The organism is Streptomyces chrestomyceticus JCM 4735, from assembly GCF_003865135.1.
Taxonomy (GTDB): Bacteria; Actinomycetota; Actinomycetes; order Streptomycetales; family Streptomycetaceae; genus Streptomyces; species Streptomyces chrestomyceticus.
The window spans coordinates 8,635,956-8,692,060 of the sequence record NZ_BHZC01000001.1 but is presented as its reverse complement, the minus strand read 5'-3'; the positions used below and the strand labels follow the sequence as shown (position 1 = coordinate 8,692,060).

The following is a 56,105-nucleotide window of genomic DNA, read 5'->3' as shown; positions in this document are numbered from 1 at the left end:
CTGCTTCGCCGCCTTGTCGGTGATGTCGACCGTGTCCTTCGCCGGGGGCGCGGTCACGTTCACGTCCGTACCGAAGTCGCTGAACTTGAGCGTGGTGCTGACGCTGGTCCGTGCGCCGCTGCTGCCCTGTTTGCCGCCCTGCGGCTTGACCTCGATCTTCTCCTGGCGGACCCGGCCCTGCGCGTCCAGCCAGATGTCGAGCGGCAGCCGGTCGCCGAGCTGCGCGCGGAGCTGCTTGGCCTGCTGGGTGTTGTCCTTGGCCAGCTCCGCCACGTCGACGGACACCTTGTAGTGGGTCGTGGCCGTACCGTCGACGGTCTCGGTGCCGACCTTGGTGACGTCCTTGTCGCTGATGCCCTTGGTGTAGTTGAAGGAGGACGTCGGGTCCGCGTACTGCGAGCTGCCGCCGGACTGCTGCGTCAGCTTCTTCAGATCGACCTTGAGCCACGACTTGCCCTGCGGTAGCTGCTGCCGCTGGGCGGCGGGCGGCTGCTGGTAGAGGACGCCGTCCACCGTCCGCTGATGGATCTGCTGGTTGCCGGTCAGCAGCACCATTTCACTGCTGCCGTTGCCGAGGTCCACGACCCCGGACCCGCGGACCTCCGCGTTGTTGCCGCCACTCTGGGCCCGCGTGAGGAGCGTCATCTTGGCGGTCTTGGCGGCGGTGGTCTTCTGGTGCGCGGCCCGTACCGCCTGCGGCCCGTCCGCCGCGCCGCCCTGCGAGGCCGATGCTCCGCCCTGCTTCCCGGGGTCCTTGTCCGATGCCTGGTCGTTCCCTCCGCCGCAGCCGGTGACAAAGGCCAGGGACAGCGTCCCGGTTGCCGCCACCGCTAAGAGACGCGGACGTTTGCTCACTGTTCTCATCGAGACCTCCTGGTCGCAAACCCGTACCGGGTGACGTGCCGTTGCGGGTGCCCCGTGGTGCGCCGATGAATCACGGGATCGCGGCGTCCCGCGGACCGCTGGATGCCGGTGGCGGGTGACCGGTTACGGGCTACCGGTGGCGGGTTGCCGGTGGCCGACCGTCCCCTCCTGCCGTGTACTGCCGCGTGCCGAATGAGTCGGCAGCGACGGAATAAACGTTATTTCCCGGCCCCGTACCGTTCGGAATCGAGCCAGCTCCGCATATGGCCTGAACACGGTCGAACAAGCCTTCCGTAATTGACGGCGCCACATGCCGCGGGCAGCCTTGCATTCACCGCCACAGCGACGAGATGGGGACGCGAGTGACCGCCGAAGGAAATGGCAAGAACGCCGACGAACCGTACGTCATCACCGGCCGGGGGCAGGACGCCGCCCCCAAGAACGCCTTCTCCCTGTTTGCCGACGTCAACTACAACGTGGGAGGACCCCGCACCAAAATCCTCGTCATCCCGGCCAACGGTACGGCGAACAACTTCAGCGATTACGGCTTCGACCAGAGCGACGACGGTGTGAGCAGCGTCGTCAACAACACCGACCGGGACAACATCCTCTTCACGCGGACCAACCAGGGCGGTTCGCAGTTACCCGTCCCGCCAACTCCTCGATCACCGACCTGACGCGCATTCCCCTCTCCGGGAGCCCCACCAGCACCTGGAACGACCAGGCCCAGTCCGCCCTCGCCTTCAACAAGCCGGTGCCGCTGCCGGTCTTCACCGCGCCGAAGCCCAGCGCGCAGACCCAGGAGCGCCGGCAGGCGGTCCAGGGCAACGCGGCCCCCGACGTCCAGCAGGTGCTGCTCTACGAAGGGACCACGCTGCTGGGCACCTGCCCGGTCAAGGACAGCACGTGGGAGTACACCCCGGACACCGACTGGCCGCTCGGCCAGCACGACCTCTCCGCCATCGCGGTGCGCGACGACGTCCTGTCCGGCAAGGCACCGCTGCGGTTCTACGTCATCCTCCCGACGCCCGTCGTGGACATCCGGTCGCCCAAGGAAGGCACCGAGGTGGACAGCGGCGCCACCGTCGACGGTGTCGCGTTCAACGCCGACTCGGTGACGCTCACCGAGGGCGCGAGCCCGCTCGGCACCGCCAAGGTGACCAGCAACCTGTGGAGTTTCGCCCGCGAAGGCGGCTGGTCGCCCGGGAAGCACAGCGTGACGGCGAAGGCCGTGCGCGGCGGCCAGGAATCCGCGCCGGAAACCGTGAATTTCACGGCGGCCAACAAGAATCTCACGGTGGAAAGCACCTTCAACTCCTCCTGGCAGGACTGGCAGACCCACAAGTACATCCACTCCTACGACGTCACTTTGTATGCCGGTGACACCGATGTGAAGCACTGGCACGTCGGCTTCGGCCAGCTCCCGGACGGCTCGGTACTGGCACCGGAATTCGAGGCGAGTTTCTGGGGAATGGTCATCAGTGACGGCTCCGACGGAAACGTCGTCCTCGGCTCGCCTCCGGAGGGCGTCCACATCGTCCCGGCCAAGGGCCATCTGACCCTTCGCGTCCTGGTGCTCATTCCGACGCAGGACGAGGCGTACAAGAAGCTGTACGGCCTGTTCGCCAAGTCACTGACCGAATAGCGGCACCGCCGTGTCGGCAGACGCGGCAGGCACACCAGGCACGGATATCGCGGGGCCCTGGACGTACATCCCGGGCCCCGCGGTCGCGTACTTGAAGCACCTCGCAGGACGCGCCCGCCCGGCGGGCTCATCCCCCCTCCCCCGCGCCACGCCCCTTGGAATCGGGGACGGCACTCGCGTACTGAGCGGCCTGAATCTCGTAGAGCGACCGGTAATGACCGCCGTCGAGAGCCATCAGTTGAGCATGAGTGCCCTGCTCGATGAGGCGGCCTTCGTCGAGGACGTAGATGAGGTCGGCGGTCGCGGTGGCGGCGAGCCGGTGGGTGATCAGCAGGACGGTGGTGCCGTCGTCCGTGAGGGCACGCAGGGCCTGGAACGCCTCGACCTCGGCCCGTGGGTCGAGCGCGGACGTCGGCTCGTCCACGACCAGCAGCGGGGCTTCGCGGTAGTGGGCACGGGCGGTGCCGATGCGCTGCCACTGCCCGCCGGAGAGCTGGGTGCCGCGCTCGAAGCCCTTGACGACCAGGCTGTCCCAGCCGTGCGGCAGGGAGGTGACGACATCGGTCGCGTCCGCGCTGTCGGCCGCCCGCTCGACGCGCCACTGTTCGAGCCGCTGGTCGCTGCGCCCGATGTGGATGTTGGCGCGGGCGGTCATCGGCCAGTGCGGGAAGTCCTGGGCCAGCAGGGCCACCTGGTCGAAGACGTCCGCACGGTCGGCGTCCCGGGTGTCGGTGCCGTTCCAGAGCAGGCGTCCGTCACTGGGCAGGTACAGGCCCGCCACCAGTTTGGCGAGGGTGGACTTGCCCGAACCGTTCGCCCCGACCAGCGCCACCACCGTGGCGCGGGCAATCGTCAGGTCCACCTTGTCCAGGGCGGGCGAGGTGGCGCCGGGATACGTGAACGACACGTTCTCCAGGCGGACTTCCTCCAGCGGCCCGGTCAACGGGGCGCCCCCGCCGGGAATGGCGTGCCGCTTGGCGGTGCTGCACGCGTCCTCCCAGTCCTTGAGGTACATGGCCTCCTCGTAGAGGCGGTTGAACTGCATGACCAGCGACATCAGGCCGGCGCTGGACGTCCGTACGGCGATCACGGCGGTACCGGCCACGGCCAGCGGCATACCGCCGCCAATCAGCAGCAGCCACAGCACGCCGTAGGCGCCCAGGGACGCCAGGCCCGAGGCCGCCGAGGCGACGGTCTGGGTGCGGGCCTCGGCGCGGGCCAGCCGCTGCTGCTCCCGCTCCACCGTCTTCGACATGTCCGCGTACGCGTCCACCAGCATCCGCCCCGCTCCGTGCACCCGGATCTCGGCGGCGCACGCCTGGTCGGTGAGCTTCTGGGTGATGACGGAGATGGCCCGGCGGTGCTCGATCCACGTGTGCCGGGACTCGTACTGCCTACGGGCCGAGAGCACCGCGCCCCACCCCTTGGGGGCGGCCACCAGGAACAGCATCAGCACGAGCAGCGGGTGCAGCATGAGCAGCACACCGGCCGCGGCGAGCAGACCGATCAGCGCGTTGAGGACCAGGATCGAGGATCCGAGCATCATCCGGATGGAGTCGGTGCCGAACCGGCCCGCGTCGAGCGTGCGGTGGACCTGCTGGTCCTCCAGGGCGGCGAGTTCGACGTGGATCACACCGTGGTAGAAGCGGGCCGTGCAGACGCGCTCGATCTTGGGCTCCAGTTGCCCGGACGCCGCAGTGGACACCGCCGCCAGGAGAGCCGAGAGCACCGCGACGACAGCCACGGCCACCAGGGCGGGCAGCGCCTGCCGCAGCCGCTCGGGCGTGGGCCCGGCCGCGAACAGCGCCACGAGCGCCTGATTGGTGGCCACCAGGGTGAAGGCCCGCAGGACGCCCTGGCCGGCCTCCGCGCCGAGCAGCACCGACAGCGCGGCGCGGTCCTCACGCCAGGCCGCCTTCGCGACGGCGCCCATCATGGCGGGGAACTGGCGGGCCATCGACCACAGTCCCATCCGCAGGATCGGCATCTCGTGCCGCGTGAACGACAGGTCGTAGCGCAGCGCACCGCCGAACAGCACCCGCTCGCTCTCGGAGACGGGCAGCCGGCTCCGGGGGCGGACGCCGCGGCGCCTCACCGCGTCTCCGGCCACGCGGCATACGCGGTACGGCTGCGGGGCACGCGGGCGATACGGGTGGGCGGGCAGGCCTGCCCGGGGCGGGCCTGGGCTCCGGCTGGTCCGGTCGGCACCGTCGCGGTGTCCCTCATGGCGTCTCCTCCGGCTTGTGTCGTCGTGCCTCCTGCTATGCCCCGTCCTGCCCACCCCGGCACGCCCGCCGCCCGATCCGGTCGAACCCCGCGGCCACCTCCGCCGCGCGGGCCACCACCGCCGTCACCCGCCCCCGCCGGGTCATACGATGTCCAGCCACGACCGCTCTTCATCGACGTCCAACGGGGGATCTCGTCACGTGTTCGGAATCGTCAGGCCCTGCACCCATCGCCTGTCCAACGGGCTCAAGGCCGAGTGGATGGCCCATCTGTGCGGGCTGTGCCTCGCCCTGCGCGGTGATCACGGGCAGTTCGCCCGGGTGGTCACCAATTACGATGGCTTGATCGTGTCCGTCCTGACGGACGCCCAGTCCGGCCGGGCGGCAGCACAGCGCCGTACCGCCGGGCCCTGCCCGCTGCGCGGCATGCGGACCGCCTCGGTGGCGAACGGCGAGGGCGCCCGGCTGGCCGCTTCGGTCTCGCTGGTGCTCGCCTCGGCGAAGATACGCGACCACGTCGCCGACCGGAACGGGCTGCTGCGCCGCCGCCCGGTGGCCGCCGCGGCACGCAAGGTCGCCGCCGGCTGGGACCGGGCGGGCGCCCGTACCGGCGCGACCCTCGGCTTCGACACGTCCGTCCTCGTCGACGTCGTCGACCGGCAGGTGGGCATCGAACAACTCGCGGGTCCCGGCACCCCGTTGACCGTCATCACCGAACCCACCGAGACGGCGACCGCCGCCGCCTTCGCGCACACCGCGGTCCTCGCGGGCCGCCCCGGGAACGCCGCACCGCTGGCCGAGGCCGGCCGGCTCTTCGGACGCCTGGCCCACCTCCTCGACGCCGTGGAGGACCGCGCGGCGGACGCCGCCGAGGGCGCCTGGAACCCGCTGACCGCCACCGGTGCCTCCCCCGCACAGGCCCGCCGGCTGTGCGACGACGCGCTGCACGGCATCCGCCTCGCGCTGCGCGACGTGGAGTTCACCGACTCCGCGCTGGTGCACGCGCTGCTCGTGCACGAGCTGCGGCGGTCCGTGGACCGCGCCTTCGGTACGGCGTCGTGCTCGCACCAGGGGCACGGGGCGGGCCCGTACGACGGCGGGACCGGCAATCCGTACGGGCAGCCGCAGCCTCAACCGCAGCCGTACCCCGCGCCACCTTCGTACGGCCAGGCGCCGCCCAGCGGCCCGTACGCCCACGGCCCACAGCACCTGAACGGGCCGCAGAACCCGTACGCGGGCGGAGCGGTGCCGCAGGGCGGGCAGGGTGGTTTCGGGGGAGTGGGGGCTATGGGGGTTACGGGGGCCATGGGGGCCACGGTGATTCCGGCGGGCATGGGGGCCACGGAAGCGACGGTGGACATGGCTGGCATGGCGGCTTCGGCGGCCACGGCGGCTCTGGCGGGCCTGGCATCCCCCACCCGCCGAAAAAGCCCCGCGGCCTCCTGACCGGCTGCGCGGTCGCCGTCGGACTCTGCTGCACCTGCCAGCTCTGCTGCGCCGAGGAGTACGAGGGCCCGTGGTCGCGCAAGAAGCACGAGGGCTGCTGCCGGGACTGCGACTGCTGTGACAGTTGCGAATGCTGCAACTGCTGCCCGGACTCCTGCTGTTGTGACGGCTGCTGCTGCGACTGCTGACCCGCACGGCCGCCACTCCCCAACCCGCCTTCCCCATCCGCCCCCGTTACGTCGTTACGTCGACACGCCCACGTAACGACGTAACGGGGACGGCCCGTCGTACCGATACAGATGCCGCCCCACTGATCCGGCCACTCGACCGGAAAAGCCTCGACACACCCACCTCCCGGGTCCTTTCCTTGCGCCAACGGCTCATCCACCCCGTACTGGAGGCTGCATCCGTGACGCGCGCAAGGCGACCCGACCCGGCCAGGCGGCCCGCCCCCGCCAGGCAATCGCAATCCACCCCTGACAGCCAGGCCCCCGCCAACCCCTGCTCCGACCACGACTTCCTCCGCAAGCTGGGCTACACCCCCGTACTGAAACGGCGGATGGGCCCGTTCGCGAACTTCGCCATCTCCTTCTCCGTGATCTCCGTCCTCTCCGGCTGTCTGACGCTGTACGGATTCGGCCTGGTCACCGGCGGCCCCGCGGTGATGATGTGGGGCTGGATCGTCGTCGGCATCATGGTCATGTTCGTCGGCGCCGGACTGGCCGAAGTCACCAGCGCCTACCCGACGTCCGGCGCCCTGTACTTCATGGCCGACCGGCTCGGCGGCAAGCGCTGGGGCTGGTACACCGGCTGGCTGAACCTCCTCGGCCTGCTCGGCGCGATCGCCGGCATCGACTACGGCTGCGCCCTGTTCGCGGGCGCGTTCGCCGGGCTGCAGTGGGGCTTCGAGCCCACCCCCGGCTCACTCATGGTCATCTACGTCTGCATCCTGGCGCTGCACGCGACGCTGAACCTCTTCGGCGTACGCCTGGTCAGCATCCTCAACACCGTCTCCGTGTGGTGGCACCTGGCCGGGGTCGCGCTCATCGTCGGCGTCCTGTGGCTGGTGCCCGCCCACCACCAGTCCCCCTCCTTCGTCTTCACCACCTTCGTCAACGGCACCGGCTGGAACAGCACGCTGTACGTGGCGCTGATCGGCCTGCTGCTGGCCCAGTACACCTTCAGCGGCTATGACGCGTCGGCGCACCTGAGCGAGGAGACCACCGGTGCGCAGGTGAACGCGGCCCGCGGGATCGTACGGGCCATCCGCTGGTCCTGGGTCGCGGGCTTCTTCCTGCTGGCCGGGCTGACGTTCGCCATCCAGGACTACGCCGGCGTGCAGAACACCCCGACCGGCGTGCCGCCCGCGCAGATCTTCCTCGACGCGCTCGGCGTCAGCGGGGCGAAGGCGCTGCTGCTGGTGGTGATCGTCGCGCAGTTGTTCTGCGGCAACGCGGAGGTGGCGGCCACCTCCCGCATGGTGTTCGCGTTCTCCCGCGACGGCGCGCTGCCCGGTTCCGTATGGTGGCGGCACGTCTCTCCGCGTACCGGCACACCGACCCGGGCCGTCCTGCTCTCCGTGGCCGTGGCCGCCGTCCTCGCCCTCCCCTCCCTCTACTCCTCGGCGGCGTACGCGGCCGTGACCTCCATCAACATCATCGGCATCACCCCGGCGTACGCGATCCCCATCTACCTGCGCCTCCGCCACCGCCGCACGTTCCGTCCCGGCCCGTGGAACCTGGGCCGCTGGGGTGTCCCGGTCGGCCGGGTAGCCGTCCTCTGGGTCGCCTTCGTCACCATCCTCTTCTGCCTCCCCCAGACCCACCCCGTCGCCCTGGCCACCTTCAACTACGCCCCCGTGGCCCTGTTCCTCGTCCTCACCCTGGCCACCGTCTGGTGGGCCGTCGCGGGCCGCCGTACCTACCGCCTCCCCGAGCCCGGCCCCAACCCGGATAGCGACACCCCCACGCAGCACAGTCCACACCAAGCCACCAAATAACCGGCCAACCTCCGCCCCCTGCCCCTCCCCCTGGTAGAGGGCCCCGGCGCCGGGTAGTCAGCAGGTCATGGCCAACGCTTACGACAAGACCAGCCGGATGACGGAGCCCCTGCCCCCGCTGCGGACGGTACCGCTCGACGGAAGAGGTCCGGAGGACGTGGTGGTGGACTCGGCCGGGCGGGTGCTCACCGGCCTGGAGGACGGCAGGGTACTGCGCCTGAACCCCTTCTCGAAGGGCCCCGGCAACGACCCGACCGGTACGCCGACGCCGGCCCCCGACCACACACCCGCCGGCCCACCCCGCGCCGAAGTCATCGCCCGTACCGGCGGCCGCCCGCTCGGGCTGGAACCGCTGCCGGACGGCAAAGTCCTGGTGTGCGACGCGCGCCGGGGACTGCTGCGCGTGGACCCGTCCGACGGTACGGTACGGACGCTCGCCGACACCGTCGACGGCGCCCCGCTGCGCTTCTGCAGCAACGCCGCGGCAGCCACCGACGGCACGATCTACTTCAGCGTCTCCAGCCGCCGCTACCCCCTGGAGGACTGGCTCGGCGACATCCTGGAGCACACCGGCACCGGACACCTGGTCCGGCTGCGCCCCGGCGGCGAGCCCGAAGTCGTCCTGGACGGCCTCCAGTTCGCCAACGGCGTCGCCCTGGCGCCGGACGAGTCCTACGTCACCGTGGCGGAGACCGGCGCACGCCGGCTGACCAGGCTCTGGCTGACCGGACCGCAGGCAGGGCAGCACGACATACTCGCCGCCGACCTGCCGGGCTACCCCGACAACATGTCCCGCGGCCCCGGCGGCCTGTTCTGGGTGGCCCTGGCCGGGCCACGCTCCACCGGCCTGGACCGCCTGCACCGCGCAAAACCGGCACTTCGCCACGCCGCGTGGAGCGTGGCCCGGCGCGTCCGCCCCCGCCCCGGCCCCCTCACGGGCGTCCTGGCCGTCGACACCTCCGGCCGCATCGTCCACGACCTGCGGCGCCGCAGCCCGGACTACCGCATGCTGACCAGCGTCTGCGAACACGACGGCCACCTGGTCCTGGGCAGCATCCACGAACACGCACTGGCCGTCTGCGAACTCCCCTCCGCCACTCGCGATTGAACCCAGCCCGCACGGGAACCCGGGACATCCAGGTTCCCACGTGCGGACCAGGACAACAGGGGGCCACCAGAGCCGCCCTGCCACAGCCCGCCGCCCCAGGCGTCCGGGCCGTCCGACGTGCCGTCATGACGTATGGGCACTGCCCCCGTACGCGCCTCCGTGGAACCTGCGACGACAACACACAACCCCCTGAAAGATCTCCACGAGGGAAGGCAGCCATGGAGTGGTGGGAAAAAGCAGCGTGCCTGGACGAGGACCCGGAACTCTTCTTCCCCGTAGGAGTAACGGGCCCGGCCGCCCAGCAGCAGGCCGACGCGAAGGCGGTGTGCCGGCGATGCCCGGTGGCCGGCGAATGCCTCGAATGGGCACTCCAGACAGGCCAGAACTACGGAATCTGGGGCGGCACGGACGAGGAGGAACGGCGCAGGCTGACCATACGGCGTCAACGTAAGCGCCGGGTGGCCTGAAGGGCTACGGCCCTGTCAGCTTCTCGGGGACTTCTCCGGGACTTTGCGTGCCGGCGGGGACAAGGCGGGTAGCACCGGTTCCGGTTCAGGCCCGGTGCTACCCGATTCCGGCACTGGGCGGAACACGACCTCCCGGACGGCGCCGACGCCCTTCTTCAGCGCGATCGGCCCACCTTCTTCAATGAGTACAAATACGGATGACCTAGCTCCCCGTGACCACCAAGATCAAGCCGTGCCCCTCGATGAACAATTCTCCCCGGCCCCCGTCCCTCCCCACCGGAAAGCGACAGAGAAGGCGATAAAGGGCGTGCTCCTCGTGGCCGCCGTCGTGGGCGGGATTCCGTTGCTCCTCTTCGCCTTCATCATCGCGGCCGTCGCCATGTCTGGCTGACCGTCACGCCGCCCGCCGGACGTGGCGCCCGGAATCCGTCACGAAACCGGAACCAGGCGCCCGCCCGGCCTTCTCAACCGCCCCGCGGAAAACACTCCACGAAATACACGGCGTGCTGGCTGCGCATCTCCACCCGGACCCACGATGCGTCCGTGAAGCCGATTTCGTAGGTGTCCGCGTCGATGTCCGTACGGTGCCGGATCCACGCCACCCGGGACGCGGGCGTGCTCCAGCCCGCCTCGACCGCGCCGAGTTCGCCGCGGCGGCGGCCGCGCTGCACATAGGTGACGTGCAGGTGGCGGTCGGTGAGCTGGAGTACGGGCAGCGCGTCGGTGGTCGGTACGCGCGGCCACAGGGCGGTGGCCAGTTGGCCCGCCAGGCTTCCCCAGCCGCCCTCCAGGGGCTTGCCCTTCTTACGTCGGGCGCCGAAGAGATCGGGGATCGGCTGGACGATGGCGTCGACCAGCCAGAAGACCCGTTTGGCGCCCTCCCAGCGGTCGCCCGGCAGTCGGCGGCCCGCCAGGACGCGAGGGCGGTTCCACCGGCGCGGCTTGGGCAGCCGGTGCCCGGGGAAGGCCACTTCGTTCTGTACGAGCCGCTCGTCACCCGGCAGCGCTTCGCCGGCCCGCTCCCTGGCTTCCTTGTACGGCACCCTGCCCAGCGCGACGCGCAGACTCATCCGAACACCTCGCGTACAGGCTTGGCCGCGCGCGGAGCCGCCTCGGCCAGCCGCTCGTCGAAGCTCTTGGGGTCGGGGCGGTCGGCGTACTGCTTCTGCTGCTCCGTGAGCGGCGGCGGCTTGCCCGCGTCCTGGTGCTCCACGTCCCACCGGTGGTCGCCGACGTGGACCCCCTTGAGGCCGGTCGCGTCATGGAGCGCGGCCTCGCCCTTGTCGGCCCACTGGCCGACCTTCTCGCCGACATCCACGCCGGTGTGGTGCTCGATGACGCTGTTGGCGAGCGGCGCCGCGCCGATGACGGCCCCGGCGGCCTTGGCTCCCGCGGCCCGCTTGACGACCTGCTTGACCCCCCTGCCGATCTTCTTGCGGGCGTTCTTGTTGCGCCACAGCGCCTTGGCCTTGATACGTGCCCTCCGCAACTTCTGCAGGGCGCGCATCCGGTCGGCGAGATCCTTGAGCTTGTCCGCGAGCTTGGCGGTGATCCGTACGGCCTTCAGAGCCCGGTGCGTGGCCCCCGCGGCCCCGATCAGCGGGCCGATGGCCGCGCCGACGCCGGCCGTGAGGATCGCGACGATCGCCGCCGTCGCGGCGGCCACCAGCAGCGCCTCGACGATCTCGGTGATCAGCTCGATCATCGTCTCCTCGGCCTCGGTGCAGGCCTCCGCCGCCGTCTCCAGGAGTTCGGCGACCGTGATCATGTCCTCGGCCTCGCCCTTCAGGGCCTGCTCGAACTCGGTCATGGTCGTGCCGAAGGCGGTGGACGCCTCCCCCGTCCAGGACGCCTGCAGCGTTCGGCGCTCGGCCTGGAGGTCGTCGACGACGCCCTGCATCTCGGAGGCGGCGGTCCGCCACTCGCGGGCGGTGGCGATCAGCTTCTCGTTGTCGCCGCTGACCTTCTCCAGGTACTCGTCGAGTCCGAGGCTCTTGACCGCGCCGCGGATCGTGGAGTCGAGCGCGCCCGCCAGCGGGTTGCTCCAGTCGACGTCGAACCCGATACGTTCCAGTGCCTGGCTCACGCCTGGCCTCCGCCCATGAGCCGGACCTGGTCGTCCTCGTTGGTGTCGTAGCCGTCGGCCGCCAGCCGCATGCCGTCGGCGATGGCCCCCAGGGACTCCTTGACGTCATGGAGATCGCTGACGGCTTCCTCGGACTGCTTGTCGTAGTCCGCCTTGAGGCCGTCGGACTCGGAGAGCATCCCGAACACCCCGCCGGACAGTTCCAGCCCACGGACCCGGTTACGAATCTTCTCGACCCGTCCCGCGGACTCGTCCACCGCGCTCGCATACCGGCGCAGAGCAGCGCTCTCGACGTCGTAGCCGTTACCCATTAGGCCCTCCCGTGACCCCGTTGTCCGTATAGGGGCGCACTGCGATCACTTGACGCCCCATATACGAATTACTGCCATCTCCATTCCGAGTCTTTACGGAAATGGGGTGGCTGATTGTGCGAGATCACTGTAGCCACAGTCGGCGATCGAGGTCGCATGGGTATGTCTGCACCGGGCATGCCGACTGCGAGTACGCCAACAGGGGTTGCCGGCATCCGGGGCGCGACCATCACCACCGTCAACCGGCAGGCCGTACCGAAGAGCGGAGCGAAACGTGCATCGCGTACGGGTCATCGGCGGCGGGATCGCGGCACGGCAACCGCCCTGGCGCAGCCCGGCCCTTCGGACACAGTCACCGTTCCCGGCACTCCGCCGCGTTCGACGCGGCTTCTCGACGCCCGAGGAGGCGAGGTGGCGCACGCACGGACGGGAGAGGCCAAGGACGCGATCCGTGGGCCAGGAAGGTCTATCCTGCTCCACCGACCACAAGTCCAAGCCGCGAAACACCTCACCTTCGAATCAACGGCTTCTCCATCGAGGAAGAGCAGCGACTCAATGACCGAGAAAAGGACGTTTTCGCAGCGTTTGCCGGGATCTCCAGAAGTAAGGAAAAACCACCACCGCGCCTGACAAATCCGCTGGTCGAGGCCTGTGGTCCCCGCGCGTGCGGGGGTGGTCCCGCGAGTTGGGCATCGGCGACTGACCTGGATTGGTGGTCCCCGCGCGTGCGGGGGTGGTCCCCCGGAGGGGAACTGGGAGGGGTCGCCGGCGCCGTGGTCCCCGCGCGTGCGGGGATGGTCCCATCCCGCGGCGTCGATCAGGTCGCCCGAATCCGTGGTCCCCGCGCGTGCGGGGGTGGTCCCACGTCGGCGACGCCGTTGATGGCCGCCGCCAGGTGGTCCCCGCGCGTGCGGGGGTGGTCCCGTGGCCGACCGGTGGTCCGTGCCCGTAGTGATGTGGTCCCCGCGCGTGCGGAGGGGGAGGCCCCACGCCCCTTGCCTGCCCGGTAGTGGCGCCACCGTCGCCAAACCGGTGCCGTGACGCAGACGGGCGGCCCCCACACACAACGGCCGCCCGCCCCCCTAGAGCTCCCGCCGAAACGTCACCCGATCCAACGCGGGACCGTCGTAATCCGTGATCGGATCCGACGGGATGAAGCCCAAGGCGCGGTGGAAGGCGATGGAGCGGGTGTTTTGCGGGGACGTGATGGCCTTGACCACGGTTCGGTGGTGGGCGCGGGCCATGGCGAAGAAGCGTTCGTACAGGAAGCTGCCCAGGCCGGTGCGGCGCCAAGTGGGGGCTACTCCCGTGAAGTGGATGTACGCCTCTTGCGGGTTGGACGGGGAGAGGAAGCCGATGACGAAGCCTGCCAGTTCGCCGTCGCGTTCGGCGATCAGGCTGGTTTCGTAAAAGTGGTTCACGAAGACTCGCGTCAGGTCGCGGGAGGCGGCGCGGCCCCACCAGTCGTCGACCACACCCACGATGGCGTCGAAGTCCTGCGGCGTCGCCGCGCGCGTCGTGAAGGGGGCCAGGGTGCGCATCTCCGGCGCGCCGAGTTTGCGGCGGAAGGCCACTCGGTCCTGGCCCGGACCGTCGTAGTCGCTGTGGACCGGGATGCCGTCCGCCTCCCGGTCGCCTGCTTCCGGCTCGAAGCCCATGGCTTGGTGGAAGGCGATGGAGCCGGTGTTCTGCGGCGAGGTGATGGCGCGCACCTCGGTGCGGCCGGCTGCTGCCGCGCGTTCGAAGAAGGTGGTGTAGAGGCGGCGGGCCACGCCCTGCTTGCGCAACTCGGGGTCCACTCCAACGAAGTGGATGTACGCCTCGTCCGCACGGTCGGCGGAGTAGAAGCCGACGAGGAACGCCCGGATTCCCTGCTCGTCCTCCAGCACCAGGCTGGTGTCCGCGAAGTGCTGGAGGAACAACCGGGGCAGCAGCAGGGAGAGTTCCCTTGACTGTTCCGGGGTGCGTGAGTCGCCCCACCAGCGCTGGACGCACTCCACGAGTGTGGTGTGGTCGGTCGTACGGGCCCGGCGTACGTCTTGCATGTCCTGCCTTTCGGGGGGGGACGGAGATGGGTGGGTGAGTGAGTTGAGGGTACTGCGGGGGAGGGGGTGTTGGTGGTTTGGGTTCGGTCACCAACGGGAGTCAGCGGGGGGCCCACCGGGCCGGTTGAAGGCGCCGCTCCGTACGAGAGTTGGGGACTGCTGGAGGTACCCCTGTCGATGACTGTCTCCCGCCCGCGCCGCCTTCAAGAAGAAGTACGCAACCAGTCGTCGAACCGGATGGTGGCCAGCCGGGCGCTGCCCTCGTCCGGTACGAGGCTGCGCTCTGTCAGCTCGGAGCCGAAGTAGCGGGCATGCGCGTCGGGGACGACCGTGCGGGGGTCGTGCCAGGCGTGCAGGGCTCGGGTGATGAGTTCGTCGAAGCGGAAGACTTCGGGGCCGGCCACTTCGGTGGTGGCCTTCTGCGGGGATTCCACGGCGGCCTTGGTCACCGCTTCGGCTACGTCCTCGGCAGCCATGGGCTGGAAGAGCACGGGTGGTACGCGTACGGTCTCACCGTCCGTGGCAGTGTCGGCGATGCCTTTGACGAACTCGAAGAACTGGGTCGCCCGGAGGATCGAGTAGGGAACCGGCCCCTGTTTGATCAGCCGCTCCTGGGCCGCCTTCGCCCGGAAGTAGCCATTGTCGGGCAGGCCGTCGATGCCGACGATCGACAGCGCCAGATGGTGCGTGACGCCCGCCTTCGCCTCGGCGGCCAGCAGGTTGCGGGTGGAGGTGGTGAAGAATTCCAGGACCGCCGACTCCTCGAAGGTGGGCGAGTTGGCCACGTCCACGACCACCTGGGCTCCGGCCAGCACGGTGTCGAGGCCCTCGCCGGTGAGGGTGTTGACGCCCGTACTGGGCGCGGCGGGCACGGCCTCGTGACCGCGCTCGGTGAGTTTGCCGACCACTTTGCCCCCGATGAGGCCGGTGCCTCCGATGACCACGATCTTCACTTCGTGAACTCCTCGCGCTGTGGGCGCCCGCTGGGGCGGAGAGGCGTCAGGACTGCCGGGGTGCGCGCAGGTGGGCGCGCTGTTTGAGTTCTTCGTCGTCGACCAGGACCAACATCGGCTGCCCCGGCTCGCAGAGCATGGTGACGACGAAGCGCAGGCGCGTGTCGGTGCGGGCGTTGCCGTCCTGGTAGTGGATGACGTCGCCGCCGGGCTCCCAGAACGCTTCCCCGGCGCGGACGATCCGCTCCGGCTCGCCTTCCAACTCGAAGCGCATCTCGCCCTCCACCACGTAGCCGAAGGCCGGACCGGGGTGGCGGTGCGGCGGGGCGCCCTGGTCGCCGGGCGGATACTCGATCTGGACGGTCGACACGTGCGCGCTCTCCGGGATCGCGGGCGGGGCGACCTCTTGCAGCACGGTGAGCGCGGTCTTCCATGCCTCCGAGTGCGGGTGCTGGTGCTCGTGGGTGCCGGGCATGCCGGGTCCTCCTTCTTCGGCTCCGGAGCCAGGGCCGGTTGGGACGGCAGTGCCGCCCCGGCGTGCGATGCCGGTGTCCGTACCCGTGCTTCCTGCTTCCGACGTACAGCACCAGAGCTCGGCGGACGGCCCGCCGATGCACGGCCCAACCGAGAGATGTTCCATTGTTCAGACCCCCGGCATGCCCGGTGAGCACCGATCCAGACACATCCGGGGCACCGTACGCATCCGGGAGGCGTACGCATCCAGGGCACCGTACGGAACCTCAACCTCGGCCCCGCCGCACCCGCCCGTTCCCACCCCTGCCCACCCCTCCCCCGTGTCTCACCTCACATACCACCATGTGAACAGGGGTGTCGGCACCAGGCGCAGCCGATCTACGCTGTCCGGTGCAACTGGTTCGCCCTGCCCGCCAGGCAGGCGCGTCGTAAGAGGGAACCCGGTGGGAATCCGGGACTGCCCCGCAGCGGTGAGCGGGAACGACCGCCGTCATACGCACTGGATCCGGGCCGCGGATCCGGGAAGCGACGGCCAGTAGGTGCCCGCCGGACGACGTGACGTTCCGGCAGGCGTGCCCGCGAGTCCGAAGACCTGCCCGTTGCCCGCGCGCGTCCGTACGTGCGCGGACCTTCCGGTGACCTTCGAGGGCGGGTCGGCGTGTCATGGCAGGCGGGCACGGGTGTCGTCGGACGCTCCGTGGCTCGCCCGGCGCGTCATTCCTTCGCGTTCTCGTCCGGTCACCGGGCTCGGAGAAGATCACGCTCGCGAAGGAGAGTTCCGTGACAGCGAAGCCCGCAGCCGCGGCAGCACGGGCCACCGTGTACGGCTACCCCCGCCAGGGACAGCACCGGGAACTGAAGAAGGCCGTCGAGGGGTACTGGAAGGGCCGCGTCACCGCGGACGCCCTCCGGGAGACCGCGCGCGACCTGCGCCGCTCCAACTGGCAGCAGTTGGCCGACGCCGGCATCCACGAGGTGCCGACCGGTGACTTCTCGTACTACGACCATGTGCTGGACACCAGCGTCATGGTCGGAGCCGTCCCGGAACGGCACCGCGCCGCCGTCGACGCCGACGCCCTGGACGGCTACTTCGCCATGGCGCGCGGCACGCAGGACGTGGCGCCGCTGGAGATGACCAAGTGGTTCGACACGAACTACCACTACCTGGTTCCCGAGTTGGGTCCCGACACGGTCTTCGCCACCGACTCCGCCAAACAGGTAGGCGAGGTGCGGGAGGCGCTCGCGCTCGGCCACACGCCGCGCCCGGTCCTCGTCGGCCCGGTCACCTACCTCCTGCTGGCCAAGCCGGCCCCCGGTGTCGCCGCCGACTTCGACCCGCTGACCCTGCTCGACCGGCTCCTGCCCGTCTACGCGGAAGTGCTGGCGGACCTGCGTGCGGCCGGCGCCGAGTGGGCACAGCTCGACGAGCCCGCCCTGGTGCAGGACCACACCCCGGCCGACCTCAACGCCACCGAGCGCGCCTACCGCGTCCTCGGCGCGCTCACCGACCGTCCGAAGCTGCTGGTCGCCTCGTACTTCGACCAGCTCGGCGAAGCGCTGCCGGTGCTCGCCAAGGCGCCTGTCGACGGTCTCGCACTGGACTTCACCGAGGCCGCGGCGGGCAACCTGGACGCGCTCGCCGCCGTCGGCGGGCTGCCCGGCAAGCGGCTGGTCGCCGGTGTCGTCAACGGCCGCAACATCTGGATCAACGACTACGAGAAGTCGCTGGCCACGCTCGGTACGCTGTTGGGCCTGGCCGGCCGGGTCGACGTGGCCGCCTCCTGCTCCCTGCTGCACGTACCGCTGGACGCCACCGCCGAGCGGGACATCGACCCGCAGGTCCTGCGCTGGCTGGCGTTCGCCCGGCAGAAGACCGCCGAGATCGCCACGCTCGCCCGCGGCCTCGCGCACGGCACCCACGCGATCGCCGCCGAACTGGCCGCCAACCGCGCGGACCTGGCGTCCCGCGCCGGTTCCGCGATCACCCACGACCCCGCCGTACGGGCCCGTACCGCCGCCGTCACCGACGCCGACGGCCGCCGCTCCGCGCCGTACGGGGAACGGACCGCCGCCCAGCGGGCCCACCTCGGCCTGCCGCTGCTCCCGACGACCACCATCGGTTCCTTCCCGCAGACCGCCGAACTGCGCACCGCGCGCGCCGACCTGCGGGCGGGGCGCCTCGACACCGCCGGGTACGAGGAGCGCATCGCGAACGAGATCCGTGAGGTGCTCGCCTTCCAGGAGGAGGCGGGCATCGACGTCCTCGTGCACGGCGAGCCCGAACGCAACGACATGGTCCAGTACTTCGCCGAGCAACTGACGGGGTACCTCGCCACGCAGCACGGCTGGGTCCAGTCGTACGGCACGCGGTACGTCCGTCCGCCGGTCCTCGCGGGCGACATCTCGCGGCCCGAGCCGATGACGGTGCGGTGGACGCGGTACGCGCAGTCGCTCACCGACCGTCCGGTCAAGGGCATGCTGACCGGCCCGGTCACCATGCTCGCCTGGTCGTTCGTCCGGGACGACCAGCCGCTCGGCGACACCGCCCGGCAGGTGGCGCTGGCCCTGCGCGACGAGGTGGGCGACCTGGAGGCGGCCGGCACCTCGGTCATCCAGGTCGACGAACCGGCGCTGCGCGAGACGCTGCCGCTGCGCGCCGCCGGCCGTCCCGCGTACCTCGCCTGGGCCACCGAGGCGTTCCGGCTCACCACCAGTGGTGTGCGGGACCGGACACAGATCCATACCCACATGTGCTACGCCGAATTCGGTGACATCGTGCAGGCCATCGACGATCTCGACGCCGACGTGATCAGCCTGGAGGCCGCGCGCTCGCACATGCAGGTGGCCCGTGAACTGGCCGAACACGGTTATCCGCGGGAGGCCGGGCCGGGCGTGTACGACATCCACTCGCCCCGCGTGCCGAGCGCCGAGGAGGCGGCGAGCCTGCTGCGCAAGGGCCTCGGCGCCATCCCGGCCGAGCGGCTGTGGGTCAACCCCGACTGCGGTCTGAAGACCCGGGGCTGGCCCGAGACGCGGGCTTCGCTGAAGAACCTGGTCACGGCGGCGCGGACGGTGCGCGGGGAGTTGCCGGTGTCGTGATCCGGTGAACCCGGTGACGGCCGGGAGGTGCGTCCGCGCGCCTTCCCGGCCGTTTTTCCCGCCGATTTCCGGGGGCTTCCAAGGCGCGCACGACTCCGGCCGACAGCGCCTGACCGCCGAGGACCGTAAACTGCTCCTCTTCACGCGACTTGCCGAGGAACAGCAATTGACCCCGTATTCCCTGGCGTTCTACATGGACGTCGTCACCACCGGCACCGTGCTCGGCCTGCGGTACACGGATTCTCCCGAACGCGTCGCCGAGGTGCTCGGGCCGGACTTCGGCGAGAACAGATTCGGTGAGCAGAGCCTGGGATATTCCTATGCCCTGCCCGAATTCTTCTGGGATCGCGATTCCGTCGGCTCCCCCTGGGCGGGACACCACTTCACCTTGCAAGTGCACAGGCTGGCCCACCGCAAGCACAAGGTCGTCGACGAGGCGATACGGGCCCGGTACGGGCGCTTTGCTCCCAGGCTGCGGTTCGAGAAGCTGCGGCGTCTGCTGGAGCGGCGCGGTGTTCCGCTGCTGGAGATTCCGGAGGATCCGGCGAACGCGCCGTACTACCGGACGTTCTGGCAGCCGGATTCCCAGGTCGCCGTCTCCGTCATCGGCTGCCACGGCGAATACAGCACGCCGGACAACCTGCGGGTCGGCGATGTCTACACCATCCAGGCACCGCTGACCGCCGACGCGGTGGCGTGGCGGAGGGAGCGGGCCGCGTAGACGGCTTGCTTGGCAGTCTTCGCAAGGGCTGGCGGGAAGATTGGCAGAAGTTGGCATCCGTCCACGCTTGATGGCATTCAGTGCCACTGCCAGAGTCTCCGTACGTGACGTTCGCACCCTTCACACGAACACGAACGACACCCCGCACGCTGATCCGGGAGACGCCCATGCCCACCACCGAACCGGCCCGCCCCGCCCAGGTGCTCGGCATACCGGGCCCCGGCCGCCGAAGCCCGTGCGCTCCTCGAACGTACGACGCTGACGCGCGAACCGCCGGCGTCCTTCACCGCCGACGCGTATGCGGAGCACCTGGTACGGGGCGCACAGACGCCGGGGTGAGGGCCCCGGTCGCCCGTGGGCGGGCGCGGAGCAGAACTGAGGCTGCTCCGCACCCGCCCGCGGCACACATACTTCGCCGGAAGAGGGTCAGCTCTGCCCCGTACTCTCCAGGACGATCTGGAGCTCGACCTCCTGGTCGCCCGACACCGTGCCTTCCGTACGGACGGAGAACGCGCGCGTCAGCACGTCCCGCAGCCGGTCCACCGCCAAGTGGCTGCCCTGGAGGTCGGCGGTGACGGCGGCGGACAGGTCCGCGTTCGGCCGGACGTCGCCGCGGACTTCCGAGGTCTCGAAGGTCTCGGTCCAGACGACCGGGTGACCGGGCCGGTGCGGCTGGTCGTGCGCGGTGTCGCCGTCGGCGCGGTCGGAGTCGAAGCAACTGCGCAGCGTGCTGAACACGGCCTCGGCGTCGGCCGAGGACTGAGCACTGAGCACGACCTGGGCCGGCTCGTCGGTGTGGGGTGTGCGGGTCATGTGGGCTGTGTCCTCTCCGCGCTGTGCGTCGGTGTGGTGCGGCGGGCTTCCTTGGCCGCCCGTTGGGGTACGACGGTGTACTTCGGGTCCTCGGCGGAGGCGATACCGGCCGCGAAGACCCCGAAGCGGGTGCACGCGGAACCGGCGAGCAGGGCCAGCCCGCCCGCGGCGGCCAGCGTGCGGGACCGGCCTCCGAAGGCGGCGCCGACGGCGGCTCCGGCCGCGGTGAGGGTCCGCGCCGTGCGGAGCAGTGTGCCGGCCCGCCCCTGGTGCCAGGTCTCCGCGACCATGCCGAGACGCCGCTCGACGGCCTTGGTGACCGCTTCGTCGGCGACCGCGGCCAGTACCGCGGCGCACCGGGCGGGCCCTGTCTCCCGTACGGGACCGACGACGAGGGCCATCCCGGAGGCGGCGGCCGTCGCCGATGCCGCGAACAGGTACGGGAGTTCGCGGTGCGCGCCGTGCCACGCGGGGACGGCGGTGTCCGCCGCGAGGACCGCGGTGTAGGTGGCGACGGCCGGTCCGAGGAGCGCCGCGGTACCGGTCGCCAGGGCGCCCGCCCGGGGCAGCTTCCCGGTGACCGCCGAGGCGGCCGCGGCGCCCGCGGCGGGCCCGTACGCGGCCAGCAGCCAGGAGCCGACGCTCATCGGAGAGGTCGGCTTGACCACCCGGAGCATGTTCGCGAACCGGCCGGGCCTGCCGAGGTCGTTGACGAGTGCGGCGGTGGACAGGGAGACCCCCACCAGGGAGGAGACCTTCATCGCGGTGGCGGTGGTGGTACGGCCGGTCGCGTGGGCTCCGGCGGCCAGTACCGATCCGGCGCCGGCCAGACCGCCGAGGAAGAAGTACCCGGCGATGTCCCGGGCGCGCCAGGCCGGAGCCTTGATGACCGGCCGGCCGTAGTACGACTGGAAGTCGGCCGGAGGCGCCATGAGCTGCTCACCGCGCCCGCCACGACCACGCTTGCCGCCCTTGCGCCGCCCTCTCCCGTCGGCGCCCGGCCCGCCACGCAGCATCTCCGGCGCGGCGGCACGGCCCGGCAGCCCGCCCTCGGAGCCCTCGCGCGTGACATCGGAGCCGTTCATCGCTTCCTCTTCCGTCTTCGCTCCCTCTTCCCTCATCGCCGTCCCTTCCGTCCGGTGGCTCCGGCGGCACGGCCGAACTGCTTCAGCGCGGGCCCGGCGAAAGCCAGCGCGATACCGCCCGCCAGCGAGAGCGCCGCGGCGCCCGCGTGTTTCCACATGGCGGGCAGGTCGCGGGTGGTGACGACGGGGTCCGGCGGCAGTCCGTAGACCTCGGGTTCGTCGAGGAGCAGGAAGAACGCGCCGTCCCCGCCGACACCGTCGTCCGGCTCGTGCCCGTACAGCCGCGCGTCGGTGACGCCTGCCGCGTGCAGTTGGTCGACGCGGAGCGCGGCCCGTTCGCGGAGTTCGTCCAGCGGCCCGTACTGGATGGATTCGGTCGGGCACGCCTTGGCGCAGGCGGGTTCCTGCCCGGCGCCGAGCCGGTCGTAGCACATCGTGCACTTGAAGGCGCGGCCGTCGGAGGGGCGTTGCTCGATGACGCCGTACGGGCAGGCGGGGACGCAGTAGCCGCAGCCGTTGCAGATGTCCTCCTGGACGACGACCGTGCCGAACTCGGTACGGAAGAGCGAGCCGGTGGGGCAGACGTCCAGGCACGCGGCGTGGGTGCAGTGTTTGCAGACGTCGGAGGCCATCAGCCAGCGCAGCTCACCACCGGTACCGCCGCCGGTAGCTCCACCGCTCCCGTCATCCGTGTCGGCCAGCGGCAGTCGCGTACGCCCTTCAGCGGTGGGCGGCCCGCCACCCACCGGCGCCTCCGCCCCGTCACGCGCCGGCACCTCCTGCTCGATGAAGGCCACATGCCGCCACGTAGAGGCCCCGAGCCCCAGCGTGTTGTCGTAACTCATGCCCGAGAGGGACAGTCCGTCCTCGGGCAGGGCGTTCCACTCCTTGCAGGCGACCTCGCACGCCTTGCAGCCGATGCACACGGACGTGTCGGTGAAGAAGCCGGTACGGGGCGGTGCTCCGGAGTGGCCGGCGTCCCCGGCCGGGTCCGGTTCGACACCGCTGAGCAAGCGGTCGCCGGGCAGGTGGTCGCCGAGCAGGTGGTCGGTCACGGGCGGGGCTCCGTTCCGGTGGTCTCGTCGATGCCGGCGCGCTGCCGGTAGGCCGCGACCAGTTCCGGCAGGCCGGGCCCGCGGGGGCGGCGGCCCGGCCGGATGTCGGCGGTGAGCGCCTTGTCCTCCTGGATGTGGGCGTTGGGGTCGAGGGCGATGGCCACCAGTTCGTTGGCGGCGTCGCCGGTGACCACGCCGTTGGGTCCCCAGTGGAAGGGCAGCCCGATCTGGTGGACGGTGCGGCCCTGCACGGTCAGGGCGGAGATCCGCCGGGTGACCAGGACACGCGCCTCGATGGCGTTGCGCGCGGTGATGATGGTGGCCCAGCCCAGGTGCTCCAGGCCGCGTTCGGCGGCGAGCTGCGGGGAGATCTCGCAGAACATCTCCGGCTGGAGTTCGGCGAGGTAGGGCGACCAGCGGCTCATGCCGCCCGCGGTGAAGTGCTCGGTGAGCCGGTGGGTGGTGACGATGTACGGGTAGACGTCGGCGCCCGGTTCGTCGCCGCTGGGGTGGTAGCGGTTGCCCTCGTGGGGTGCAGGCGGCGGACCGGCGAGCGCGGTGTCGACGGGTACAGGGCGTTGCCGAACGGGGAGTCCTGCGGCTCGTAGTGGGTGGGCAGCGGCCCGTCCACCAGGCCGGCCGGCACGTACAGCCAGCCCTTGCCGTCCGCCTGCATGATGAACGGGTCGTCGCCGCGCAAGGCGTCGGGCCCGGTCGCGTCGTCCGGCGGCTCGTAGTCGGGCGCGCGGTCGGGAATGAAGTCCGGCACGTCGTGCCCGGTCCACTTCCCCTCCTCCGCGTCCCACCACACGTACGCCTTGCGTTCGCTCCAGGGGGTGCCGTCCGGGGCGGCCGAGGCGCGGTTGTAGAGGATGCGGCGGTTGGCGGGCCAGGCCCAGGCCCACTCCTCGGCCACCCAGTCCTGTTCGGTGTGCGGCTTCTTGCGGGCCGCCTGGTTGACGCCGTCCGCGTAGACGCCGCAGTAGATCCAGCAGCCGCACTTCGTCGAGCCGTCGTCCTTCAGCTCCGTGTACGCGCTCAGCGGTCCACCGTCCGGGCCGAACCCGTTGATCTCGGCGAGGACGGCCGCGGCAACCGGCTCCTCCAACGGCCCTTGCACCGGATAGTCCCAGGTCAGGTCCTGTACGGGCCGGTCCATGGGGTCGGTGGAGGCGGCCAGCTTCGCCTTGATGCGCCGGCCGAGGTGGTACATGAACCACAGGTCGCTGCGGGCATCGCCCTCGGGCTCGACGGCCGTGTGGTGCCACTGCACCCAGCGGTTGGTGTTGGTGAAGGAGCCGGACTTCTCGGTGTGCGCGGCGGCAGGGAAGAAGAACACCTCGGTACCGATGTCCTCGGTACGCAGCTCGCCGGTCTCGATCTCCGGGCCGTCCTGCCACCAGGTCGCCGATTCGATGAGCGAGAAGTCCCGGACGACCAGCCATTCCAAGTTGGCCATGCCCAGGCGTTGCAGGCGGGTGTTGGCGGAGCCGACGGCGGGGTTCTCCCCCATCAGGAAGTAGCCCTTGCAGGTGCCGTCGAGCTGCGCCATGACGGTTTCGTACGTGGAGTGGGCGCCGGTCAGGCGCGGCAGGTGGCCGAAGCAGTAGTCGTTGTCGGCGGTGGCCGCGTCACCGTAGTACGCCTTGAGCAGGCTGACGAAGTAGGCCCGCATGTTGCCCCAGAAGCCCTTCACGGTACGGCTCGACCGGACGAAGGTGTCCAGGTCCTCGTGCGCGTGGGCGTGCGGCATCGGCAGGTAGCCGGGCAGCAGGTTGAAGAGGGTGGGAATGTCGCTGGAGCCCTGGATGGAGGCGTGGCCGCGCAGGGCCTGGATGCCGCCGCCGGGGCGGCCGATGTTGCCGAGGAGCAGTTGCAGGACGCTGGCGGCCCGGATGTACTGCGCGCCGACCGAGTGCTGGGTCCAGCCGACCGCGTAGACGAAGGCGCTGGTGCGGTCGCGGCCCGAGTTGGCGGTCAGCTCCTCGCACACCCGCAGGAACGTCTCCTGCGGCACTCCGCAGATCCGCTCGACCATCTCGGGGGTGTAGCGGGCGTAGTGGCGCTTCAGCACCTGGTAGACGCAGCGCGGATGCTGGAGCGTCTCGTCCCGCGGCGGCTGCCCTCCGGTCCGCGCCCCGCCGGAACCGTGCTGCTCCGCCCCACCGGCCTCCTGCACACGGGCCTCGTACAGCTCGTCCACCTCACCCGACGGCGCCTGGACGTCGACGCCCTCGTACTGCCAGGTCAGGGTGTCGTAATGCGAACCGTCCTCCCCCAGGCCGGAGAAGACACCGTCCAGGTCCTCGGTGTCCCGGAAGTCCTCGCCGACCAGAGTGGCGGCGTTGGTGTAGTTCAGGACGTACTCACGGAAGTCCTTCTCCTCCGTCAGGACGTGATGGATGATTCCGCCGAGGAAGGCGATGTCGCTGCCCGCCCGCAGTGGTACATGCAAGTCGGCCAGAGCACTGGTACGCGTGTACCGCGGATCGACATGGATGACACGGGCGCCACGCGCCTTGGCCTCCATCACCCACTGAAAGCCGACGGGATGCGCCTCGGCGAAATTCGATCCCTGGATGACGATGCAGTCCGCGTGCTGGAGATCCTGCATGAACGTGGTCGCGCCACCGCGCCCGAAGGAGGTGCCGAGGCCCGCGACGGTGGAGCTGTGGCAGACCCGGGCCTGGTTCTCCACCTGAACCACGCCGAGGCCGGTCAGCAGCTTCTTGATGAGGTAGTTCTCCTCGTTGTCCAGCGTGGCGCCGCCCAGACTGGCGATGCCCAGGGTCCGCGCCGTGTGGAGCCCCTCGTCGGACTCCCACTCCCAGGTACGGCGGCGCGTCTCGACGACCCGGTCGGCGACCATGTCCATGGCCGTCTCCAGATCCAGCGGCTCCCAGTCCGTCCCGTACGGACGCCGGTAGAGCACCTGGTGACGCCGGGACGACCCGGTGGTGAGCTGGAGCGTCGCCGAACCCTTGGGACACAGCCGGCCACGGCTGACCGGCGAGTCCGGATCACCCTCGATCTGGACGACCTTCTCGTCCTTGACGTACACCTGCTGGCCGCAGCCGACCGCACAGTACGGGCAGACGGAGCGCACCATCCGATCGGCGGAGTCCGTGCGCGGGCGCAGCCGCTCCGTGTACGGCGACATCGCGGCGCGCCCCCGGCCCAGCGGGTCGCCCCCGGTAAGCTGCCGGTACACGGGCCACTCGCGAACCCGTTTGCGCACGCCCATCGCTCCTCCTCCAGCGGGTCAGCGGTCTGCCACGGCGGCCGCCTCCTCAAAGGCTCACCCGCCGGAGCCCCCGCGGCGAGCGGGGCGGCAAGCGGCCCCCGACGCGGCAGGCCCGCGCCACCGGAGCCCAACCGGCGGCCGCGAGGGCGGGTTCCCCGCACTGGCCAGGGAAAACCCGTAGGGAACGGCAAAGATCGACGGGTCCCGGGAGAGGACTGGGCGGAAGCCGCAGCGGACACGCCGGAGCCGCGCTCTCCCCGTACGGGTGAGCACCGCTCTTCCGCCACCACCCCGTGAGCCTCACCGCAAGGAGAGGCGCCCCCCGTGTCATCGAAAACTTCTCCCTCCACCGACCTCGACTCGCCAAACCGGCCCGAGGGGGCGTGTAGGGGGCCATCCCCGCAGGCAGCCGGGCCTCTGCGTTGCCGAATGAAGTCACGTTGAGGTCCACGGTGCCGAGGAGTTGGCCCCCTGCGCGCCCCCGCCCCCACAACGCACGCAATGCGAGCCGAACGTCAACCCCCACAACCCGCGCGAAGCGCCCCCCACACGCAACGTGAACCAGTCAACAGACCCCCGCGCGCAAAGCGCGCCCCGTGATTGGCGACCCGCCCCCCGGGGAACCCCTGCCGCATGGCTGTCGATCACACACAGGCACCGGTACTGGAGGCGCTGTCCCGCTACCGACAGGCCGGAGAGGTCTCCTTCACCCCACCGGGCCACAAGCAGGCCCGCGGCGCCGACCCCGAGGTACGGGAGGTCCTGGGCGACGCCGTCTTCCACGGCGACCTACTCGCTTCCGGCGGCCTCGACGACCGCCTCGGCACGGGCCAGGTGCTGGACCGCGCCGAAGCGCTCATGGCGGACGCGGTGCACGCCTCGCACACGTTCTTCTCGACCTGCGGCAGCTCCCTGTCCGTCAAGGCGGCGATGCTGTCCGTCGCGGGCCCGCACGAGAAGCTGCTGGTCGGGCGGGACGCGCACAAGTCGGTGGTGTCGGGCCTGATCCTGTCCGGTGTCCGGCCGATCTGGGTGGACCCGCAGTGGGACGAGGAGCGCCGGCTCGCCCACCCGCCGTCGGTCGAGGCGTTCGAGCGGGCCTTCGAGGAGCACCCCGACGCCCGCGGCGCGCTGGTGACCAGCCCGACACCGTACGGCGCCTGCGCGGACCTGGACGCGCTGGCGCAGGTGTGCCACCGGCGGGGGCGCCCGCTGGTGGTGGACGAGGCGTGGGGGGCACATCTGCCGTTCCATCCGGACCTGCCGTCCTGGGCGATGGACGCCGGCGCCGACATCTGCGTGACGAGCATCCACAAGACGGGCAGCGGCCTGGAGCAGGGCTCGGTGTTCCACCTTAGGGGCGACCTGGTCCAGCCGACCGTACTGAAGTCACGGGCGGACCTCTTCGGCACGACCAGCCCTTCGGTGCTGCTGTACGCGGGCCTGGACGGCTGGCGGCGGCAGATGGCCCTGCGGGGCCGTGACCTCCTGGGCCGGGCCCTGGACCTGGCCGCGCGGGTACGGGCCGCCATCGAGGAGATCGACGGGCTGCACGTCAACGACCGGGCCGACTTCTGCGGCCCGGGGCTGGCCGACGACTTCGACCCGCTGCCCGTGGTGATCGACGTGAGCGGCCTCGGCACGTCCGGCTACCGCGCCGCCGACTGGCTGCGCGAACACCGTTCCGTCGACGCCCACCTCGCCGACCACCGGCGGATCAGCGCCCAGCTCACCCACGCCGACGACGACGCGACCGCCGGGATACTGCTCGACGCCCTGCGCGACCTGTCGCGGCACGCGGCGGACCTGCGCCCGGCCCCGGAGGTCGAGGTGCCGACGCCGGGCGAGCTGCGGCTGGAGCAGGTGTGCCTGCCGCGCGACGCCTACTTCGGCGAGGTCGAGGACGTACCGGTGCACGCGGCGGCGGGCCGCATCGTGGCCGAGATGCTGACCCCCTACCCGCCGGGCATCCCGGCCGCGCTGCCCGGCGAACGGCTCGACGGGCCCGTGGTGCGCTATCTGACGAGCGGGGTGCGGGCCGGGATGAACGTACCCGACGCGGCCGATCCCGAGCTGAAGACGGTACGGGTGCTCGTCGAAGGGAGCGGCTGACATGCGGACGGCACTCGTCGTGATCGACATGATCAACACCTATGAGCACGAGGACGCCGAGCGCCTGCTGCCGTCGGTGCGCGACGCCCTGCCCGGCATGCTGCGCGTCCTGGACCGGGCCCGCGCGAAGGACTCGGACGTCGAAGTCATCTACGTCAACGACAACTTCGGCCGGTGGCGCTCGAACCACGACGAACTCCTCCGTACGGCGCTGGACGGACCGCACTCCGACCTGGTGGAACCCCTCCGCCCCGACGACGACTCGCTGTTCGTGGTCAAGGCCCGGCACTCGATCTTCTACGAGACGCCGCTGGAGTACCTGCTCGGCCAGCACGGCATCGGACGGATAGTGCTCTGCGGCCAGGTGACCGAACAGTGCGTCCTGTACTCGGCCCTCGACGCGCACATCCGTCACCTGGACGTCACGGTCCCGCGCGACGCGGTGGCCCACATCCACGCCGACCTGGCGGACGCCGCGCTGCGGATGATGGAGCGCAACATGGGCGCGGACGTGACGGACTCCTCGGCGGAGGGACTGTTCGGGTGACACCGGACGCGAGTCGCCACTGATCCGTCACCGCTCGGCGTGCGGCGGGTACGAAAAGGCCCGTCCCGCACCGGAGTTGATGAACACGGCGACGACCACGAGCCCGGTTGCGCGTCGGGGAGTTCGGACGTGAGGGCGGGCCCTTTCGTCGCGTCGGCGCGGCGGTACTACCGATGCGCGACGCGAGGGGCACGCAACGGGCCCGTACAGATCCGCTCCACCCAGACCCATACAGCCCGCTCGCCGCCCCGCGGAAATTACCCCCGCACACAGCCGTCTCCACCACCCGACAAGCTTTCTGTCCACCAATGGTCGATATGTCGATTTGGGAGTACTTTGGGAGGTGGCATCGGGGCATCACCGACCTTGGTGATGACATCTCTTCGAGGGAGCGAATGATGCTTGCCCAGACCCTTCAGCCCACTGGCCTCACACTCGACAAGGAAGCACTGGGGTGGGTGGCGACCCAGCCAGAAGCCCCGCTGAGCGACGCGCCGGTCCCCGCGCCGCACGGCGCCGCATGGGGAGTCCTGCTCCTGGGCCTCCTGATCTCGCCCAAGGAGCCGAAGGAAACGAAGCGCCGGTGATCTCCGAGCGTTCCCGGACCGCCCACAGCGAATCGGCCGACCAGTTGGCCCGTCGTGCCCTCGATGCCCTCCGGGGCACCGGGGGCGCCGCCGTGGCCGCGATCCACGTGGAGGCCGCGGCGGCGGAGACCGGAGGCGACCCGGGGGTGGCGCTGGGTGCCGTCCGCATTCTGGGGGCGGACGTCCTCGCCCCGTACGTACTGACCGGTCAGGTCCCTCCCGCGGGCGACACGGCCGCCATCGCCCTGTCACTCAGTGCCCTGCCACCCGACGAGACGCCACCGCCGGCACCGCCCGAGGGCACCGAGGAAACGTGGGTCATGGCCTGGATCGACTGGGGCCTCGCCACCGTGCTGGCCCGCCTCGACCCCGCCAACTCGCCGGTACACTCAGCGCCCCTCCCTCAGGGCCCTCCGCGGTGCGACGATGCCGCGCCCCGCAACCTCCCGCCGACCACCGACGCGGCCGACGGCGACCGCCCAGGCGGCCCCGGCACCCCCGTACAGGAAGGCACGGTGCCCGGCACCCCCGCGCAGGAGGGCTGGGTCTCCTGGTCCGTACGCATGGGAAAGCTGGCCTCCCTCGCCCTGCCGGGCCTGGACGGACCGGTGCACGACGCCGCCCGCGCCGGAGCCCTGGGCCTGGCCCGCGGCGCCACCCGCGCCACCCTGCGACGGGACCACCCCACCGCCGCCCGGATCACCCGCTGGCTGGCCTGGCTCCACGCCGACGGAACGCGGCTGCCCCTGGACCCAGCACCCCTGACCGAGAACATCGGGCTGCTCGGCGGCGGCGACCGCCTCGCACTGGACACCGCCATCGCGCGCCGGCTGCTCGGCCTGGAGGACATATGAGCCCGGCCACGGCACAGACCGCGCACACCATCGGCTCCCGTGCCCTGGCCTGGCTGCACGCCAACCGCGAGCACGGCAAGCTCTCCGACTGCCCCCGGGCGGACCTCGTCGACGACGCCGACACCTACAAGGGCCTGGGCGAATCGGCGCTCGCCGCCTCCCTGGTCCTGCGCAGCGGTGTCGCGGGAACGGCGGAACTCGCCCTGGCCCGTGAGCTGCTGGAGTTCTGCTGGCAGCAGGTGGACAACGGTGCGCTGCTGTACGAGCGGCTGCTGCGGCACCCGCTCAAGACGGACCCGATGGAGACCTACGCCCACTTCGTCCGCGGCGGTTACCGCCACCCGCAGTTCGAGCGGCTGGCCGCCCACACGTTCACGCTGCGTTCGACGCACGCCGTGGAACACGTACCGAACCGGCGGCTCGCGGTCGCCAACTCCGCGCGCGTCATCGGCCTCGACCACGGCCCCGCCGCCTACGACTGGGCCACGCTGACCCGGGCGACCTGGCTCGGCGCCACGCCCGAACCCTGGCACATCGACTGGCTGACCGGCTACGGCGTCACCCACGTCGCCTTCCACCTCACCGACTGGGGCCGGCTCCCCGACCGGCTCCCCGCCGAGCTCGCGGAGTACCTCACCCGGTGGCTCCCGGTGTGGACCGAGATCTGGGCGGAGTGCGGTCAGTGGGACCTGATGGCCGAGCTGATGATCGTCGGCGCCTGTCTGCCGGAGCCCTGGACGGAGACCGACGACTGGCAGCGGCTGATCGGCCTCCAGCGCGAGGACGGACTGGTCCCCCGCGACGACCAGCCCGTCGAAGGCGACCCGGCCGAACTCTTCGACGCCCACCAGCACCCCACCGTCGTGGCCGTCGTCGCGGGCACCGTAGCCCTCACCCGCGCGCTGGGCGGCGCAGGGCAACCAGGCGCAGCCGGCCCATGATCCAGCCGGAGGCACCGGTCGCGACGGCGCCCGGCCTGCCCGAAGGGCTGCCGTGGGAGACGGCGGACGCGCTGCTGTCGGCCGCCCCGGGCGCGAGTGCCGTCGCCGTCGGCCTGTACCGGCGCGGGCAGCGGTCCTTCCTCGTCCGGGGCAGCACCGCACGCGAGGGCGGGGTGCCGGTGGAGCCGTCCACCCGTTTCGAAATCGGTTCACTCAGCAAGACGTTCACCGCGCTGCTCTTCGCCGAGCAGGCCGCCCGGGGCGAGGTGGGCCATCATGATCCGGTCGCCCGTCATCTGCCCGCGGGGACGTGCGTACCCGTACGAGGTACGGACATCACCCTCACCCACCTGGCCACCCATACCTCGGGGCTGCCCCGCCTGCCTCCGGGGCTGCTGCGCTCCGACATCCGCCGTCTCCCGACCAACCCCTACGCGAGCTTCACGCGCGCGGACGTGCTGCGCGCCCTGGCCCGTACCCGGTTGCGATCCCGGCCCGGCACCCGCGTGCGGTACTCCAACTTCGGTGTCGGCCTCCTGGGGCACGCCCTGTGCGGGGCGGCCGGCGGGCTCCCGTACGAGGACCTGCTCGCGGCCCGGGTCCTGCGCCCCCTCGGCCTGCACGACACCAGCGCCACCGCCGACCCGCCTCCCGACGGCACGCAGGTCACCGGCTACGGGCACGGCCGCTCCCGCCCGCCGTTCGGCATCCCGGGCCTGCCCGCTGCCGGCGCCGTCCGCTCCAGCGCCCGCGACCTGCTGACGGTCGCCGAGGCGCTGATCCGCCCGGGGGACGCGGACGTCATGGGCGCGGACGTCGTGGGCGCGGACGTCATGGGCGCGGACGTCATGGGCATGGGCGTCCCGGGCGCGGACGTCATGGGTGCAGACGTCCCGGGCGTGGGCGCCCCGAGCGACTTCGGCCTGCGGCACGCAGCCGTCACCGGCGCACCCCCGGCACCCCTGCGTACCGCCCTGAAGGACGTCACCCGCCCCCGTCTCGCCCTGCCCCGCACCACATCCCGGCTGGCTCTGATCTGGAACATCCGCCTCCGGGCCGACGGCTCCGGCCTCTACCACCACTCGGGCGGCACCCGCGGCTGCACGAGCTTCGTCGCCTTCAGCCCCCGGCACGACACGGCGCTGGTCGCCCTGGCCAACTGCGCGCCGGGCCTCCGCTCCCCGTTCGTCCAGCAGGCGTACGACACCGTGTCAGATCTGCTCCGCACCCCGACCTGACCCCGGTACGCCCCCGCCCCCTACCCGTACGCCTCGCCGCCCAGCTCCAGACCCGCCGTGCCCGCGGTCGCATCGGCCAGCCAGGCGCGAAAGGCGTCCAGGTCCGATTCCGGCAGCCCGACCTCGATCCGTACGTCGGACCCGTACGTCACCTCGCGCACCGCCCGGCCCGTGGTGCGCAGGTCGTTCTCCACCCGCCCCGCGCGCTGGTGGTCGACGGTGACCGTGACCAGACGGAAGCGCTGCCGGGTGACCGTACCGAGAGCGTCCAGGGCCTCCCCCACGACACCCCCGTACGCGCGGATCAGACCGCCCGCCCCGAGCTTGATGCCGCCGAAGTAGCGGGTGACGACGGCGACGACGTACCTGACCTCGCGGCGCACCAGCATCTGCAGCATCGGCACCCCCGCGGTCCCGCCCGGTTCGCCGTCGTCGCTGGCCCTCTGCACCCCGCCGTCGGCCCCCAGGACGTACGCGAAGCAGTTGTGCCGCGCCGTGGGGTGCTCCTTGCGGATACGCGCGATGAAGTCCTGGGCCTCGGTCTCGGTCGCGACGGGGGCGAGCGCGCAGATGAAGCGGGACTTGTTGATCTCGATCTCGTGAACACCCTCGCGCGCGAGAGTCCGGTACTGCTCCTGCATCAGGCCACCCTATGCGCCACCGGAAGCGCCCGGCGCACCCCGTACGCGCCCCGGGAATCTTCGCCCCCTCGCCCACGTTGTCGAAACCAGACGGCCGCCGCCGCGCGGTCGCATCCGACGGGCCCCGGTCCGACCCACGGGAGGCAGTTGTGTACGGCGATCCGGCGACGATCCGCAGGATCCTTCGGGACTCCGGCGACACCTGGGCCGTCGTGGGCCTGTCCACCAACCGGAACCGCGCCGCGTACGGCGTCGCCGGTGTCCTCCAGCGGTACGGCAAGCGCATCGTCCCGGTCCACCCGAAAGCCGAAGCGGTCCACGGCGAGCAGGGCTATCCGAGCCTGGCCGCCGTACCGTTCCCCGTCGACGTCGTGGACGTCTTCGTCAACAGCGATGCCGCAGGCGGTATCGCCGATGAAGCGGTCGAAATCGGCGCCAAGGCGGTCTGGTTCCAGCTCGGCGTGGTCGACGAAGCGGCCTACGAGAAGGTCAGGTCCGCCGGACTGGACATGGTGATGGACCGCTGCCCGGCCATCGAGATACCCAGGCTGGGCTGAGCCCCTACCCCCTTACCTCGTTACTCCCTTCTCCCTACTCCTTCACGAGCCGGCATCCGCCTTGACCACGTACACCTCCCAGGGCTCCTTGCCCGGACCGGTCACCCAGACCTTGTCCTGGAGGGCGTAGCAGCAGGTGGTGTCGTTCTCCTCGAAGGTGGCCAGGCCCGCTTCCTTGAGCCGCGTGGTGGCCGCGGTGACCTGGTCGGTGCTCTCGACTTCGACGCCGAGGTGGTCGAGCCGGGTCCCGGCGGCCCCTGTGGAGTCCTGGCCTTCGAGCAGTACGAGCTTCAGTGGCGGCTCGGCGATGGCGAAGTTGGCGTAGCCGGGGCGGCGCTTGGCCGGTTCGGTGCCGAAGAGCTTCGTGTAGAAGGCGACGGACGCCTCAAGGTCGGGGACGCGCAGGGCGAGTTGGACTCGCGACATGACGGAACCTCCAACAGCCTGAATCGATATCTGTCGATACAAGGTTGCGCCCTGGATCGAAGTTCGTCAATATAGAAGTATGTCGAATCAAGAGCTCGGACTTCTCGGCGAGGACGGCCTCGCGGTCTACTGCCCGGACCTGCTGACCTCGCCGCTGGACGACGAGCAGGCGGTGGAGCTGGCGAAGGTGTTCAAGGCACTGGGAGACCCGGTGCGGCTGCGCCTGCTGTCGCTGATCGCCTCCCGCGCCGGGGGCGAGGTGTGCGTCTGCGACCTGACCCCGGCCTTCGACCTGTCCCAGCCGACGATCTCCCACCATCTGAAGCTGCTGCGGCAGGCCGGGCTGATCGACTGCGAACGCCGGGGCACCTGGGTCCACTACCGGCTCGTACCGGAGATGACCGACCGCCTCGCGGGCGTCCTCACCCGCCCCGCCGGCGCCCCGCTGCCCGCCTCCGCCTGCCGGGCCGACGCATGAGCGCCCCAGCCCCCGCCTCCCCCACCACCTCCGCCGCCGCCGACACGGCGCCGGTGGCGACCCGGCTGCCGTTCACCGACCGCTGGCTGGCGGTGTGGATCCTCGCCGCGATGGCCGTCGGCCTCGGCCTGGGCCGCCTGGTGCCCGGCCTGGGGGACGTCCTGGCGAAAGTCACCGTCACCGGAGTCTCGCTGCCCATCGCGCTGGGGCTGCTGGTGATGATGTACCCGGTGCTGGCCAAGGTCCGCTACGACCGCCTGGGTGCGGTCACCCGCGACCGCCGCCTGCTCGTCCCGTCCCTGGTGCTGAACTGGCTGGCCGGCCCGGCCCTGATGTTCGCCCTGGCCTGGCTCTTCCTGCCGGACCTGCCCGCCTACCGCACCGGTCTGATCATCGTCGGGCTGGCCCGCTGCATCGCCATGGTCGTCATCTGGAACGACCTGGCCTGCGGCGACCGCGAGGCCGCCGCCGTCCTGGTCGCCCTCAACTCCGTCTTCCAGGTCCTGGCGTTCAGCCTGCTCGGCTGGTTCTACCTGTCCGTCCTGCCCGGCCGGCTCGGCCTGGAACAGACCTCGCTGGACGTGTCGGTGTGGGAGATCGCCCGCTCCGTGCTGACCTTCCTGGGCATCCCGCTCGCCGCCGGGTTCCTCACCCGCCGCCTGGGCGAGCGGGCCAAGGGCCGCACCTGGTACGAGACGAAGCTGGTCCCCCGGATCGGACCGTTCGCCCTGTACGGCCTGCTGTTCACCATCGTGGTGCTCTTCGCCCTCCAAGGCGACGCCATCACCTCCCAGCCCCTGGACGTCGCCCGCATCGCCCTGCCTCTGCTGGTGTACTTCGCCGTCATGTGGGCTGGTTCCATGGTTCTGGGCCGGGCGGTCGGACTGGACTACCCGCGCGCCACCACCCTCGCCTTCACCGCGGCGGGCAACAACTTCGAACTGGCCATCGCGGTCGCCATCGCCACCTTCGGCGCCACCAGTGGCCAGGCCCTGGCCGGTGTCGTCGGCCCCCTCATCGAAGTCCCCGTCCTGATCGGCCTGGTCCACGTCGCCCTCGCCACCCGCCGCCGCTTCCCCGCCACTGACTCCATACCCGACGCCACCGTTCCCCGGGCCGCCCCTTGAGGCGGTCCCGGCTCAGGCCGGCGCGCCGTATGCGGGTAGCGTCCGGGCATGATCGCGATACGTGCTGCGGGTCCCGGGGACGCCGAAGAGATCGTCCGGCTGCGCCGGTTGATGTTCCGGGCCATGAACGGACGGGACGAGGGCGGGGTGTGGGAGCGGAACGCGGTCGAGAGTGCGCGGCGACAGCTTTCGGAGGCGGTGCCGTGTCTGGTCGGGTTCGTCGTGGAGGCCGATGACGGCGCCGGGCTGGCGGCGTGTGCGGTGGGGCGGGTCGAGGAGCGGCTGCCGGCTCCGGGGCATCCTTCGGGACTGTTCGGCTTCGTGTTCACCGTCTGCACCGATCCGGCGTACCAGGGGCGCGGTTACGCGAGGGCCACGACCGAGGCGCTGCTGGAGTGTTTCGCGGAGCGGGGTGTCTCGCGGGTGGACCTGCACGCCACACCCGACGCCGAACGGCTGTACCGAAGCCTCGGGTTCGCGGAGCACTCCACGCCGTTGTCCCTGGATGTGCGTTCCGGGTGGCCCGGGGTCAGGGGGCGGGGTCGATGAGGAAGGTCTGATTCTCGCGGCCGGTGCACCGTTGCAGGGTCACCTCGGCCCCGGTGGTCGTACGGGCATCGCGTACACCGAGACACTGCTCGCCGTCGGTGCGGAAGATGTAGCGGGCGGGCTTCCCGCCGTTCGCCTGCCGGGTCGATCCGGAGGGTCCGGAACCGGGACCGGAGTCGGAGCGGGGGCCGGAGCCGCGGTCGGGTTCGACTCGGAAACTGCTGGCCTGGGCGCAGGACTCCCACGGTTCGAGCAGGCCGTCCGCCGTGCCGCCCGACAGGGCCTTCAGGCAGCCCTTTCCGTGCTCGGGGTGCACCCACGCGATGCGGTAGGTGTCGGTACCCACCGGTTCGAGTTCGGTGCGCTGCGGTGCGACGCCCCCGCACGGCCGCTGGACCGCCACCAATGAGCTGTAACGGCCGTCCTGGACGCGGCCGTCGGTCACGCACAGGGTGGGCGCCCCGGCCGGTCGGATCCGTATCCAGCCTGCGGGAATCGCGGCGTTCCGTGACGGGGCTCTGGACTGCGGAGCCGCATCGGAGGGCGGGCTGCCGGAAGGCGGGTTGCCGGAGGACGTACCGCCGGAAGTCGCCATCCAGGCGGTGACAGCGGCGGTGGCCAGGACGAGAACGACCCCCGATGCGATCAGGAGAGGCGCGCGGCGGGCGCTGCGGGGCCTGGCTGCGGCGTCCTCGGGCGCCACAGCGGCCTGGGGCGGCGCCGGTTCCGTCACGTCCGCCGGGGCCGGTCCCGTTTTCGCCGTGCGTGACCTGGCAGCGACGTCCGCGCGGGCGTCGAGCCAGGCCGAGGCCCGTTCGCTGCTTTCGCCGCAGGCGCGTACGAAGACGGACAGGACTTCCGGGCGGGGCAGGCGTCTGCCGCTCAGGACGTCCGCGAGGGTGCTGCGGGCCAGTACTTCGCCCTGTTCGGCGGCGCGCTGTTCGAGCTGCCGGTACGTCAGCCCCCGGCGCTCCTTGAGCTCCCGCAGCATCGCGAGGAATTCGGCCACGTCACGGGCCTCGGCCGGGTCCGTGTTCCCCCTGGTGTCCATGGCGCGAATGATCGGGGTACGGCCTCTCGTACGGCTATTGGAGATTCCGCCAAGACTGCGCGCTTCCGGGCGGCGACAGGGCAGGAGCCGGACAGCGAGCAGCCGCCCTACTACTCCCCCGGCACCGTCCCCAGCCCGTCGAGAACGGTCACCCCGGGCAGTTCGGCCAGGGCCTTGCCCGGCACGATGAGCTTGCCGCGCCGGCTGCCGCTGCCGATCAGCGTGTACGGGGTGTCCACCACGGCCGCGTCCAGGAGCAGCGGCCAGCTCTCGGGGAGCCCGATCGGGGTGATGCCGCCGTACTCCATGCCGCTCTCGCCGACCGCGGTGTCCATGGGGGCGAAGGACGCCTTGCGGGCGCCCAGCTCGCGCCGTACGGCTCCGTTCACGTCGACCCGGGTGTGCGAGAGGACCACGCAGGCGGCGAGCGTGACGGCACCGCCGCGCTTGCCCGCCACGACGACGCAGTTCGCCGACTGCTCCAGGAGCCAGGAGCCGTGCTGCCCGACCAGGACGGCGGTGTCGGCGATCGCGGGGTCGGTGTCCACGTAGTGGAACTGTTCGACGGGCACGGTCCCCCGCCAGTCGCGGATCGCGGCGGCGACCGGGCCGGGCAGCAGGTCCAGGCAGTCGAGGGCGGGGCGTACGTCGTCGAAGGCGTCCATGGGCTCGGGCATGGCGCCAAGCTAACAGCCCGGCCGGACCGTACGGCGTGCCGTCTCAGCGGGCGGTCGGGGGCGGACCGGGATGCACGGGCCCGCCGTCGTCACGGGCAGCCGGGTCGCCGCCTCAGACGGTCGGGCCGTCGTCACAGGCAGCCGGGCCGCCATCACCCGCAACCGGGACATCCTCACCGTCAGCCGGACGAGGCTGTTCAACCGGACGATGCCGTTCGATGAGCATACGAGCCATTTCCTGAGCCCGCCGGGCGGCCTCCTTGTCGCCCTCGGCCGCCGAGATGATCGACCCCTTCATGAGGATGTGCCAGGACCGGGCGAAGTTCTCGGTGTCCCGGAGTCCGGCCTCCTCGGCCAGGGACCGCAGGATGGCGCGGATGTTCTCCAGGTGGGCGATGCTCGCCTTGCCCAGCGGGTGCTCCCAGCCCATCTCCAGCAGGACGTTCACGAACGTACAGGCGTCGAAGTCGGGCCGGCGGAACCACTCGTCGAACACGTCGAAGACGGCCAGGAGCCGCTCCTCCGGGTCCGCGCCCAGCCGCCGTGCCCCGGCCTCCACGTAGCCGCGGGTCCAGCGCTCCTCGCGGCGTTCGAGGAACGCCAGGACCAGGGTGTCCTTGGAGGGGAAGTTGCGGTAGAGCGTGGCCTTGGCCACACGGGAGCGGGCGATCACCTCGTCGACGCCGACCGCGCGGATTCCGCGCCGGGAGAACAGCTCGTAGGCCGTCTCCAGGATGCGCTCGCGCGCCTGGGCGGGCGGACGGACTGGCACCGCCGTTCCCACGGCCGTCGCGTCCCCTGGAGCCATCGTGTCCCCCTGACAACGTGGTGATGATTGTGGACAGGCTCGTCCGACCCTGACACGGTAAGGGCATGGCCCCTGAGACAGAACTGTCTGGCCCGGACTTCCTGAACATCTTGACGGTCCGCACCCGGCTGCACGGCGACCGGGCCGTCCTCAGCCCGAGAGGAGAGATCGACTGCGTTTCCGTACGCCTTCTCGACCAGGCTCTGGCCGGTCTGCCGTCCATGACCAGCAGTGTCACCCTGGACATCGCGGAGGTCACCTTCATGGACTCGGCGGGTCTGCACTTCGTGGAGCGCCTGCACGCCTTCGGCCACCGGCGCCGCATCCTGGCCCGCACCCGTAACTGGGGCAGCCAGCCGAGCAGGCTGCGCGAAGCCGCCCGCCACCGCTGACCCACCACTCCTGGACCCCGGTCCCCGACGTTCCCGCCATCGGCCTGCCCGCCGGGTGGACTTCCACGCCCGGCAGCCGGCTCCGTACGGCGCCGGGGTGGCCACAGCGGGCTCCGGCGGTTAGCGTCCGCGCATGGCAGGAGCCCAGGCAGTCTTCGATCCCTGGTCGCCGGATTTCGTCGCCGACCCGTACCCCGCCTACGCCGAACTGCGTGCCCGTGGCCGGGTGCGGCACTTCGAGCCCTCCGACCAGTGGCTCGTCCCGCACCATGCGGACGTCTCGGCCCTGCTCCGCGACCGTCGGCTGGGCCGTACCTACCGGCACCGTTTCACCCACGAGGAGTTCGGGCGCGCCGCGCCGCCGCCGGAGCACGAGCCGTTCCATGTCCTGAACGACAACGGGATGCTCGACCTGGAGGCGCCCGCCCACACCCGTATCCGCCGCCTGGTCGCGAAGGCGTTCACGCCCCGTACGGTCGAGCGGCTGCGGCCGTACGTCGAGGATCTGGCGGACCGGCTGGTCCGGGACCTGGTCGCGGACGGCGGCGGGGATCTCGCGGCGCGGATCGCGGAGCCGCTGCCGGTCGCGGTCATCGCCGAGATGCTCGGGGTTCCGGAAGCGGACCGGCATCTGCTGCGGCCGTGGTCGGCCGCGATCTGCGGCATGTACGAGCTGAACCCGTCCGCCGGTACGGCACGGCGGGCGGTCGACGCGTCCCGTGAGTTCTCCGGCTATCTGCGGGAGTTGATCGCCGCGCGGCGGGCGGTGCCGGGGGACGACCTGGTCTCCGGGCTGATCGCCGCGTACGACGAGGGCCAGTCGCTCAGCGAGCAGGAGATGGTCTCCACCTGCGCCCTGCTGCTGAACGCCGGTCACGAGGCGAGCGTCAACGCCACGGTCAACGGCTGGTACGCGCTCTTCCGCCACCCGGCGCAACTGGCGGCGCTGCGCGCGGACCCGGCCGGGCTGCTGCCCACGGCCGTGGAGGAACTGCTGCGCTACGACACGCCGCTTCAGCTCTTCGAGCGCTGGGTGCTGGACGACATCGAGATCGACGGCACGGTCGTCCCGCGCGGCAGCGAGGTGGCGCTGCTCTTCGGGTCGGCCAACCGCGATCCGGCGGTCTTCGACCGGCCGGACGAGCTGGACCTCACCCGTAAGGACAACCCGCACATCTCCTTCAGCGCCGGTATCCACTACTGCATCGGCGCTCCCCTGGCCCGCCTCGAACTGACCGCCTCGCTCGCGGCGTTGCTGCGCAGGGCTCCGTCGCTACGGCTGGCCGCCGTCCCGGAACGCAAGCCGAACTTCGTGATCCGGGGGCTGCGCGGCCTGCTGGTCGAGGTGTGACCGGACGCGTGGGCGCGCGCCGGCCTCGCCCCCGGGGCGCCGCCGTCGAGGTCTACCCGGATCCGCCGCCCACCGCCTCCTCCGGTACGTACACCACCCACACCTGGCCCGCCGCGAAGTTGAGCGGTGTGCCGGCCGACGCCGTGGTGAAGTCCGTGCCGCCGTCGGGGGATGGCCGCGTCCAGTGGGCCTCGTACGCCTTGCCGTCCCGCAGCACCCGCGCGGGCCCGGAACCGGTGGTCTCGGTGTACGGGGAGTAGGCGCCCCAGCGGTCGTGGTAGCGCGAGGGACGGATGCGTACGCCCTGGACGACGACCGTGGGGGCCACGAGGCGCTGCCCGGAAGCGGTCTTGGCCGGTGCGCCGTCCATGGACACCAGCCAGCCGCGCCGCTCCGCCGACCAGTCGAAGGTGAAGCGGGCGGCCGGGTAACGGGCGGTGTACGAGGACGTGTTGCGTCCGCCCGACGGCGCGGCGCCGAAGCGGAAGCCGATGTCGTGGGCGGTGCTCGCGCCGGAAGCCGCCTTGAGGGCGCGTTCGGGGCGCAGGTAGAGGTTGTGCGGCGCCGCGCGGTCGCGGCCACGGAAGTACGCGTCGGGGGTCTTCCCCGGCGGCTGCGGGTACAGCGGGGCCGCCTCGACGGCGGGCTCCAGCTTCGCCTGCGTGCCGGAGTAGGCGAAGGCGGGGCTGCCGAACTGGCGCAGCAGTTCCAGGTCCGACTCGCGAGCGCTGCGTACGGGGCCGACGGCCTGCGGCAGCCGGGAGGAGTAGACGGCCAGCAGCCGCGACAGTCCCGACTCGACCCGTTCCACGTAGACGATGTCGGCGGCGTCGAGGCCCGTCTGGGGGCGCGCGGCGCGTACGTTGTCGATCTTCACGGCGAGCACCGGGGCGGCCCGCGCGGCCTTCCCCGTGAACGGCGAATGCCCGTCGGGCGCCCCGCTCTGCTGGCAGCCGCTCGTCACACCAGCCAGCAGGAGGCAGGCCAGCGCCGCTCCCACCGGCGCCGCACGTCTACCCGTCAGCGCCGTGCGTCGGCCCGTCAGGGCCGTACGTCTTCCCGACGGCGCCGTACGTCCTCCCGTCGGCACCGTACGTTTTCTCGCTCGCACCGCCGTCCTCCCGTCAGTGCCACCCCGCCCGTCGAGGACACCACAGGAACGGCCGCATGGCGAGAGGGCGCAAGTGGCCCCGCAGGGGGCGGCGGGGTCCCGGGTGGCCCGGTACGCACCGCTGCGTGGCGCGATGGCATCCTGACGGCGTGAACCGACCAGAAATCCACTGCACTGTCGCCCCTGAGCTGCGGCTCTTCGTCCCCGCCGACCGGCGCCAGGGCCGTACCGCCCTGCGCACCGACGGGACCTCCGCCCTCGGACACGTCGTGGAATCGCTCGGTGTTCCGCTCACCGAGGTGGGCCGCCTGCTGGTGGACGGGCGGGAGGTGCCGGTGTCGCACGTCCCGCGGGACGGCGAGTCGGTCGAGGTGTGCGCGGTCGGACGGCCGCAGGAGGTGCCGGGCGCGCCGCTGCGGTTCCTGCTCGACGTGCATCTGGGCACCCTCGCGCGGCGGCTGCGGCTGCTGGGTGTGGACGCGGCGTACGAGAGCGAGGACATCGGCGACCCGGCCCTGGCCGCGCGGTCGGCCGCCGAGCGGCGGGTGCTGCTGTCCCGGGACCGCGGTCTGCTGCGGCGGCGCGAGAACTGGGCGGGGGCGTACGTCTACAGCGACCGCCCCGACGAACAACTGCGCGACGTGCTCGGCCGGTTCGCGCCGGAGCTCGCGCCGTGGACCCGGTGCACCGCTTGCAACGGTCTGCTGAAGGAGGCCGAGAAGGGCACCGTCGAGGAGCGGCTGGAGGGCGGTACGCGGCGTACGTACGACGTGTTCGCCCAGTGCACCGTCTGCGACCGGGTGTACTGGCACGGCGCGCACCACGCGCGCCTGGAGGCCGTCGTCGACGCGGCGGTGCGCGAGTTCGGCGGCGCTGCGGCCAAGACGGGTACCGGTACCGTCGTACCCCGGGACGGCTCTGCCGCGCAGGGGTGAGGCAGAGGGGCGCGAACCGCCCCCGCGTCCCTCAGGAAGCGTCGGCGGCCGCCCCCGGCACCACCATGCCGCGCCCGGCTACCGCCGCCGTGCCGTGCTCCGGCTCCCCGGGCAGCGCACCGTCCGCCCCGGCCTCCAGCGCGGCCAGGGCCATCAGCTCCCTGGACGTCACCCCCTCGGGCACCGGCACCGGCGCCGGAGTGCGCAGCGGCGGCTGCCACCCCGCCTCCGGGTCCCAGGAGCGGACCACCTTGGCGGGCGCGCCGGCCACCACCGCGTGGTCGGGCACCTCGCCCCGTACGACCGCTCCGGCCGCGACCACCACGTTGCGGCCCAGCCGGGCGCCCGGCAGTATCACCGCCCCGGTCCCCACCCAACTGCCCGGCCCGATCGAGACCGGCTCGCTGCGCGGCCACTGCTTGCCGACCGGCAGTTCGGGGTCGTCGTAGCTGTGGTTGGTGGTCGTGACGTACACGCCGGGGCCGAAGAAGCAGTCGTCACCGATGGTCAGCCGGACGTCGGCGATCACATGGCTGCCGCGGCCCAGGACGACGCCGTTGCCGAGGGTGAGGATCGGGTCGGCGCCGAGGTCGAGGTCGGGCATCATCCCGGCGGTCAGCGTCACGTCCTGGGCGATGATGCAGTACGCACCGATCTCGATCCACGGGTCGCCGAAGACGGTGCCCTGCGGGAAGGCCAGCCGGGTGCCCGCCCCCAGCCGGCGGAACCGGTACGGTCCCGGGCGTTCGGCGGTGACGGCGCCCGCCTCCCGTACCCAGCGCGCTCCGCGGTGCACCGCGCGGGACACCGTACGGCGGCGCCACGCCGCCACGGATGAGAACACGTTCTTCTTCGGCACCCGCTCACCGTACTCAGGCCGGTGTGCCGACCGCCCCGCCACCCCCTGTGATCTTCACCCCACCGGCTGCCGGGCTCGGTCCCGCCGACGCCCGGGCACCGACGGGACAGCGCCCGGCGGCCCGCCTATCGTTGGGACATGGAACCCGCCGAGCAGGCCGTCGACGGTCGTCGCGAGTCCGCCGAGGAACGGGCCGACCGGCGGTGGAACGAACTGCTGCAAGAGGTCCGGGTCGCCCAGACCGGCGTACAGATCCTCTTCGGCTTCCTGCTCACCGTCGTCTTCACCCCCCGCTTCGCCTCCCTCGAACCGGTCGACCGGGCGATCTACGTGGTGACGCTGTGCCTGGGCGCGGCCGCCAACGGCGCCCTCATCGGGCCGGTCGCCTTCCACCGGCTCGTCACCGGACTGCACCTGAAGGCGCAGACGGTCGTCTGGGCGTCCCGGCTGACCATCGTCGGCATCGTGCTGCTGCTCGCCACGGTCATCTCGGCGTTCCTGCTCATCCTGCGCGTCGCGCTGCACGACAGCGCCGTCCCGTGGATCGTCTCGGCGCTGGTCGCGTGGTTCCTGCTGTGCTGGTTCGCGCTGCCCGCCTGGGCACGACGCCGGTACGCGCGCGGCAGGTGAACGCCGCCTTGCCGCGCCGTACGTCCGCTCCGTGTCGAGCGGCGGGGCGCGGGCACCCGGGGTACGGTCCACACCACAGGTGACCCGAGCACCACGGTGTGCTCACACCCTGTCGATCCCCGAGGAGCTGCCATGATCCGCGCCCTGGCGTTCGTCTGCACCCTGAACCCCTCCCCCACCGCCTCCAGCAGCCAGTTGCTGGCGGACCAGGTGCTGGCCGAACTGGACGACCTCGGGGTGCAGTGCGAGTCGGTACGCGTCGCCGACCACGACATCCGCCCCGGCGTCGCCACCGACATGGGCGACGGCGACGCCTGGCCGGGCCTGCGCGAGAAGCTGCTGGCGGCCGACATCGTGCTGCTGGCCACCCCGATCTGGCTCGGCCACCCGTCCAGCCTGTGCCAGCGGGTGCTGGAGCGGATGAACGCCGACATCTCCGAGACGGACGAGCAGGGACGGCAACTGATGTACGGCAAGGTCGGCGCCGTGGCCGTCGTCGGCAACGAGGACGGCGCGCACAAGGTGAGCGCCGACCTCTTCCAGGGCCTCAACGACCTCGGCGTCTCCCTCGCGCCCAACGCCGTCACGTACTGGGTCGGCGAGGCGCAGCACGGCACGGACTACCAGGACCTGGACGAGCGGCCGAAGAACGTGGCCGCCACGACGCGCACGCTCGCCGTGAACGCCGTACACCTGGTGCGGCTGCTGCGCCAGTACTCCTACCCGCCGTCGTCCTGAGGGGCCGGCCGGCGCCCCGCCTGTGCCTTATCTGCCGCGCCTGCCGCGGCGTACGGACCCCAGTACGGCGCCCACCGCCGCTCCCGCCGCGGCCGAGGCGGCCGCCACGAGTACGGGGTGACGCGCGAGGGCCGCCTGGGGCGAGTGCGGGTGGGAGCTGTCGTCGAAGACCCCGTGCGCGCCGTGATCTACGCCGTCCGGGCCGTCCGCCGGCTGCCACAGGTTCTCCGGCCGGTGTGCTTCCGCCCGCTGGTCCGTCTGCTGCGAGGCGTACCCCGTACGGGCGAGATAGCGGTCCAGGAGCGCGGGCGCGACCCGGTTGCCCAGGATGGTCGCCACCGTGGAGAGGCCGACGTAATACTGCTTGCGCCGTGGATGGTCCGCCGCGTGCAGCACGGCCCGAGCGGCGACCTCCGGCTGGTAGACCGGGGCGACCGGCCGGGGGGTCTTCGGCAGCCGGGACAGCACCCAGTCGAACTGCGGCGTGTTGACGGCCGGCATCTGGACGACGGTGACCGCCACCCGGCTGCCCTGGTGCAGCAGTTCGGTGCGGACGCTGGACGTGAAGCCGTTGATGGCGTGCTTGGCGCCGCAGTACACCGACTGCAGGGGTACGGAGCGGAAGCCGAGGGCGGAGCCGACCTGCACGATCGCGCCCGCGTCCCGCGGCAGCATCCGCCGCAGGGCGGCCCGGGTGCCGTTGACGAACCCCAGGTACGTCACCTCGGTGGCGCGCCGGTACTCGTCCGCGTCGACCTCCGTGAACGGCGCGAACACCGTGCTGAAGGCGTCGTTGACCCAGACGTCGATCGGCCCGAAGGCGTCCTCCGTCTCCTGGGCCGCCGCTTCCACCTGCTCCGCGTCGGCCACGTCGGTGGGCAGCACCAGCGCCCGGCCGCCCCGCTCCTCGACCTCGGCGGCCGCGGCGTCGAGTCCGGTACGGCCGCGGGCGAGCAGCGCGACGTTCGCGCCCTGCGCGGCGAAGAGCCGGGCGGTCGCGCGGCCGATCCCGGCGCTGGCGCCGGTGATGACGACGGTGCGCGGTCCGGGCCGGTGCCGGCGGCTCACCGGGCACCGCGCGAGGCACCGCCGAAGAGGCGGGCGAGGGCGCGGAAGGGCAGGGTGACGACGGAGGCGAGCGTGCTCCCGATGGCGCGGAACACGTCGGCGATGGCACTGAGCATGGGGACCTCCCTGGTCGCCGGCTACGGCAGCGGGGTGCCGCCGGTGGCGTTGACGATCTCCGAAGTGATGTAACTGGCCTGCTGGGACGCGAGGAAGACATAGGCGGGCGCCATCTCCACGGGTTGCGCCGCCCGTCCCAGCGGGCTCTGCTTGCCGAATTCGGTGGTGTCCGGCAGCGTCGCGGGGATCAGCGGGGTCCACACCGGCCCCGGGGCCACCGCGTTGACGCGGATGCCGCGCTCGGCGAGGTCACTGGCCAGCGCGTGGGTGAAGGTGACGATGGCGCCCTTGGTGGTCGCGTAGTCGAGCAACTGCGGGCTCGGCTGATACGCCTGCACGGACGTCGTGTTGATGATGCTGCCGCCCTCGGGAATGTGCGGCAGCGACATCTTGGAAAGCCAGAACATGCCGTAGACATTCGTGCGCAGCACCCGGTCGAACTGCTCGGTGGAAATGCCCTCGATTCCCTCGGGCTGCGCCATCTGGTAAGCCGCGTTGTTGACCAGGACGTCGATACGGCCGAATTCCCGCACCACCCGGTCGACCAGGGCGCGGCACTGCTCCTCCGTACGGATGTCGCACGACACCGCGAGGGCCCGCTGGCCCGCTTCCTCGACCAGCCGGACGGTTTCCTTCGCCTCCTTCTCCTCTTCCTCCAGATACGTGAAGGCGACGTCCGCCCCTTCCCGGGCGAAGGCGAGCGCGACCGCACGTCCGATGCCCGAGTCACCGCCGGTGATCAGCGTCCGGCGGTCCCGCAGCCGTCCGGCGCCCTCGTACGACGTCTCGCCGTGGTCGGGCCGCGGGGTCATGTCGTCCGTCGCGCCGGGATGCGGCTGGTCCTGCTGGGGGAATTCCGGCTTCGGGTGCTCGTCCACGGGATTTCGCTGGTCGTTCCCGGTCATTGTCGATACCTCCACATTCTGATGTGTCTACGCCGGTACCCGCCCTGCCGAGGCGAACACGTGACGTTTTCTGTCCTTTCCGGCCCGGGTGCTGGAGCGGGTCCCGTGCGTTTCCACCAGGTCTCAAGGGGTCCACACGAGAAGGGGAAGGGGAAGGGGAAGGGGAAGGGGAAAAGGCGACGGCGAAACGCGGTACCGGCGGACGCCGTTTCCGGGGCGGGGGGGGGGACAGCGGCCGGACATTCACCGCCGGCCTGTCACAGCTCAGCAAGGCCGAACCGCACGAACGCGCCACCGAGGCCGACCTCCCGGGCCGGTCCTCGATGACGCGTGCCGATCTCATCGCGGGCCCTGTCCGGCAGAGGCGCCGACCGGAGCCACGCAAGGTGTCCTGACCTGCGGCGAGCCGCGCGGCACAGCCCGTCGACGCGCCGGACCGTCAACGCGTCAGGCCGTCAGCGCGACAGGTCGGGATCGTCGACGATGTGCACCGCGGCCTCCTCCGCCGACGCCGCCCCGCCGTCGATCCCGACGTCACGGCCGATCTCGTCGTTGCGCAGCCGCAGCGCGTCGCCCTCGTCGGTGCCGGTCATCCGGCCGGCGCGCTCGTCGCCCACCTGGCGGTCCACCGGTTCGCCCTCGGCGTCCTGCTGGTCGCCGATGCCGTCGCCGTCCGGCGGCTGGACGTCCGGCAGTTCCTTGGCGAGCCGTTCGTCGAGGCTCTCGCCCTCGCGCTGCTCGTTCGCGGTGGTGCCCTTCTGATTCACGGCCAGCGGCTTTTCGGGGGGCGAATATCCCTGGTCCAGCATGTCGTCGTAGTCCGGCTCGTCGAGAGCGTCTTCCATGTCGAGTTCGTCGGACGTTCCCTGGTTGTCGGACGCGGTCGGCTGATACACCTCGTCGCCCATGGCTTCATCGGACATGACAGCTCTCTTTCCGGCGCGGTGCCGGTCTCCCGCCCGCGACGGGCCTTTCGGCACGGCCCGCCGTGCCGGGCGTTCTCCGGCGACATCGGTAACCGTCGGTGACGGTTGTTCGGGTTCTCTTATGGTCGCGGTGACCCGCTACCTGCTGAGTCCCAGTGATTCCACGATGCGCTGTGCGTTCTCGTACCGCTCGTTCTCCGGAAGGCGCTGCGCCAGGGCGACCAGCCGGTCCGGGGCGTTGTTCTCCCGCAGCGTGCTGACGATGGTGTCGCGGTCGGCCGGATACAGACTCCGGCGCAGATGCTGGGCCATTTCGGTACGGATTTCCACGGCCTCCGGGGTCATGCCGTCCGGCACGCTGCCCGGCGCGGTGCCACCGGCGGTCCGGCTCACCTCGGGCTGGTCCTCGCCGGAGGGTTCCAGTTCGTGGTCCTCTTCGGCGCGCAGTGCGCGGTCGGCCTTCAATTCGCCCTGGAGCTCTTTCTTCATCATGTCGTCCCGGGCCGGGCCGGCCTTGTTCGTACCGTGATCCATTGCTTCTCTGCCTCCAGGACTCACCGATTTCTTTCCGTTCCCGCCCCGCACGTTCCACCCCTCCCGTGCCATGCGTTACGGAGTGCCCGTTGGCCCTGCCGCGAAACAGCCCGAAGCCGAGAGCGAACGCGGGAACGGCCGGCACCCGGACGACCGGCACCCCGGCGGCCGGACCGGCACGAACACGCCGGTCAGCGGGGCGCGGGCCGGGCGAACGGGCCGGATTCGGCCGGTCCGTCGAGGACCTGCCGGGCCACCTCGGTCAGCTTGCGCTGGTGGGCGCGGGCGTAGCCGCGCATCACCTGGAACGCTTCGTCGGGGGTACGGTCCTGGCGCTCGGCGAGCGCGCCCTTGGCCTGCTCGATGATCACCCTGCTGTCCAGAGCGGCCTGTAGCTGCCCGGACCGGACCCTGAGTTCGCGCAGGTCCCTGCGGTACGCCAGTCCGATGGCCACCGCGTCGGCCAGCGCCTGCCCCGTCGTGACCTCCCTGCGCGCCAGCGCCCGGTGCTGGTGGAAGAAGTTGAGGGACCCCAGCCGCCGGCTCCGGTAACGCACCGGCAGGGCGGTGGCCGCGCTGAACCCCTCGTCCAGCGCCTGAGTGGTGAAGCGCGGCCAGCGGGCCCGGCAGTCCGGGTGGCTCAGCGGTACGTCGGTGAGCCTCCGCCCCGTACGCCAGGCGTCCCGGCAGGGCCCCTCGTCGAGCGCGGCCTCGACGCGCTCCAGCCGCGCGGCCGCGTCCCCGAAGCCCACCGTCAGAGCGGGCTGCCGGTCGCGCGCCATCAGCACACCGCCCGCCTGCACCCCCGGGAGCCGTACGCAGTACTCGGCGAGCCGCTCCACGGGGTTGGTCGCGCCCGGTCCCGTGGCCGGGTCGGCCAGTTCCAGCAAGGCGGCGATCAGCGATTCTTCCCGGTCGGACGCTGACATGGCGGGCTCTCCCTTCGACAGGCCGCTCCAGCGGCTGTCGCTCTTGGGGCGAAGGCACCACCCCGGACATGCCCCCGGGTATCCCGGAACCGCTCGGACAAGCTCCCGGCAGGAGCTCGGGCGTGCACCGGGGCGCGGAGCCCGTACTCCACGCCGGGTCCCGTACCCCGCGCCGGGGCGCTGCGCCGACGGCGGGGGCTCCCCGGAACCACCGCGCCCGGAACCGCCTCCCCCGGAACCACCGCCTCCGGCATCTGACACGTCCCTCCGGCAGCGAACGCAGCGGTCTGGCTGATACCAGGGCGCTAAAACAGGCCGGAAGGGGTACCCGCACAGACATGCGTTTAGCCGTCCTCGACGCCGGGTCGAACTCCGTACACCTGCTCATCAGCGAGGTCGTCGGCGGCGTGCCGTTGCCCGCGCACTCCCTGAAGGGCCCCGTCCACCTGGCCGATCAGGTGGCCGTGGACGGAACGGTGCCCCCGAAGGCGGCACGGCGGCTGGCGGAGGCGGTGGCGCAGGCCCGTGAGCAGGCAGGCCGGTGGCGCTGCGACCGGCTGTTCGCGTACGCCACGGCGGTGGTCCGGGACGCCGCCAACCGCGACGAGGTGCTGGAGACGGTGCGTGCCGAGAGCGGGATGCGGCTGGCGGTGCTGCCCGGTGAGGTGGAGGCGGAGCTGACGTTCCGGGCGGCGCGGCGCTGGGTCGGGCTGCAGGCCGGTCCGATGGCGCTGCTGGACATCGGCGGGGGTTCGCTGGAGGTCGCCTTCGGCCGCGGTGCCCTGCCGGACTTCGCGTTCTCCCTGCCCCTGGGGGCGGGACGGTTGACCCGCGAGTTCCTGCCGGGCAAGGGCAGACCCGGCCGCGAGGGGCTGCGCGAGCTGCGCCGGTACGTGCGCGCCACGCTCAAGGACGTGGCGGCCCGGGTGCGCTGGGAGGAGCCGCACACCGTGGTGGCCACGTCCCGGATGTTCCAGCAGTTGGCCCGGCTGTGCGGGGCCGCGCCCGGCCGCGACGGCCCGTTCGTCACGCGCCGGCTGGCCCGTACCGACCTGCGGGAGGCGGTGCAGCGGCTGTCCCGGCTGACCGCGGCCGAGCGCGCTGAACTGCCGGGCATCTCGGCCGCCCGCTGCCGCCAGGCACCGGCCGGGGCCGTCGTCGCCCACCAGGCGATGAAGAGCATGGGGATCGACCAGGTCACCATCTGCCCGTGGGCGCTGCGCGAGGGCGTACTGCTGCGCCACCTGGAACAGGGCGCTCAGGACTGGTGGCCGAGCCCGGTGCTGCGGAAGGAAGACGCCAGGTCCGGCCCACTGTCCGGCGGCCCGGCGACCGGCCCTCGCTCCGGCCCGTCACCCAGCCCGCCGACCAATTCGTCGACCAGCAGCGGAACCTCGCCAAGCGTGCCGAGCCGACTGCCGCTCGGCCGGGCGCCGGCCGACTGACCGCATCCGTACGTACGGGCCGGTGCCACGGCCGTGAGCGCGCCGCCCGCGAAGCCGGGCCCCGCTCAGGGACCGGCACCGGCCTTGCCACTTCCGGAACCGCCCTGAACCGTCCATGCCGAACCACACCGGGCGTTCCGCGCCCCGTGCCGGAGACATCATGTACTTGTCGAACTACCACATCGCCGACCGCCTCGTGATCGAGGTTCCCGAGATCATCGACATAGCCAACACCGGCCAGGTCGCCGCCGGCCTCCAGGGCCTGCTGCGCGAACCGCGGGCCAACGGGGTCGTCATCGACCTGCGCGCCCCCATCATCACCGTGGCCGGGCTGCAGACCCTGCTGCGCTGCCAGCGGACCGCGCGGGAGCACGGTGTGACGCTGAGCGTGGCCGCGGACCGCCCCATGGTCCGCAAGGCGTTCCGGCTCACCGGGGTGCACCGCACCATCCCGCTGCACAGCTCGCTGGCGGACGCCCTGGCCGCGGCGTAGCTGCTGCGGGGCGCACCCGCCCTCGCCGAAGTACGCCGTTCCTCCCCCTTTTGCCCCGACCGTCACGCAAACCATCACTCAAAAGGGGTGTTTACCGATTGGTGCGGTGAGTTACTCGTCCCCCAGCCTTCCGCAAGCGGCCGCCGGAAGGCAGGCGCCGGGCCGGTTGAGACCACAGCCGCCGGCGCCGCTCCCGGCCACCTGTTGGGACACCCCCGGCCCACTCATCGGCCAGGAGGGGTCAGGAGGACGGCCGGTGCCCGTGGCGCCGAGGAAGCCGCTGGGGCGCACCGGTCCGGAGGACCAGCGGGTGGGCGGGCAGCCTTGTCAGGGGCGAGGAGTGCCGGTAACGGTCGATGGAAGCGGCCCGGCCGTACGGGCCCGTCCTGCGGTGCCGGCCGCGGGCGGCCGCGTCCGATGTCTCGGCCTGGGGCGGCTGATGCGGTTTACGGGGGCGGAGCAGGGCGTCTTCGTACCGGCCCAGGGCAATCACGAGTCCGAGCATCGCCAGAGGCCAGAGGGCGGCGAGCAAGGGCATGGCCGCTCCCTTCCTTGCCGGTCGTACACGCTGGCTGGAGCTTCACGTCGTCTGTCGGGTCACCCCACGGCGACACGGCAAACCACCGGGCGGGGCCGACCACTCCACCGGTCCCGCGCGCCGTACTTTTCCCGTCCGTCGCCCTCGGCGCCCGCCGCACGGTAAAGCGGCAGGCCGGCGAGGTGCGCCCGGCCACCACCCCGCTCCCGGCCCGCCCAGGAGCCCGCCGGACGACTTGCGCGACCGCGCCCCTCATGCCAGGCGCACCCCCACCAGTCCCTCACCAGCCCCCACCACCCCTTCACCCTTCCTCCACCAGCCTCTCCCCCGCCCCCGTCAGTCCAGCCGGGTGAGATCAGGACGCAACCGATGCCAGGTCGGCTGCCGGAGGCGGTCGGCCGAGGTCCAGCCGGAGAAGGTCACCTCGGCGACGAGCCGCGGTTCCGCCCAGTGGGCCCCCGGCACGTCGACCGCGTTCCTGAAGGGTGAGGTGTCCCGTCGTACGACCTCCAGATACCCGGCGAGTTCGCGGCGTTCGCGGCCGGAGAGCCCCGATCCCACGGAACCGACATACCGCAGCCCGTCCGGCTCGTCCAGCCCCGCCAGTACGGCGCCGGGCAGCCCGGCGAGGCCGCCGCGGCCCTCCGTCCAGCCGCCGATGACCACGTCAAGGGTCACCAGGTGTTTCGTCTTGCGCCACTCGGACGACCGGACGCCGGGCGCGTAGCGGGACGTCAGCCGTTTCGCGACGACCCCCTCGAAGCCGGCGTCCAGGGTCGCCTCCCAGGTCGCCTGCGCGTGGCCCGTCACGTACGAGGGGACCGACCAGTGCGGCCCGTCGTCGAGCCCGAGCCCGGACAGGACGGCGCGGCGGTCCACGTACGGGAGCTCCAGCAGCGGCCGCCCGTCGAGCCGCAGGACGTCGAACAGGACGAGGTGGACCGGGTGGTCCCCGGCCAGTACGGCCGCGCGGCGCCGGCTCGTGACGCCCATCCGGCGCTGGAGCAGCCCGAAGTCCGGCCGCCCTCCGGCGTCCAGGACCACCACCTCGCCGTCGAGGACCGCGGACCGGCCCCGCAGCCGTTCACCGAGCGGCGCCAACTCGGGGTACGTCGCCGTCGCGTCGTTGCCCGCCCGGGTGACCAGCCGCAACGTCCCGTCGCCCGGCGCGTCGGCCAGGCACCGCGCCCCGTCCCACTTCGCCTCGAACGCCCACTCCCGCTCCTCCCCGGGAGCAGGCAGCGGTCCGGGGGTGGCCAGCATGGGCCGCAGGACGGGCGGCGCGGAGGACGGAACCATGCTCCCGATGATCGGCGGCGCCCCCGCACCCGGCCACCGGACGCAAGGGCTTCCCGTCCCCCTCCGTGGCCGCTACCGGCCCTCCGCCACCGCCCCATGGCTCTTCGCCAGCTCGACATACATCGTGGCGTTGAGCCGGATGTCGTCCCGCTCCTCCTCGGTCAGCTCCCGCCTGACCTTGGCGGGCACTCCGGCGACCAGCGACCCCGGCGGCACCCGCATCCCCTGCGGCACCAGCGCCTGCGCCGCGACCAGCGACCCCGCACCGATGTGCGCGCCATTGAGGACGGTGGCGCCCATACCGATCAGTACGTCGTCCTCGACCGTGCAGCCGTGCAGCACGGCGTTGTGCCCCACCGAGACCCGCTCACCGACCGTCACGGGAAAGCCCGGGTCGACATGCACGGTGCAGTTGTCCTGAATGTTGCTGTCCGCACCCAGCACGATCGGACCGCAGTCGGCCCGCAGCACCGCGTGGTACCAGACCCCGGCACCGGGCCCGAGCGTGACCTCACCGACCACGACCGAGGTCGGCGCCGTGAACGCCGTCGGATCGACCAGCGGCTCCTTGCCGCCCACCCCCGCGATCAGTGCTCGCTGCTCCATACCCGTACTCCTCGTCACCGGACCGTACGTTCGCGTTCCCGTCCGGGCTCGCGCCTGGGGGCACAGTAGGCGACGGGGCTGCGGGCCTCGCGGGCGGGACCGGGGATCATGGGGCGGCGCAGGGATCATCTGCCACCGGTTCGCATCAGCACACCCCGGCGTGACCTACCCCCGGATCAGGACTTCGACCGCGTCTCCATCGGGACCGGCCCGAGCATCTGCTCGCTGATCCAGTGCAGCGACTCCGGCATCCGCTGGATGTACGTGTGGCCGCTGTGCTTGCCGTCGGGGATTTCGAACAGGGTGTGGTGGATGGGGCCGCCGGTGTGCTCCCGGATGAACTTCTTCACGTACGGCACCGCCTCCTCCTTCGAGCCCAGTTCGAAGGCGAGGTAGACGTCCGGGCCGCCGCGGGTCTTGAGCTGCTCGGCCAGCCAGCGCGGGTCGTTGGAGCGCTTCTCGGCGGGGTGGCCGTTCCACATCGGCGAGTCCGGCACGGTGTCGGGGCCGTTCGCGATGGCCGCCTTGAACTTCTTCGGGTGCTTCAGTACGGCCTTGAGGCCCGCGAAACCGCCCGAGGAGGAGCCCATGAACGCCCATCCGTCGCGGCTGTCGTACGTGCGGTAGTTGGCGCGGGCGAAGGCCGGGACGTCCTCGGTCAGCCAGGTGCCCATCTTCGGCTGCCCGGGTATGTCACTGCCGTCGTGGTACTTCTTCTTCGGGTTCAGGACCGGCATCACCAGGATGAACGGCAGCGTCTTGCCGGACTGCGACCATTCGGCGATCTTCTCCTCCAGCTTGAAGTCACCGCCGATCCAGTAGTTGTCCGGATATCCGTACGAGCCGGGCAGCGCTATCAGGACCGGGAAGGCGCTCTTGGCGTACTGGGGCTGGTCGTACTGCGGCGGGACCCAGGACCATATGTCACCGGTGAAGCCGGATTTTTTCCCGTGCCACCGGGTCTTGACTATCTTCGTCCCGTCGTCGCCCGTGGTGCGCTGCGTCACGAAGTGCGAACGCGGCCCGGTGGGCTGGACGACCTTGGCGGTCCCGCTGCTCGCCTCGCGCGCCTGCTGCCGCAGTTGCGGCACGTGGGAGGCGTCCACCTCGTCCCGGTCCTTGCTGCCGCAGCCGGCCACGAGCCCCATCGCCAACAGGCTCACCGCGGCGACGGCCGCGGTACTGGTACGCAGGCGCTTCATCGGGACGAACTCCTTGCAGACTTGTGTCCGGCGGGGGCAGCGGTCTCCACCTCCACCGCTTCAGGCGAAAGACACCAGAATAAGATCAGCCGGCCGGCCGTCCGCGGCTCCCCCAGGGGTGCCGGTCCGGCCGCCCGCCGTACATGGGCGGCACGGTCGCGCACACCGTCGTGCGTCTCCAGGGGTATGGATGTCGAACAGGCGGGTTCAGGTTCCCTCGATCGGTATGCCGGGTTGTGGTTGATTCGCGCACCGGCTCTGGGCATCGTATTTTTCCGACTGGCGACGGTGCGGCACGAGGCGGTGCCGCGGACGGGGTGACCGATGAGCGCAGGGGCCGAGGAGCCGCCCCCGCCTGGGATCGCGGGGCGCACGGCGGAGCGCAGCGCCCTGCGCGGGCTGCTCGCCCGTAGGCCGCTGGTGACCGTGACCGGCCCCGCGAACGTGGGCAAGAGCACACTCGCCCGCGCCGTCCTGGAAGGGGCCGCGCGGGACGCCGGCCGCTCCGGCGGCCTCCCCGACGGCGGCTTCGTGCGGGTCGGCTGCCGGGAGGACGTGGACGCTGCGGGCGTCGTGGCGGCCCTCAACCGGGCGGCGGGCCTGCCGTACGACACTCCGCCGCAGACGCTGGCCGTCCACTGCGCCCGGCGGGGCCTGACCGTCCTGCTGGACGACTGTGATCCGGTGGCGGGGGCGTGCGGGTGGTTGGTGCGGCAGTTGTTGCGGGTGGGGGCTGGGGGTGCCATTCGGCCGGAGGCCGGTGCCGGGGCTGTCGTAGCGGCCGGGCTGCGGATCGTGGTCACCGCGCGGCAGCCGCTGGGGCTCGGTGCGGAGCGTGTCTTCGCGGTGCGGCCGCTGCCGGTGGCGTGGGGCGGCAGTACGGCGCTGTCCGCGCCCTCCGCTCCGTGCGTTCCGTACGCTCCGTCCGACATGCCCTGCGGATCGGGTGACGGTCCGCTGCCCGCGTCCTACGACCTGGCAGTCCGCGCCCCGGCCGCCGCGCTCGGTGCCTGCTCGCCCGCGGACCGGCTGGTGTGGGCGCGGCTGTCCGTCCTCCCCGGGGACTTCGACGGGTGGCTGGCGGGGTGCGTGGCTGGTCGCAGTGACGTTTCTGCGCAGGAGGTCGCGGCAGCGCTCGGCCGCCTGCTCAGGGCTTCCGTACTCGCCCTGGTACGGGTAGGGGGAGTCGGCCGCGACCCCGCCGACACCGCCGTCACCCCGTTCCCGTCTCCGCACCCGCCCCGCTACCGCCTGCCCGCCGCCGCCCGCGCCGTGGGCCTCGCGCATCTCCGGGCGGCGGGCGAGGAGACCGCGACGCTGCGTGCCTTCCGGACGGCCTGCGCGGCGCTCGCCGCCGAGGCGCAGATCGCCTGGCAGGGCCCCGACCGCCGGGTGGCCGTCCACCTGGCGGAGACCGAGCGGCACCATCTGCGCGCGTCACTGACCCTGCCCCCGCAGGACGCGGAGGACGCCCTCACCGCGCTGGACATCGCCGTCTCCCTGTGGTTCCGGTGGGCCGCCTGCGGCCGCCGGGACGAGGGGCGCGCCCACCTGGCCCGGCTGCTGCGGCAGTCCCGGGACGACACCGCCGTACGGGCCCGGGCCCTGTGGCTGGCGGGCTGGCTCGCCGCACAGGACCACGCCCACCGCACCGCCGAAGCACTGCTGGACCGGGCCGACCGGGCAGCCACCCGGCACGCCGACCCGGACACGCTGGCCCGCGTCGCGCACGCCCGCGGCCTCCTCGCGCTCCGTCGCGCGGACCCCCGAACCGCCGCGGCCTACCTACGGCGG

54 protein-coding genes, 1 pseudogene, 1 CRISPR repeat array and 1 riboswitch (2 of these 57 cut by a window edge) are annotated in these 56,105 nt (G+C 71.7%); of the genes and pseudogenes, 27 read left to right on the top strand and 28 right to left on the bottom strand.

Features of this window, described 5'->3' with window-relative positions:
* On the bottom strand, positions 1-864 hold the 5' portion of the coding sequence (locus EJG53_RS37570) for an SCO4651 family lipoprotein (protein ID WP_125048619.1). The gene continues 24 nt to the left of window position 1, outside the view; only the first 864 of its 888 coding nucleotides appear in the window; its start codon is at positions 862-864; the stop codon falls past the left edge of the window.
* 350 nt (positions 865-1,214) lie between these two features.
* Here EJG53_RS37570 and EJG53_RS37565 point away from each other — a divergent pair, with 350 nt between their 5' ends.
* Positions 1,215-1,541: a hypothetical protein gene (locus EJG53_RS37565; RefSeq protein WP_125048618.1), complete on the top strand. Its 327-nt coding sequence runs from the start codon at positions 1,215-1,217 to the stop codon at positions 1,539-1,541.
* A 77-nt stretch (positions 1,542-1,618) separates the two neighbouring features.
* Complete coding sequence (locus EJG53_RS37560) at positions 1,619-2,509, top strand: hypothetical protein (RefSeq protein ID WP_125048617.1); 891 nt, start codon at positions 1,619-1,621, stop codon at positions 2,507-2,509.
* A 127-nt stretch (positions 2,510-2,636) separates the two neighbouring features.
* Here EJG53_RS37560 and EJG53_RS37555 read toward each other — a convergent pair whose 3' ends face one another.
* Complete coding sequence (locus EJG53_RS37555; RefSeq protein ID WP_125048616.1) at positions 2,637-4,604, bottom strand: ABC transporter ATP-binding protein; 1,968 nt, start codon at positions 4,602-4,604, stop codon at positions 2,637-2,639.
* A gap of 331 nt (positions 4,605-4,935) precedes the next feature.
* Here EJG53_RS37555 and EJG53_RS41340 point away from each other — a divergent pair, with 331 nt between their 5' ends.
* The 5 genes from EJG53_RS41340 (at position 4,936) to EJG53_RS40835 (ending at position 10,145) form a co-directional block, all read left to right on the top strand.
* A complete protein-coding gene (locus EJG53_RS41340; RefSeq protein WP_244955503.1) occupies positions 4,936-6,180 on the top strand; it encodes a DUF5685 family protein in 1,245 nt (414 codons plus the stop codon).
* A 529-nt stretch (positions 6,181-6,709) separates the two neighbouring features.
* Positions 6,710-8,179, top strand: coding sequence for an amino acid permease (locus EJG53_RS37545; protein WP_244955726.1), 1,470 nt, complete (start codon positions 6,710-6,712; stop codon positions 8,177-8,179).
* A 67-nt stretch (positions 8,180-8,246) separates the two neighbouring features.
* Positions 8,247-9,287 carry an SMP-30/gluconolactonase/LRE family protein gene (locus EJG53_RS37540; protein WP_244955502.1) on the top strand — a complete coding sequence of 347 codons (1,041 nt, stop codon included), beginning with the start codon at positions 8,247-8,249 and terminating at the stop codon, positions 9,285-9,287.
* Positions 9,288-9,505: 218 nt separating this feature from the next.
* A complete protein-coding gene (locus tag EJG53_RS37535; protein WP_125048615.1) occupies positions 9,506-9,754 on the top strand; it encodes a WhiB family transcriptional regulator in 249 nt (82 codons plus the stop codon).
* Between the two features lie 232 nt (positions 9,755-9,986).
* The gene (locus EJG53_RS40835) at positions 9,987-10,145 is read left to right on the top strand and encodes a hypothetical protein (protein WP_154806429.1); all 159 of its coding nucleotides are present in this window, start codon (positions 9,987-9,989) and stop codon (positions 10,143-10,145) included.
* A 73-nt stretch (positions 10,146-10,218) separates the two neighbouring features.
* Here the strand turns inward: EJG53_RS40835 and EJG53_RS37530 are convergent, their stop codons facing one another.
* The 6 genes from EJG53_RS37530 to EJG53_RS37505 all read right to left on the bottom strand — a co-directional run bounded on the left by EJG53_RS37530 (position 10,219) and on the right by EJG53_RS37505 (position 15,624).
* Complete coding sequence (locus EJG53_RS37530; protein ID WP_125048614.1) at positions 10,219-10,824, bottom strand: hypothetical protein; 606 nt, start codon at positions 10,822-10,824, stop codon at positions 10,219-10,221.
* The gene (locus tag EJG53_RS37525; protein WP_125048613.1) at positions 10,821-11,840 is read right to left on the bottom strand and encodes a WXG100 family type VII secretion target; all 1,020 of its coding nucleotides are present in this window, start codon (positions 11,838-11,840) and stop codon (positions 10,821-10,823) included. The genes EJG53_RS37530 and EJG53_RS37525 overlap by 4 nt, the downstream gene beginning before the upstream one ends.
* On the bottom strand, positions 11,837-12,151 hold the full coding sequence (locus tag EJG53_RS37520; protein WP_125048612.1) for a hypothetical protein: 315 nt from the start codon (positions 12,149-12,151) through the stop codon (positions 11,837-11,839). Before EJG53_RS37520 ends, EJG53_RS37525 begins: the two co-directional genes overlap by 4 nt.
* A gap of 651 nt (positions 12,152-12,802) precedes the next feature.
* Positions 12,803-13,136: direct repeats of the CRISPR family, unit length 29 nt; unit sequence GTGGTCCCCGCGCGTGCGGGGGTGGTCCC.
* 97 nt (positions 13,137-13,233) lie between these two features.
* Complete coding sequence (locus EJG53_RS37515; RefSeq protein ID WP_125048611.1) at positions 13,234-14,196, bottom strand: GNAT family N-acetyltransferase; 963 nt, start codon at positions 14,194-14,196, stop codon at positions 13,234-13,236.
* Positions 14,197-14,399: 203 nt separating this feature from the next.
* Complete coding sequence (locus EJG53_RS37510) at positions 14,400-15,149, bottom strand: SDR family oxidoreductase (RefSeq protein ID WP_125048610.1); 750 nt, start codon at positions 15,147-15,149, stop codon at positions 14,400-14,402.
* A gap of 46 nt (positions 15,150-15,195) precedes the next feature.
* Entirely contained in the window at positions 15,196-15,624 is a 429-nt protein-coding gene (locus EJG53_RS37505; RefSeq protein WP_125048609.1) for a cupin domain-containing protein, read from the bottom strand.
* Between the two features lie 379 nt (positions 15,625-16,003).
* Positions 16,004-16,237, top strand: a riboswitch (cobalamin riboswitch).
* Positions 16,238-16,403: 166 nt separating this feature from the next.
* On the opposite strand from EJG53_RS37505, the gene metE reads away from it, so the two are divergent.
* Positions 16,404-18,722, top strand: a complete 2,319-nt coding sequence (gene metE / locus EJG53_RS37500) for a 5-methyltetrahydropteroyltriglutamate--homocysteine S-methyltransferase (RefSeq protein WP_125048608.1) — start codon at positions 16,404-16,406, stop codon at positions 18,720-18,722.
* A gap of 166 nt (positions 18,723-18,888) precedes the next feature.
* Complete coding sequence (locus tag EJG53_RS37495) at positions 18,889-19,443, top strand: hypothetical protein (protein ID WP_125048607.1); 555 nt, start codon at positions 18,889-18,891, stop codon at positions 19,441-19,443.
* Between the two features lie 426 nt (positions 19,444-19,869).
* Here EJG53_RS37495 and EJG53_RS37490 read toward each other — a convergent pair whose 3' ends face one another.
* The 4 genes and pseudogenes from EJG53_RS37490 to fdh all read right to left on the bottom strand — a co-directional run bounded on the left by EJG53_RS37490 (position 19,870) and on the right by fdh (position 25,640).
* Complete coding sequence (locus EJG53_RS37490; RefSeq protein WP_125048606.1) at positions 19,870-20,256, bottom strand: hypothetical protein; 387 nt, start codon at positions 20,254-20,256, stop codon at positions 19,870-19,872.
* Positions 20,253-21,341, bottom strand: a complete 1,089-nt coding sequence (nrfD, locus tag EJG53_RS37485; RefSeq protein WP_125049844.1) for an NrfD/PsrC family molybdoenzyme membrane anchor subunit — start codon at positions 21,339-21,341, stop codon at positions 20,253-20,255. The genes EJG53_RS37490 and nrfD overlap by 4 nt, the downstream gene beginning before the upstream one ends.
* 32 nt (positions 21,342-21,373) lie before the next feature.
* Positions 21,374-22,396: a 4Fe-4S dicluster domain-containing protein gene (locus EJG53_RS37480; protein ID WP_371858771.1), complete on the bottom strand. Its 1,023-nt coding sequence runs from the start codon at positions 22,394-22,396 to the stop codon at positions 21,374-21,376.
* Positions 22,393-25,640 (bottom strand): annotated as a pseudogene (fdh, locus tag EJG53_RS37475) (formate dehydrogenase). The gene EJG53_RS37480 and the pseudogene fdh overlap by 4 nt, the downstream one beginning before the upstream one ends.
* A 633-nt stretch (positions 25,641-26,273) precedes the next feature.
* On the opposite strand from fdh, the gene EJG53_RS37470 reads away from it, so the two are divergent.
* The 6 genes from EJG53_RS37470 to EJG53_RS37445 all read left to right on the top strand — a co-directional run bounded on the left by EJG53_RS37470 (position 26,274) and on the right by EJG53_RS37445 (position 31,919).
* Complete coding sequence (locus EJG53_RS37470) at positions 26,274-27,752, top strand: aminotransferase class I/II-fold pyridoxal phosphate-dependent enzyme (protein ID WP_125048605.1); 1,479 nt, start codon at positions 26,274-26,276, stop codon at positions 27,750-27,752.
* 1 nt (position 27,753) lies between these two features.
* Positions 27,754-28,299, top strand: a complete 546-nt coding sequence (locus EJG53_RS37465; RefSeq protein ID WP_125048604.1) for a cysteine hydrolase family protein — start codon at positions 27,754-27,756, stop codon at positions 28,297-28,299.
* A gap of 458 nt (positions 28,300-28,757) precedes the next feature.
* Positions 28,758-28,886: a hypothetical protein gene (locus EJG53_RS43500; protein ID WP_280526801.1), complete on the top strand. Its 129-nt coding sequence runs from the start codon at positions 28,758-28,760 to the stop codon at positions 28,884-28,886.
* Entirely contained in the window at positions 28,883-29,740 is an 858-nt protein-coding gene (locus tag EJG53_RS37455) for a hypothetical protein (protein ID WP_125048603.1), read from the top strand. The genes EJG53_RS43500 and EJG53_RS37455 overlap by 4 nt, the downstream gene beginning before the upstream one ends.
* A complete protein-coding gene (locus tag EJG53_RS37450) occupies positions 29,737-30,681 on the top strand; it encodes a DUF6895 family protein (protein WP_125048602.1) in 945 nt (314 codons plus the stop codon). Before EJG53_RS37455 ends, EJG53_RS37450 begins: the two co-directional genes overlap by 4 nt.
* Entirely contained in the window at positions 30,678-31,919 is a 1,242-nt protein-coding gene (locus EJG53_RS37445) for a serine hydrolase domain-containing protein (protein ID WP_125048601.1), read from the top strand. Before EJG53_RS37450 ends, EJG53_RS37445 begins: the two co-directional genes overlap by 4 nt.
* A 20-nt stretch (positions 31,920-31,939) precedes the next feature.
* Here EJG53_RS37445 and EJG53_RS37440 read toward each other — a convergent pair whose 3' ends face one another.
* On the bottom strand, positions 31,940-32,560 hold the full coding sequence (locus EJG53_RS37440; protein ID WP_125048600.1) for a YigZ family protein: 621 nt from the start codon (positions 32,558-32,560) through the stop codon (positions 31,940-31,942).
* Between the two features lie 149 nt (positions 32,561-32,709).
* Between EJG53_RS37440 and EJG53_RS37435 the strand changes: the two genes are divergently transcribed.
* Positions 32,710-33,117: a CoA-binding protein gene (locus EJG53_RS37435; RefSeq protein ID WP_125048599.1), complete on the top strand. Its 408-nt coding sequence runs from the start codon at positions 32,710-32,712 to the stop codon at positions 33,115-33,117.
* Positions 33,118-33,159: 42 nt separating this feature from the next.
* Here the strand turns inward: EJG53_RS37435 and EJG53_RS37430 are convergent, their stop codons facing one another.
* Entirely contained in the window at positions 33,160-33,543 is a 384-nt protein-coding gene (locus tag EJG53_RS37430; protein ID WP_125048598.1) for an ArsI/CadI family heavy metal resistance metalloenzyme, read from the bottom strand.
* 79 nt (positions 33,544-33,622) lie between these two features.
* On the opposite strand from EJG53_RS37430, the gene EJG53_RS37425 reads away from it, so the two are divergent.
* From EJG53_RS37425 to EJG53_RS37415, 3 genes are read left to right on the top strand one after another with little or no spacing between them, the layout of a single operon-like run.
* Positions 33,623-34,021, top strand: coding sequence for an ArsR/SmtB family transcription factor (locus tag EJG53_RS37425; protein WP_125048597.1), 399 nt, complete (start codon positions 33,623-33,625; stop codon positions 34,019-34,021).
* Entirely contained in the window at positions 34,018-35,148 is a 1,131-nt protein-coding gene (gene arsB, locus EJG53_RS37420; protein WP_125048596.1) for an ACR3 family arsenite efflux transporter, read from the top strand. Before EJG53_RS37425 ends, arsB begins: the two co-directional genes overlap by 4 nt.
* A gap of 48 nt (positions 35,149-35,196) precedes the next feature.
* Positions 35,197-35,697 carry a GNAT family N-acetyltransferase gene (locus tag EJG53_RS37415; RefSeq protein ID WP_125048595.1) on the top strand — a complete coding sequence of 167 codons (501 nt, stop codon included), beginning with the start codon at positions 35,197-35,199 and terminating at the stop codon, positions 35,695-35,697.
* On the opposite strand, the gene EJG53_RS37410 is transcribed toward EJG53_RS37415, so the two are convergent.
* From EJG53_RS37410 to EJG53_RS37400, 3 genes are all read right to left on the bottom strand, one after another.
* Positions 35,678-36,748 (bottom strand): helix-turn-helix domain-containing protein, encoded by a 1,071-nt coding sequence (locus tag EJG53_RS37410; RefSeq protein WP_125048594.1) that lies wholly within the window; start codon positions 36,746-36,748, stop codon positions 35,678-35,680. The genes EJG53_RS37415 and EJG53_RS37410 overlap by 20 nt on opposite strands.
* Positions 36,749-36,858: 110 nt before the next feature.
* Positions 36,859-37,425 carry a YbaK/EbsC family protein gene (locus EJG53_RS37405; RefSeq protein ID WP_125048593.1) on the bottom strand — a complete coding sequence of 189 codons (567 nt, stop codon included), beginning with the start codon at positions 37,423-37,425 and terminating at the stop codon, positions 36,859-36,861.
* A 112-nt stretch (positions 37,426-37,537) separates the two neighbouring features.
* Positions 37,538-38,197, bottom strand: a complete 660-nt coding sequence (locus EJG53_RS37400; RefSeq protein WP_244955501.1) for a TetR/AcrR family transcriptional regulator — start codon at positions 38,195-38,197, stop codon at positions 37,538-37,540.
* 101 nt (positions 38,198-38,298) lie between these two features.
* Between EJG53_RS37400 and EJG53_RS37395 the strand changes: the two genes are divergently transcribed.
* Together EJG53_RS37395 and EJG53_RS37390 are read left to right on the top strand one after the other, a co-directional pair.
* On the top strand, positions 38,299-38,625 hold the full coding sequence (locus tag EJG53_RS37395; RefSeq protein WP_125048591.1) for an STAS domain-containing protein: 327 nt from the start codon (positions 38,299-38,301) through the stop codon (positions 38,623-38,625).
* Positions 38,626-38,758: 133 nt separating this feature from the next.
* A complete protein-coding gene (locus EJG53_RS37390) occupies positions 38,759-39,976 on the top strand; it encodes a cytochrome P450 (protein ID WP_125048590.1) in 1,218 nt (405 codons plus the stop codon).
* Positions 39,977-40,028: 52 nt separating this feature from the next.
* Here EJG53_RS37390 and EJG53_RS37385 read toward each other — a convergent pair whose 3' ends face one another.
* Positions 40,029-40,976, bottom strand: a complete 948-nt coding sequence (locus tag EJG53_RS37385) for a DUF3048 domain-containing protein (RefSeq protein ID WP_244955500.1) — start codon at positions 40,974-40,976, stop codon at positions 40,029-40,031.
* 260 nt (positions 40,977-41,236) lie between these two features.
* Between EJG53_RS37385 and EJG53_RS37380 the strand changes: the two genes are divergently transcribed.
* Complete coding sequence (locus tag EJG53_RS37380; RefSeq protein WP_125048589.1) at positions 41,237-42,022, top strand: Mut7-C RNAse domain-containing protein; 786 nt, start codon at positions 41,237-41,239, stop codon at positions 42,020-42,022.
* A 31-nt stretch (positions 42,023-42,053) separates the two neighbouring features.
* Here the strand turns inward: EJG53_RS37380 and EJG53_RS37375 are convergent, their stop codons facing one another.
* On the bottom strand, positions 42,054-42,881 hold the full coding sequence (locus tag EJG53_RS37375) for an acyltransferase (RefSeq protein ID WP_244955499.1): 828 nt from the start codon (positions 42,879-42,881) through the stop codon (positions 42,054-42,056).
* A 138-nt stretch (positions 42,882-43,019) separates the two neighbouring features.
* Here EJG53_RS37375 and EJG53_RS37370 point away from each other — a divergent pair, with 138 nt between their 5' ends.
* Both EJG53_RS37370 and EJG53_RS37365 read left to right on the top strand, forming a co-directional pair.
* A complete protein-coding gene (locus EJG53_RS37370) occupies positions 43,020-43,511 on the top strand; it encodes a DUF6328 family protein (protein ID WP_125048588.1) in 492 nt (163 codons plus the stop codon).
* A 132-nt stretch (positions 43,512-43,643) separates the two neighbouring features.
* A complete protein-coding gene (locus tag EJG53_RS37365; protein WP_125048587.1) occupies positions 43,644-44,249 on the top strand; it encodes a flavodoxin family protein in 606 nt (201 codons plus the stop codon).
* A gap of 27 nt (positions 44,250-44,276) precedes the next feature.
* Here the strand turns inward: EJG53_RS37365 and EJG53_RS37360 are convergent, their stop codons facing one another.
* The 6 genes from EJG53_RS37360 to EJG53_RS37340 all read right to left on the bottom strand — a co-directional run bounded on the left by EJG53_RS37360 (position 44,277) and on the right by EJG53_RS37340 (position 48,728).
* A complete protein-coding gene (locus tag EJG53_RS37360; protein WP_125048586.1) occupies positions 44,277-45,317 on the bottom strand; it encodes an SDR family oxidoreductase in 1,041 nt (346 codons plus the stop codon).
* Positions 45,314-45,433: an LPFR motif small protein gene (locus EJG53_RS43495; RefSeq protein WP_275126499.1), complete on the bottom strand. Its 120-nt coding sequence runs from the start codon at positions 45,431-45,433 to the stop codon at positions 45,314-45,316. The genes EJG53_RS37360 and EJG53_RS43495 overlap by 4 nt, the downstream gene beginning before the upstream one ends.
* A gap of 21 nt (positions 45,434-45,454) precedes the next feature.
* The gene (locus EJG53_RS37355; RefSeq protein WP_125048585.1) at positions 45,455-46,339 is read right to left on the bottom strand and encodes an SDR family oxidoreductase; all 885 of its coding nucleotides are present in this window, start codon (positions 46,337-46,339) and stop codon (positions 45,455-45,457) included.
* 455 nt (positions 46,340-46,794) lie between these two features.
* Entirely contained in the window at positions 46,795-47,262 is a 468-nt protein-coding gene (locus tag EJG53_RS37350) for a DUF5709 domain-containing protein (RefSeq protein WP_125048584.1), read from the bottom strand.
* Positions 47,263-47,403: 141 nt separating this feature from the next.
* A complete protein-coding gene (locus EJG53_RS37345; protein WP_125048583.1) occupies positions 47,404-47,799 on the bottom strand; it encodes a DUF2795 domain-containing protein in 396 nt (131 codons plus the stop codon).
* A 191-nt stretch (positions 47,800-47,990) separates the two neighbouring features.
* Positions 47,991-48,728, bottom strand: a complete 738-nt coding sequence (locus tag EJG53_RS37340; RefSeq protein WP_125048582.1) for a GAF and ANTAR domain-containing protein — start codon at positions 48,726-48,728, stop codon at positions 47,991-47,993.
* A gap of 338 nt (positions 48,729-49,066) precedes the next feature.
* On the opposite strand from EJG53_RS37340, the gene EJG53_RS37335 reads away from it, so the two are divergent.
* Together EJG53_RS37335 and EJG53_RS37330 are read left to right on the top strand one after the other, a co-directional pair.
* Positions 49,067-50,173 carry a Ppx/GppA family phosphatase gene (locus tag EJG53_RS37335; protein WP_125048581.1) on the top strand — a complete coding sequence of 369 codons (1,107 nt, stop codon included), beginning with the start codon at positions 49,067-49,069 and terminating at the stop codon, positions 50,171-50,173.
* A gap of 160 nt (positions 50,174-50,333) precedes the next feature.
* Positions 50,334-50,666, top strand: coding sequence for an STAS domain-containing protein (locus EJG53_RS37330; RefSeq protein ID WP_031003159.1), 333 nt, complete (start codon positions 50,334-50,336; stop codon positions 50,664-50,666).
* A gap of 874 nt (positions 50,667-51,540) precedes the next feature.
* Here the strand turns inward: EJG53_RS37330 and ligD are convergent.
* The 3 genes from ligD to EJG53_RS37310 form a co-directional block, all read right to left on the bottom strand.
* Positions 51,541-52,503 (bottom strand): non-homologous end-joining DNA ligase, encoded by a 963-nt coding sequence (gene ligD / locus EJG53_RS37320; RefSeq protein WP_125048578.1) that lies wholly within the window; start codon positions 52,501-52,503, stop codon positions 51,541-51,543.
* 72 nt (positions 52,504-52,575) lie between these two features.
* Positions 52,576-53,109, bottom strand: coding sequence for a gamma carbonic anhydrase family protein (locus tag EJG53_RS37315; protein WP_125048577.1), 534 nt, complete (start codon positions 53,107-53,109; stop codon positions 52,576-52,578).
* A gap of 176 nt (positions 53,110-53,285) precedes the next feature.
* Positions 53,286-54,311 carry an alpha/beta hydrolase gene (locus EJG53_RS37310; RefSeq protein ID WP_125048576.1) on the bottom strand — a complete coding sequence of 342 codons (1,026 nt, stop codon included), beginning with the start codon at positions 54,309-54,311 and terminating at the stop codon, positions 53,286-53,288.
* A 324-nt stretch (positions 54,312-54,635) separates the two neighbouring features.
* On the opposite strand from EJG53_RS37310, the gene EJG53_RS37305 reads away from it, so the two are divergent.
* Positions 54,636-56,105, top strand: the 5' portion of a protein-coding gene (locus EJG53_RS37305; protein WP_125048575.1) for an ATP-binding protein. It continues 258 nt past the right edge of the window; the window shows 1,470 of its 1,728 coding nt (coding positions 1-1,470); its start codon is at positions 54,636-54,638; its stop codon lies beyond the right edge, outside the window.

Excerpts from the sequence above, each read along its gene's own strand:
- EJG53_RS37350 (WP_125048584.1), bottom strand. The coding sequence starts at position 47,262 with ATGTCCGATGAAGCCATGGGCGACGAGGTGTATCAGCCGACCGCGTCC.
- EJG53_RS37515 (WP_125048611.1), bottom strand. The coding sequence starts at position 14,196 with ATGCAAGACGTACGCCGGGCCCGTACGACCGACCACACCACACTCGTG.
- EJG53_RS37450 (WP_125048602.1), top strand. The coding sequence starts at position 29,737 with ATGAGCCCGGCCACGGCACAGACCGCGCACACCATCGGCTCCCGTGCC.
- EJG53_RS37390 (WP_125048590.1), top strand. The coding sequence starts at position 38,759 with ATGGCAGGAGCCCAGGCAGTCTTCGATCCCTGGTCGCCGGATTTCGTC.
- EJG53_RS37395 (WP_125048591.1), top strand. The coding sequence starts at position 38,299 with ATGGCCCCTGAGACAGAACTGTCTGGCCCGGACTTCCTGAACATCTTG.
- EJG53_RS37470 (WP_125048605.1), top strand. The coding sequence starts at position 26,274 with ATGGCTGTCGATCACACACAGGCACCGGTACTGGAGGCGCTGTCCCGC.
- EJG53_RS37335 (WP_125048581.1), top strand. The coding sequence starts at position 49,067 with ATGCGTTTAGCCGTCCTCGACGCCGGGTCGAACTCCGTACACCTGCTC.
- EJG53_RS43495 (WP_275126499.1), bottom strand. The coding sequence starts at position 45,433 with ATGCTCAGTGCCATCGCCGACGTGTTCCGCGCCATCGGGAGCACGCTC.
- EJG53_RS37530 (WP_125048614.1), bottom strand. The coding sequence starts at position 10,824 with ATGAGTCTGCGCGTCGCGCTGGGCAGGGTGCCGTACAAGGAAGCCAGG.
- EJG53_RS37440 (WP_125048600.1), bottom strand. The coding sequence starts at position 32,560 with ATGCAGGAGCAGTACCGGACTCTCGCGCGCGAGGGTGTTCACGAGATC.
- EJG53_RS37355 (WP_125048585.1), bottom strand. The coding sequence starts at position 46,339 with ATGACCGGGAACGACCAGCGAAATCCCGTGGACGAGCACCCGAAGCCG.
- EJG53_RS37310 (WP_125048576.1), bottom strand. The coding sequence starts at position 54,311 with ATGAAGCGCCTGCGTACCAGTACCGCGGCCGTCGCCGCGGTGAGCCTG.
- EJG53_RS37405 (WP_125048593.1), bottom strand. The coding sequence starts at position 37,425 with ATGCCCGAGCCCATGGACGCCTTCGACGACGTACGCCCCGCCCTCGAC.
- EJG53_RS37505 (WP_125048609.1), bottom strand. The coding sequence starts at position 15,624 with ATGCCCGGCACCCACGAGCACCAGCACCCGCACTCGGAGGCATGGAAG.
- EJG53_RS37535 (WP_125048615.1), top strand. The coding sequence starts at position 9,506 with ATGGAGTGGTGGGAAAAAGCAGCGTGCCTGGACGAGGACCCGGAACTC.
- nrfD (WP_125049844.1), bottom strand. The coding sequence starts at position 21,341 with ATGAACGGCTCCGATGTCACGCGCGAGGGCTCCGAGGGCGGGCTGCCG.
- EJG53_RS37365 (WP_125048587.1), top strand. The coding sequence starts at position 43,644 with ATGATCCGCGCCCTGGCGTTCGTCTGCACCCTGAACCCCTCCCCCACC.
- arsB (WP_125048596.1), top strand. The coding sequence starts at position 34,018 with ATGAGCGCCCCAGCCCCCGCCTCCCCCACCACCTCCGCCGCCGCCGAC.
- EJG53_RS37565 (WP_125048618.1), top strand. The coding sequence starts at position 1,215 with ATGGGGACGCGAGTGACCGCCGAAGGAAATGGCAAGAACGCCGACGAA.
- EJG53_RS37340 (WP_125048582.1), bottom strand. The coding sequence starts at position 48,728 with ATGTCAGCGTCCGACCGGGAAGAATCGCTGATCGCCGCCTTGCTGGAA.
- EJG53_RS37465 (WP_125048604.1), top strand. The coding sequence starts at position 27,754 with ATGCGGACGGCACTCGTCGTGATCGACATGATCAACACCTATGAGCAC.
- EJG53_RS37345 (WP_125048583.1), bottom strand. The coding sequence starts at position 47,799 with ATGGATCACGGTACGAACAAGGCCGGCCCGGCCCGGGACGACATGATG.
- EJG53_RS37330 (WP_031003159.1), top strand. The coding sequence starts at position 50,334 with ATGTACTTGTCGAACTACCACATCGCCGACCGCCTCGTGATCGAGGTT.
- EJG53_RS37520 (WP_125048612.1), bottom strand. The coding sequence starts at position 12,151 with ATGGGTAACGGCTACGACGTCGAGAGCGCTGCTCTGCGCCGGTATGCG.
- ligD (WP_125048578.1), bottom strand. The coding sequence starts at position 52,503 with ATGGTTCCGTCCTCCGCGCCGCCCGTCCTGCGGCCCATGCTGGCCACC.
- EJG53_RS37445 (WP_125048601.1), top strand. The coding sequence starts at position 30,678 with ATGATCCAGCCGGAGGCACCGGTCGCGACGGCGCCCGGCCTGCCCGAA.
- EJG53_RS37315 (WP_125048577.1), bottom strand. The coding sequence starts at position 53,109 with ATGGAGCAGCGAGCACTGATCGCGGGGGTGGGCGGCAAGGAGCCGCTG.
- EJG53_RS37425 (WP_125048597.1), top strand. The coding sequence starts at position 33,623 with ATGTCGAATCAAGAGCTCGGACTTCTCGGCGAGGACGGCCTCGCGGTC.
- EJG53_RS37490 (WP_125048606.1), bottom strand. The coding sequence starts at position 20,256 with ATGACCCGCACACCCCACACCGACGAGCCGGCCCAGGTCGTGCTCAGT.
- EJG53_RS37370 (WP_125048588.1), top strand. The coding sequence starts at position 43,020 with ATGGAACCCGCCGAGCAGGCCGTCGACGGTCGTCGCGAGTCCGCCGAG.
- EJG53_RS37415 (WP_125048595.1), top strand. The coding sequence starts at position 35,197 with ATGATCGCGATACGTGCTGCGGGTCCCGGGGACGCCGAAGAGATCGTC.
- EJG53_RS37540 (WP_244955502.1), top strand. The coding sequence starts at position 8,247 with ATGGCCAACGCTTACGACAAGACCAGCCGGATGACGGAGCCCCTGCCC.
- EJG53_RS37410 (WP_125048594.1), bottom strand. The coding sequence starts at position 36,748 with ATGGACACCAGGGGGAACACGGACCCGGCCGAGGCCCGTGACGTGGCC.
- EJG53_RS37430 (WP_125048598.1), bottom strand. The coding sequence starts at position 33,543 with ATGTCGCGAGTCCAACTCGCCCTGCGCGTCCCCGACCTTGAGGCGTCC.